This is a genomic window from Mannheimia cairinae (assembly GCF_028649535.1).
GTDB classification, from domain to species: Bacteria; Pseudomonadota; Gammaproteobacteria; order Enterobacterales; family Pasteurellaceae; genus Mannheimia; species Mannheimia cairinae.
In genome coordinates this window covers 110,931-168,601 of the sequence record NZ_JAQSJE010000009.1, presented here as the reverse complement: position 1 = coordinate 168,601, position 57,671 = coordinate 110,931, and the positions used below count along the sequence as shown (strand labels likewise).

Annotated in this window: 44 protein-coding genes, 1 tRNA gene, 1 other RNA gene and 1 pseudogene (2 of these 47 cut by a window edge); 23 read left to right on the top strand and 24 right to left on the bottom strand. The window is 37.4% G+C overall.

The features are described from left to right. Nucleotides 1-1,148, bottom strand: a pseudogene (locus tag PTQ27_RS09840) (DNA methyltransferase) (it extends 831 nt beyond the left edge of the window). A gap of 708 nt (nucleotides 1,149-1,856) precedes the next feature. On the opposite strand from PTQ27_RS09840, the gene PTQ27_RS09835 reads away from it, so the two are divergent. Beyond that, nucleotides 1,857-2,915 (top strand): IS1595 family transposase, encoded by a 1,059-nt coding sequence (locus PTQ27_RS09835; RefSeq protein WP_273748854.1) that lies wholly within the window; start codon nucleotides 1,857-1,859, stop codon nucleotides 2,913-2,915. A gap of 24 nt (nucleotides 2,916-2,939) precedes the next feature. Continuing rightward, nucleotides 2,940-3,086, top strand: a complete 147-nt coding sequence (locus tag PTQ27_RS09830; protein WP_273748855.1) for a hypothetical protein — start codon at nucleotides 2,940-2,942, stop codon at nucleotides 3,084-3,086. 196 nt (nucleotides 3,087-3,282) lie between these two features. Here the strand turns inward: PTQ27_RS09830 and PTQ27_RS09825 are convergent, their stop codons facing one another. Then, a complete protein-coding gene (locus tag PTQ27_RS09825; RefSeq protein ID WP_273748856.1) occupies nucleotides 3,283-3,894 on the bottom strand; it encodes a cation efflux transmembrane domain-containing protein in 612 nt (203 codons plus the stop codon). 73 nt (nucleotides 3,895-3,967) lie between these two features. On the opposite strand from PTQ27_RS09825, the gene PTQ27_RS09820 reads away from it, so the two are divergent. Next, a complete protein-coding gene (locus PTQ27_RS09820; RefSeq protein ID WP_273748857.1) occupies nucleotides 3,968-4,369 on the top strand; it encodes a MerR family transcriptional regulator in 402 nt (133 codons plus the stop codon). A 239-nt stretch (nucleotides 4,370-4,608) separates the two neighbouring features. Continuing rightward, nucleotides 4,609-5,955: an MATE family efflux transporter gene (locus PTQ27_RS09815; RefSeq protein ID WP_273748858.1), complete on the top strand. Its 1,347-nt coding sequence runs from the start codon at nucleotides 4,609-4,611 to the stop codon at nucleotides 5,953-5,955. Here the strand turns inward: PTQ27_RS09815 and PTQ27_RS09810 are convergent. The 6 genes from PTQ27_RS09810 to PTQ27_RS09785 form a co-directional block, all read right to left on the bottom strand. After that, nucleotides 5,916-6,284: a hypothetical protein gene (locus PTQ27_RS09810; protein ID WP_273748859.1), complete on the bottom strand. Its 369-nt coding sequence runs from the start codon at nucleotides 6,282-6,284 to the stop codon at nucleotides 5,916-5,918. The two genes, PTQ27_RS09815 and PTQ27_RS09810, sit on opposite strands and share 40 nt — an antisense overlap. Then, nucleotides 6,275-6,697, bottom strand: a complete 423-nt coding sequence (locus PTQ27_RS09805) for a MerR family transcriptional regulator (RefSeq protein ID WP_273748861.1) — start codon at nucleotides 6,695-6,697, stop codon at nucleotides 6,275-6,277. The genes PTQ27_RS09810 and PTQ27_RS09805 overlap by 10 nt, the downstream gene beginning before the upstream one ends. Before the next feature lie 112 nt (nucleotides 6,698-6,809). Continuing rightward, complete coding sequence (locus PTQ27_RS09800) at nucleotides 6,810-7,415, bottom strand: DedA family protein (RefSeq protein ID WP_273748862.1); 606 nt, start codon at nucleotides 7,413-7,415, stop codon at nucleotides 6,810-6,812. A gap of 1 nt (nucleotide 7,416) precedes the next feature. Continuing rightward, nucleotides 7,417-8,436 carry an HTH-type transcriptional repressor PurR gene (purR, locus tag PTQ27_RS09795; protein ID WP_273748863.1) on the bottom strand — a complete coding sequence of 340 codons (1,020 nt, stop codon included), beginning with the start codon at nucleotides 8,434-8,436 and terminating at the stop codon, nucleotides 7,417-7,419. Nucleotides 8,437-8,574: 138 nt separating this feature from the next. Next, the gene (cmoA, locus tag PTQ27_RS09790; protein ID WP_273748864.1) at nucleotides 8,575-9,303 is read right to left on the bottom strand and encodes a carboxy-S-adenosyl-L-methionine synthase CmoA; all 729 of its coding nucleotides are present in this window, start codon (nucleotides 9,301-9,303) and stop codon (nucleotides 8,575-8,577) included. A gap of 10 nt (nucleotides 9,304-9,313) precedes the next feature. Then, nucleotides 9,314-10,096, bottom strand: a complete 783-nt coding sequence (locus PTQ27_RS09785) for an alpha/beta fold hydrolase (protein ID WP_273748865.1) — start codon at nucleotides 10,094-10,096, stop codon at nucleotides 9,314-9,316. A 122-nt stretch (nucleotides 10,097-10,218) separates the two neighbouring features. On the opposite strand from PTQ27_RS09785, the gene seqA reads away from it, so the two are divergent. The 8 genes from seqA to PTQ27_RS09745 all read left to right on the top strand — a co-directional run bounded on the left by seqA (nucleotide 10,219) and on the right by PTQ27_RS09745 (nucleotide 20,120). Beyond that, a complete protein-coding gene (gene seqA / locus PTQ27_RS09780) occupies nucleotides 10,219-10,785 on the top strand; it encodes a replication initiation negative regulator SeqA (protein WP_273748866.1) in 567 nt (188 codons plus the stop codon). Between the two features lie 6 nt (nucleotides 10,786-10,791). Beyond that, complete coding sequence (gene menE, locus PTQ27_RS09775; RefSeq protein WP_273748867.1) at nucleotides 10,792-12,213, top strand: o-succinylbenzoate--CoA ligase; 1,422 nt, start codon at nucleotides 10,792-10,794, stop codon at nucleotides 12,211-12,213. Next, a complete protein-coding gene (gene mscK / locus PTQ27_RS09770; protein ID WP_273748868.1) occupies nucleotides 12,206-15,571 on the top strand; it encodes a mechanosensitive channel MscK in 3,366 nt (1,121 codons plus the stop codon). Before menE ends, mscK begins: the two co-directional genes overlap by 8 nt. 2 nt (nucleotides 15,572-15,573) lie before the next feature. Next, nucleotides 15,574-16,656, top strand: coding sequence for a chorismate synthase (gene aroC, locus PTQ27_RS09765; protein WP_273748869.1), 1,083 nt, complete (start codon nucleotides 15,574-15,576; stop codon nucleotides 16,654-16,656). 112 nt (nucleotides 16,657-16,768) lie between these two features. Next, nucleotides 16,769-17,596: a penicillin-insensitive murein endopeptidase gene (gene mepA / locus PTQ27_RS09760; RefSeq protein WP_273748870.1), complete on the top strand. Its 828-nt coding sequence runs from the start codon at nucleotides 16,769-16,771 to the stop codon at nucleotides 17,594-17,596. 66 nt (nucleotides 17,597-17,662) lie between these two features. After that, complete coding sequence (locus PTQ27_RS09755; RefSeq protein WP_273748871.1) at nucleotides 17,663-19,582, top strand: DNA topoisomerase III; 1,920 nt, start codon at nucleotides 17,663-17,665, stop codon at nucleotides 19,580-19,582. A 106-nt stretch (nucleotides 19,583-19,688) separates the two neighbouring features. Continuing rightward, nucleotides 19,689-20,012 carry a preprotein translocase subunit SecG gene (gene secG / locus PTQ27_RS09750; RefSeq protein ID WP_273748872.1) on the top strand — a complete coding sequence of 108 codons (324 nt, stop codon included), beginning with the start codon at nucleotides 19,689-19,691 and terminating at the stop codon, nucleotides 20,010-20,012. 22 nt (nucleotides 20,013-20,034) lie between these two features. Next, nucleotides 20,035-20,120: transfer RNA gene (locus PTQ27_RS09745), tRNA-Leu, on the top strand. A gap of 615 nt (nucleotides 20,121-20,735) precedes the next feature. Here the strand turns inward: PTQ27_RS09745 and pntB are convergent. Both pntB and pntA read right to left on the bottom strand, forming a co-directional pair. Beyond that, nucleotides 20,736-22,187, bottom strand: coding sequence for a Re/Si-specific NAD(P)(+) transhydrogenase subunit beta (pntB, locus tag PTQ27_RS09740; protein WP_273748873.1), 1,452 nt, complete (start codon nucleotides 22,185-22,187; stop codon nucleotides 20,736-20,738). An 11-nt stretch (nucleotides 22,188-22,198) separates the two neighbouring features. Then, on the bottom strand, nucleotides 22,199-23,737 hold the full coding sequence (gene pntA, locus PTQ27_RS09735; protein WP_273748874.1) for a Re/Si-specific NAD(P)(+) transhydrogenase subunit alpha: 1,539 nt from the start codon (nucleotides 23,735-23,737) through the stop codon (nucleotides 22,199-22,201). 196 nt (nucleotides 23,738-23,933) lie between these two features. Between pntA and trmJ the strand changes: the two genes are divergently transcribed. Beyond that, complete coding sequence (gene trmJ, locus PTQ27_RS09730; protein WP_273748875.1) at nucleotides 23,934-24,650, top strand: tRNA (cytosine(32)/uridine(32)-2'-O)-methyltransferase TrmJ; 717 nt, start codon at nucleotides 23,934-23,936, stop codon at nucleotides 24,648-24,650. A 396-nt stretch (nucleotides 24,651-25,046) separates the two neighbouring features. Here trmJ and PTQ27_RS09725 read toward each other — a convergent pair whose 3' ends face one another. The 5 genes from PTQ27_RS09725 to glgB all read right to left on the bottom strand — a co-directional run bounded on the left by PTQ27_RS09725 (nucleotide 25,047) and on the right by glgB (nucleotide 34,805). Further along, nucleotides 25,047-27,551 carry a glycogen/starch/alpha-glucan phosphorylase gene (locus PTQ27_RS09725; RefSeq protein ID WP_273748876.1) on the bottom strand — a complete coding sequence of 835 codons (2,505 nt, stop codon included), beginning with the start codon at nucleotides 27,549-27,551 and terminating at the stop codon, nucleotides 25,047-25,049. An 89-nt stretch (nucleotides 27,552-27,640) separates the two neighbouring features. Then, nucleotides 27,641-29,077: a glycogen synthase GlgA gene (glgA, locus tag PTQ27_RS09720; RefSeq protein WP_273748877.1), complete on the bottom strand. Its 1,437-nt coding sequence runs from the start codon at nucleotides 29,075-29,077 to the stop codon at nucleotides 27,641-27,643. 113 nt (nucleotides 29,078-29,190) lie between these two features. After that, entirely contained in the window at nucleotides 29,191-30,504 is a 1,314-nt protein-coding gene (gene glgC / locus PTQ27_RS09715; RefSeq protein WP_273748878.1) for a glucose-1-phosphate adenylyltransferase, read from the bottom strand. Continuing rightward, the gene (glgX, locus tag PTQ27_RS09710; RefSeq protein ID WP_273748879.1) at nucleotides 30,497-32,515 is read right to left on the bottom strand and encodes a glycogen debranching protein GlgX; all 2,019 of its coding nucleotides are present in this window, start codon (nucleotides 32,513-32,515) and stop codon (nucleotides 30,497-30,499) included. Before glgX ends, glgC begins: the two co-directional genes overlap by 8 nt. Before the next feature lie 22 nt (nucleotides 32,516-32,537). After that, nucleotides 32,538-34,805, bottom strand: a complete 2,268-nt coding sequence (gene glgB, locus PTQ27_RS09705; protein WP_273748880.1) for a 1,4-alpha-glucan branching protein GlgB — start codon at nucleotides 34,803-34,805, stop codon at nucleotides 32,538-32,540. A gap of 282 nt (nucleotides 34,806-35,087) precedes the next feature. Here glgB and fruB point away from each other — a divergent pair, with 282 nt between their 5' ends. The 7 genes from fruB (at nucleotide 35,088) to PTQ27_RS09670 (ending at nucleotide 42,970) form a co-directional block, all read left to right on the top strand. Next, nucleotides 35,088-36,581, top strand: a complete 1,494-nt coding sequence (fruB, locus tag PTQ27_RS09700; protein ID WP_273748881.1) for a fused PTS fructose transporter subunit IIA/HPr protein — start codon at nucleotides 35,088-35,090, stop codon at nucleotides 36,579-36,581. Nucleotides 36,582-36,593: 12 nt separating this feature from the next. Continuing rightward, complete coding sequence (gene fruK, locus PTQ27_RS09695; RefSeq protein ID WP_273748882.1) at nucleotides 36,594-37,538, top strand: 1-phosphofructokinase; 945 nt, start codon at nucleotides 36,594-36,596, stop codon at nucleotides 37,536-37,538. A gap of 40 nt (nucleotides 37,539-37,578) precedes the next feature. Continuing rightward, nucleotides 37,579-39,234 (top strand): fructose-specific PTS transporter subunit EIIC, encoded by a 1,656-nt coding sequence (locus PTQ27_RS09690; RefSeq protein WP_273748883.1) that lies wholly within the window; start codon nucleotides 37,579-37,581, stop codon nucleotides 39,232-39,234. 119 nt (nucleotides 39,235-39,353) lie between these two features. Continuing rightward, an RNA gene (gene rnpB, locus PTQ27_RS09685) (RNase P RNA component class A) lies at nucleotides 39,354-39,752 on the top strand. 58 nt (nucleotides 39,753-39,810) lie between these two features. Further along, nucleotides 39,811-40,452 (top strand): DUF1007 family protein, encoded by a 642-nt coding sequence (locus PTQ27_RS09680; RefSeq protein WP_273748884.1) that lies wholly within the window; start codon nucleotides 39,811-39,813, stop codon nucleotides 40,450-40,452. After that, on the top strand, nucleotides 40,443-41,432 hold the full coding sequence (locus PTQ27_RS09675; RefSeq protein WP_273748885.1) for a nickel/cobalt transporter: 990 nt from the start codon (nucleotides 40,443-40,445) through the stop codon (nucleotides 41,430-41,432). Before PTQ27_RS09680 ends, PTQ27_RS09675 begins: the two co-directional genes overlap by 10 nt. A 92-nt stretch (nucleotides 41,433-41,524) precedes the next feature. After that, nucleotides 41,525-42,970 carry an alanine/glycine:cation symporter family protein gene (locus PTQ27_RS09670; RefSeq protein ID WP_273748887.1) on the top strand — a complete coding sequence of 482 codons (1,446 nt, stop codon included), beginning with the start codon at nucleotides 41,525-41,527 and terminating at the stop codon, nucleotides 42,968-42,970. 602 nt (nucleotides 42,971-43,572) lie between these two features. Here the strand turns inward: PTQ27_RS09670 and PTQ27_RS09665 are convergent. Continuing rightward, nucleotides 43,573-44,637 carry a porin gene (locus tag PTQ27_RS09665; RefSeq protein WP_273748888.1) on the bottom strand — a complete coding sequence of 355 codons (1,065 nt, stop codon included), beginning with the start codon at nucleotides 44,635-44,637 and terminating at the stop codon, nucleotides 43,573-43,575. A 674-nt stretch (nucleotides 44,638-45,311) separates the two neighbouring features. Between PTQ27_RS09665 and ppc the strand changes: the two genes are divergently transcribed. Further along, nucleotides 45,312-47,951: a phosphoenolpyruvate carboxylase gene (gene ppc / locus PTQ27_RS09660; RefSeq protein ID WP_273748889.1), complete on the top strand. Its 2,640-nt coding sequence runs from the start codon at nucleotides 45,312-45,314 to the stop codon at nucleotides 47,949-47,951. 90 nt (nucleotides 47,952-48,041) lie between these two features. Here ppc and epmB read toward each other — a convergent pair whose 3' ends face one another. Beyond that, the gene (epmB, locus tag PTQ27_RS09655) at nucleotides 48,042-49,034 is read right to left on the bottom strand and encodes an EF-P beta-lysylation protein EpmB (protein ID WP_273748890.1); all 993 of its coding nucleotides are present in this window, start codon (nucleotides 49,032-49,034) and stop codon (nucleotides 48,042-48,044) included. Between the two features lie 44 nt (nucleotides 49,035-49,078). Beyond that, nucleotides 49,079-49,624 carry a hypothetical protein gene (locus tag PTQ27_RS09650; RefSeq protein WP_273748891.1) on the bottom strand — a complete coding sequence of 182 codons (546 nt, stop codon included), beginning with the start codon at nucleotides 49,622-49,624 and terminating at the stop codon, nucleotides 49,079-49,081. Nucleotides 49,625-49,792: 168 nt separating this feature from the next. Here PTQ27_RS09650 and efp point away from each other — a divergent pair, with 168 nt between their 5' ends. Next, nucleotides 49,793-50,359 (top strand): elongation factor P, encoded by a 567-nt coding sequence (gene efp, locus PTQ27_RS09645; RefSeq protein ID WP_273748892.1) that lies wholly within the window; start codon nucleotides 49,793-49,795, stop codon nucleotides 50,357-50,359. Between the two features lie 79 nt (nucleotides 50,360-50,438). Here the strand turns inward: efp and PTQ27_RS09640 are convergent, their stop codons facing one another. Both PTQ27_RS09640 and PTQ27_RS09635 read right to left on the bottom strand, forming a co-directional pair. Further along, nucleotides 50,439-50,756, bottom strand: coding sequence for a DMT family transporter (locus PTQ27_RS09640; protein WP_273748893.1), 318 nt, complete (start codon nucleotides 50,754-50,756; stop codon nucleotides 50,439-50,441). 1 nt (nucleotide 50,757) lies between these two features. Further along, on the bottom strand, nucleotides 50,758-51,180 hold the full coding sequence (locus PTQ27_RS09635; protein WP_273748894.1) for a MarR family winged helix-turn-helix transcriptional regulator: 423 nt from the start codon (nucleotides 51,178-51,180) through the stop codon (nucleotides 50,758-50,760). A 169-nt stretch (nucleotides 51,181-51,349) separates the two neighbouring features. Between PTQ27_RS09635 and glnS the strand changes: the two genes are divergently transcribed. Next, entirely contained in the window at nucleotides 51,350-53,020 is a 1,671-nt protein-coding gene (glnS, locus tag PTQ27_RS09630) for a glutamine--tRNA ligase (protein ID WP_273748895.1), read from the top strand. 56 nt (nucleotides 53,021-53,076) lie between these two features. Here glnS and lptD read toward each other — a convergent pair whose 3' ends face one another. The 4 genes from lptD to yihI all read right to left on the bottom strand — a co-directional run. Further along, nucleotides 53,077-55,416 (bottom strand): LPS assembly protein LptD, encoded by a 2,340-nt coding sequence (gene lptD, locus PTQ27_RS09625; protein ID WP_273748896.1) that lies wholly within the window; start codon nucleotides 55,414-55,416, stop codon nucleotides 53,077-53,079. A gap of 85 nt (nucleotides 55,417-55,501) precedes the next feature. Beyond that, the gene (hemN, locus tag PTQ27_RS09620) at nucleotides 55,502-56,869 is read right to left on the bottom strand and encodes an oxygen-independent coproporphyrinogen III oxidase (RefSeq protein ID WP_273748897.1); all 1,368 of its coding nucleotides are present in this window, start codon (nucleotides 56,867-56,869) and stop codon (nucleotides 55,502-55,504) included. After that, nucleotides 56,869-57,336, bottom strand: a complete 468-nt coding sequence (locus PTQ27_RS09615; RefSeq protein ID WP_273749052.1) for a DUF2489 domain-containing protein — start codon at nucleotides 57,334-57,336, stop codon at nucleotides 56,869-56,871. The genes hemN and PTQ27_RS09615 overlap by 1 nt, the downstream gene beginning before the upstream one ends. 16 nt (nucleotides 57,337-57,352) lie before the next feature. Continuing rightward, nucleotides 57,353-57,671: the 3' portion of a Der GTPase-activating protein YihI gene (gene yihI, locus PTQ27_RS09610; protein WP_273748898.1), read on the bottom strand. Its footprint extends 269 nt past the window's final position; only the last 319 of its 588 coding nucleotides appear in the window; its start codon lies off the right edge, out of view; the stop codon is at nucleotides 57,353-57,355.

The following is a 57,671-nucleotide window of genomic DNA, read 5'->3' as shown; positions in this document are numbered from 1 at the left end:
TTCATTTTTATGTGACTGCAACCTACAAATATTTTCTTTATGTTTGTTGATGAATTCATTGATTTTTTTATCTGTTGGATTTAGATCTGCAATAGGTATATCAATTCCCTCCTCAATTAGAACATCTTTTAATTTTTTTAATGCCCATTCTCCAGATTCAGTTTTATAGAGATATTCGGTATAATGTTTGTCCCAATTTTGACGAGGAATATATTGCGGATTAAGTGTTACGCTTTTCTTTTTATAAACAAAAATAGTATCTTTTTGCTTAATTATTTTAGTATTCTTATGCGCTGTTTTTGTTCCGCTGGGAGTTGATGAACGAACAGCAATATTTGCTAAGAAATTTTCACTACCAAAAACTTCATCCGACAACACTCTTAAATATCCGTCTTCATTATAATCACACTGTATAACAATAACTCCTTGCTCATTCAATAAATCACGAGCAATTTCCAAACGGTTTTCATGAATGTTAGCCATGTAGAACGGCTAAATTTATCGTTATACATAAACTCATCAGAGCCAGTATTATAAGGGGGATCAATATATATCAGCTTGATTTGTCCTTCATAGCGTTTTTTCAAACTATGCAATGCTAGTAGATTGTTCCCTTTAATAATTAAGTTATCTTCAAGAGTTATTTTTGAAATACCATCTTCTACACCACCAGCAGAGTATCTTTTTGCATTAACTAATACTTTAGGTTGTTTTAGTCTATCAATTTCGTCAGCTGCAATAATTTCATTGTAAAAAACTTCATTTTTCCCGATTTCAGATCTACTCATGCCGCCTTCAAGCATGCAGTCTTTAAAAGGAAAATCTAAAACAATATCACCACTATCAATTAGATAGTTACCGTTAGATGTTAAACCTATTTTGTTTTTATACTTTGTAAAGCTGTCTTTCCAATACTCCTTATATTGAATCAAATTGATTAATTTAGCAAAATCAAATAATAAAATGCCATCAATGTCGGTGCTATACTGCTGTTTTAATTTTTCATTCGATGCTAAAGCTTTTATTATCAATGGTTCTTTGTTCTCTATAGCCGTAATCACTTCGCTTCGTTTCAATGTTTCACCATTCCAATATTGTGGGAAGCCCTTTAAAACAGAGTTAATTTCTTTTAATAGTTGAGTTTGCATACAAAGTTCCTAAAGTATTTTGTTGAAAATCCAATCAATTATAAGGTAAACATGAGGGAGATAAAAGAGTTAATGGTATCAACTTCCCTATTTATGAACTAGGTAAGCTAAATATCACTCCAGAGCATAATATATTAGAATTTATAGGGTTTAGTTTACACAAAATTGCTAAATTCTATTCACTAACTCAAGATGCTTTTAGCGCACAAGTCAAAGTGAAAATAATAGATATGGGAGAAATGAACGAAGAAACAGAAGATAAAATAGAAAATCTTAGCGCTAAATTAGTGAATAAGAATACTATCATTGTTGATAGTAAAAGATATTATCGCTGTCCTTAATACTAATTCCTTTGTTGCCACCCTTTGGGGTGGCTTAATATTAAAATTGCTCATTATTTATCTAATTCATTGAATTAAAACTGATTAAAAATAAAGCAAACAAACTAGGTAAATATCATAAATATTACCCATTATTCCTAAAAAATAATCTTTCTTTATCAAAAACTTAAAATTATTTTGCAATATTTATTAAAAATAACTTGACAAGCATTCTGATTTTTGATTGAAAATTTCGCTTGACATGTCCCCTAATAACTTATATCATTTTCGCCACGGATAATAGTCCCTTTATTACAGTTTTTGATTGTTTTTAAGCCTAAAAAGGCTTGGAAAATCGAGAGTTGTAATAAAGGGACTTTTGTTTTTTATGGCACAGCATTTCCTGTTATCTGCAAAAGCTCGCCGCTTGTCACTGATACAAGTGGCTGGGCTTGCTGATACTGAAATAATGGCTCTACTCAAAAAGGCCCGATGGGGAACAGAAGAAGAGCAAGTTTGCCCTCGCTGCGGTATTCGTCATTCTGCCTACTTCATTAAAACTCGACAACAATGGCAATGTAAGCATTGTCACGCTCGCTTTTCAATTACGACAGGTACTATTTTCCAATCCCATAAATTATCACTAAGGCAAATTCTTATTGCCCTATATCTATTTACTACCGAGAGTAAAGGATTGTCTGCCGTTGCGCTTTCACATAAGCTCAATGTGCAATATAAAACAGCTTGGATTCTTCTGCATAAATTCAGAGAGTCACTTAATCTCACTAAAGATTTAACCGCACTTTCGGGCGAAGTTCATATAGATGGTTGTTATGTGAATTATTATCTTCGCCCAAAGAATTTCAAACATAAACGTATAGATAGACGAGCAAAACGTAATCAACGAAAAGATAAAGCGTGTGTTATGGTATTTCGCCAACGAGCTACTAATCAGAATAGGATTCAAGGTGCGGATAGAAGTATTGTAGCGCTTATTAAGGAAGAAAATACTCAAGATATTCTAGCCCTAACACATAAATTGGTGAAGCCGAATAGTATAATTTGTGCTGATGAAAACTCTGCTTACGACAGCCTTGCTTTGCATTATCAATTAGAACGGGTAAATCACTCACAAGAATATTGTTCAATAGAGGGGATTACAAACAATTTAGCAGAATCCTTTTTTGCTCGGTTACGAAGAATGATTACAGGGATACACCATCGAATGAGTAATCACTACCTTATTCACTATGCGAATGAAACCGCTTGGCGAGAAGATGAACGACGTAAAAGTATTCAAGAGAAATTCAATGAATTACTCAATAAATGCCTAAGTTGTCCGCCATCACGCCATTTCGTCGGCTATTGGCAAGGTAATAAAAGACCGCCCGTTTCCTTTGGGGTATCAAGTCTAAGTGATAATCAACAATACCATATAGCAGCTTAATAGAAAAAGGGAGGTATATTTACTATGAAATCTATCATTGTTATTGATATACAAGATATTCATTTTGATTATGAAATGGATAATACTCACGATTCCGTACAAGATGATACAATTTGGTTAGCATTGGAAAATGAAGAGGGGTTGCCTTGGGATGTTGTTATTGGGCAGTAAGAAGAATCTGATAAACCACGTTACAGTTACCTCTGGTGAGATGTGACAATTTGTAAAAGACAATAAATTAGAAAATGTCAATGTGCCAAAAGAAAGCGATATATTGAAATTTTAGTGAGTAAAGCGCGGTCAAATATCGATAGAATTTAACCGCTATACTGCTTATAATAAATCTTATTAACCTTATCTTAATGTGTTATGATTGCTTCAATTCTTTCCAAGCTTGAAAAATAACCTCTCGTGCCGCTTGAATCGCAAGAAATGCTAATACAAAAGCGACAATTAAATCGGGATATTTTGATTGGGTGAAATAAACGACAGCGCCAGCTAAGATAATCACTACATTACCAATAGCATCATTTCGAGTACAAAGCCAGACACCACGCATATTGCTATCACCTTCTCGAAAATGATAAAGCACCCATGCTGCAGTAAGATTAATCAATAACGCGAGAGAACCAACAAAACTCATTTGGCTATAATTAGGTATATCCCCATAAAACCAACGGTACAATGTGGTGAAAAGAATAAATAATCCAAACCCTCCCATTGTTGTACCTTTAATAAGAGAGGCTTTAGCTCGATAGATTAATGCCATAGGCAAAACATACAGACTTATTAAATAATTTGCACTATCTCCAAAAAAATCAAGGCTATCTGATAACAAGGAAGTAGAACCTGATTCTATTCCCGTCACAATTTCAACAATAAACATGATGAAATTTAGCCCAAACGCAAGCCATAATGCATAACGGTATTGCGAAGAGAAATGAGTAGAATTTGAATGACAATGATTTGAACATGACATGATTATCTCCGTGAGTTTTCATTTAAAATTTAATAAACTATAAACTCCGTAATCATTACAGGGTCAATAGGTAATGAATAAATTTTTTAAAATTAATGAATTAAGTAAAGCGAGTGGGGTCAATTTAGAGACTATTCGTTATTACGAAAAATTAGGATTGATAACTGCGGCTCAACGGCAAAAAAATGGCTACCGTATTTTTAATGAAAAACAGCTGATACAACTCCGCTTTATTAAGACTTGTCGCTCAATTGGCTTTAGTTTAGAAGAAATCAAACAACTTTGTCTATTACAAGAGGATCCAAATAATCAGTGCCAAATTGCAGATGACTTGGCAGAAAAACACTTACAACAGGTTCTATACCAAATTGAACAATTACAACAAGTAAAACAATTTTTGGAACAATTTGTTGGTTGTAAAGAACATGATGTAGCACATTGTCAGGTAATTAAAGCAATTAGAGAGATAAAATAAAAGATTACTCATGATACAAATATAATCTCTTTAACTAACCATTCAATAAGTTGCAAAAATATTATTTTTAGAGGCTGAAGTAGATTAGCACCTAAATTAAAAAGCCTTGAGCTTATCACTACACTCAAGGCTTTTTTACGGTTGATTATTCAGTTTTTGGTTTCTTTGTGCAACTGCTACATAATACCGAAATTTTGCGAAAAAACAACCGCTCTTTTTCACTTCTATAAAGGATAACTATGCAACAAACCGAGATGAAAGGAATGGATAAGCCGATTCCCGCTTTGTTATTGAAATTCGCCCTGCCGAGCATTGTGACAATGCTATTTTTTGGGGTTCAGAACCTGATTGATGCCTTGGTGATCGGCAATGTGCTGGGAGCGACTGCATTGGGTGGAGTAAATATTATTTTGCCATTGTTTAGCTTGGAAATGGTGGTATCGATGATAATCGGGATTGGTATTCAAACGCTGGTTAGTCAGGGCTTGGGCAGTAAAAATCCTGAACAAGTGCAAAATGCACTGAAAACAGGCTTTATTGGCTTAACCGTAGTAAGCCTGATTGCGTCATCACTGCTGTGGATTTTCCGTGAGCCGTTAATTCGGGCAATGGGGGCAGATGATGTATTAATGCCACACGCACTTGCCTATTTCAATGGTTTAGTGCCGTTTATGTTATTGATGTCACTTGCATTTTATTTGGATTTACTAATTAAAGCGTTCGGCAAACCGTTGCTTTCTACGCTGATTATGAGCAGTGTGGTGGTGTTGAACATTGTGCTGAGTTTAACCTTTGTGTTGTGGTTGGATTGGGGCGTGTTCGGGGCAAGTTTTGCTACCAGCATTGCATTTAGTTTGGCATTTGTGGTGGCGTTCTTTTGCCTGCCGAAACCTTATTCGCTGTTTAAGGGCAATTTTTCCCGTCAATTATTGTTTAAAGCGTGCTACAACGGTTCGTCCGAAGGCGTATCGGAATTGTCGTCTGCGATTGCAGTGTTAATTATCAACCGCACCGTAATGGCAATGCTCGGGGCGGACGGTGTGTCGGCATATTCGGCAATCAGCTATATTCAGTTTATCGGCGTGTTGGTCTTTTTAGGGATTTCCGACGGCTTGATTCCGGTAATGGCATACCATTTCGGGGCTGGAAAAACCGAACGCTTACAACAGATTTTCCACTTTACCGCCAAAGTGAATGCCACACTGGGTGTACTGATTTTTACCGCCTTACAACTTTGGGGCAGTTACTTTGTTAGCCTATTTTTCCAAAGTGGCGATCACGCCGTTGTTCAGCTTGCCACCAATAGCCTGAAAATCTTTTCGTGGGTGTTTTTGATGGAAGGCATTACACTACTGATTATCAGTTATTTCACCGCACTAGGGAATGCCTTTGGCTCAATGATTATTGCCGCCCTGCGTGGGGTAATTTTTATCGCTATCGGAATGGCAATTTTGCCACCGTTGTTCGGCACGGACGGCATTTGGTTTACCCTAATCGGCAGTGAATTATTGGGATTGTTGGCAGCAATTTGGTTGGTCAAACGCTATCAAGGTGCAACCTTTTCCAGCTCTACCCAACATTCTTGATAGTCGCATAAGCCATAATCGGGGCGGTAAGTAGCAGTGAGATATTGGCTGATTATCCGTTTTGGACGATAGCCTATTTCATTAGCTAATCTAATGAATTGTTCGCTATTGTCTGAACCGTCCCGTCCGAAACGCAATAAACCGTTTAAATAAGGCATCGGCTGGCAATCCGCAGGGCGGAGAATTTCCCCACTACGGTTTTCCGCCCACATTCCTGCTTGCCAGTGATAAAGATTATCGGTAAGGTGCAAATCGGCAGCTTGAAACGGCACAAGATATTGTTTCACTTCATCGGTATCCTGCAAATCGACCCGATAAATCATCGGCATTTGGCGGTAAACCAATGTGGCTCGGTTTGCTCTAATTCTTTCAAGCGAGCCAATGCCTGCTCTTTCAAATCGATTTTTGCCAAAGTTTGCTCTAATTTAGCGATTTTTCCCTGCAATACCGCTCTATTTTCCGCCAATAATTGCGACAAATCGTTTGTGGTCATTTGCGGAATCTGCTTGATTTTGCCAATCGGCACATCCATTTCCCGATAATCCAACACATCGAGCAATTCCAACAGCGTATTCACCGACACTTGCCGATAATCGTTCTGCCAATTCCGATTAAATGCCACTAGCCCTTCTTTATCCCAATAACGCAGAGTGGAAGTGGGAATATCCAAAATATTGGAAACGGCTTTCAGGCTTAATCCACCTTCCAGCCAATGTTGTTCTTTGCTTTTTTCTGATTTCATTTAGATTAAAATAAAAGCCCGTGACTAGCACGAGCGATTAAATATTTGAACACAAGTTAGTTTAGTAAAAGCTCTCTATTATATGAACAATCCATTAAATAGAGAATTTAACCTATTTTACGTTTTTATTTTTCTTGTTTTTGTACCATTTAAAAGCAAAAAATAAAATAACAACACCTAAAATAGCGAATATGATATGTTGTCCATTTTTTACTTGCTCGTGTAACCAATCAAGGTTGCTTGCACCGTAGTAGCCTAAATACACCCAAATAGGTACAGAAATAACTGCAGCAACAAAATCCACTAAAAGAAATTTAGTAAAGCTTACTTTATGGCTAATTCCCGAAACAAGATAAACAACTGCCCTTAAACCTGGTAAAAAACGTGCCATAAAGAGCAATTTCCAACCTTGTTTTTCAAATCTTTCTTGCACTGCTGCAAAACGTACTGGGGTGGCAATTTTTCTGATTAGTGGGAATCTTAAGATTTTTTTACCATAAATTCGGCCTAGCCAATACATTGTGCTATCGCCAATGAGTACACCAAGCATACTGACTACAAACATCCAATGTACATTCGTATAGCCTAAACCAGAAATTACACCACCAGAGACAAGTGTAATATCTTCAGGAATCGGCACACCAAATCCACAAGCAAGTAAAACCAAAAATACGGCCCAATAGCCATAGCTACTAAAAAATGCAATTAACGTTTCCATATCACTCCTTAATAGTTAAATTTTTTACTGAGCTACGTTTTACAAGTTCAGGGAAAAACTCTAATATTTTCGGTTCTTTTGCTTTTTCATTATCTTCAATACGCTCTAATAATAATTCTAAAGCAGCAGCTCCTAGCCGTGATTTTGATTGATGTACCGTTGTTAATGGTGGTGCATAAAAACGAGAACTATGAATATTATCATACCCGATCACAGAAATATCTTGTGGTACTTTTAGTCCTTTTTCCGTTATTGCCGAAATAGCACCTAATGCCATAACATCATTAAAACAAAATACTGCAGTAGGTAAAGTCTGACCACTTTTCAATAAATTGGTCATACATTCATAACCACCTTCGGGTTCAAAATCCCCTTCTAAAACCCACTCATCTCTTAGGGTTAAATTCGAATCCGCTAGGGCTGTTTTAAACCCCTCAAAACGAGTTTTGGCAATGACTTTATTTAAATTGCCAGTGATCACCGCAATATCTTTATGGCCGTTTTCAATAAGATGTTGGGTTGCTAAATACCCTCCTTCAAAACCGTGATCTAAAATGATATCGCTACGCTCATCACTCATTCCCCAATCCATAATAACTTTTGGAATATTCGTATTCTCAAAAATATCAAATGAATTATCGGTATATTCAGAACACATCACTAAAATGCCATCTACTCGTTTTTTAATTAGCATATCTAAATGATTTTGAATTTTTTCTGGTTCGTTTTGCGTATTACATAAAAAAAGCGAATATCCTTTACGATAGCAAAACTCTTCTACTGCCAATACAATTTCAGCAAAAAAAGGCGATTCACTTGTTGTAATAATCATACCGATAGATTTGGTCGTATTAATTTTTAAACTACGTGCGACCGCACTTGGCGAATAATTTAATTCTTTAATTGCTGCCCAAACTGCTTTAGTCGTGTCTTCTGCAACAAAACGGGTTTTATTAATAACGTGTGAAACCGTTGTTGTTGATACACCAGCATATTTAGCGACATCTTTAATTGTTGCCATAATTGTCCCTTTTAAAATAAATAACGCTGCAATTATAACTGATTCTAAGTCAATTTGCTTGTAAAGAAAAATCGTTTAGATTCAAACGGTTATTTCTGTAAAAAAGTTTGCAAAAATGTAATGAAATATAACCGCTTGTTAAGATTTAATGGCAATCATTGAACCAAAATTAAAGCATTGGAACCAGAGTTCAACTTCCTCAAACCCTGCTTCTTTTAAGCGTTTTTTGTGAGTCTCTATACTATCTGTCAACATCACATTTTCTAACGCATTACGTTTTTGACTAACTTCTAATTCACTGTAACCATTTGCTCTTTTAAAGGTATGATGAAGATCGATTAATAGCTCATTCATTGATTTACTTTCAAAGGTAAACTTCTCTGAGAGAACTAAAATCCCTTTTGAATTTAATCCTTGATAAATTTTCTGCAATAACGCTAATCTATCTGCTCTTGGTAAAAATTGTAGGGTAAAATTTAAAACAACCATTGATGCATTTTGAATATCGACACTGCGAATATCGTCTAACAAAATTTCTACTGGAATATCTGAATGGTAAGCATTTAAATGGGTTTGGCAACGTTCTACCATCGGTTGTGAATTATCGACACCAATAATTTTTACGTTTGTTGCTTTAATATTTCGACGAATGGATAAAATCCCTGCCCCACGAGAACAACCTAGATCATATACGTTTGAAGATGCCGTTACAAAACGCTCCGCTAGCATTCCGATTGCAGTAATAATATTTGAATAGCCTGGAACAGAACGTTGAATCATATCTGGAAACACTTCTGCAACCGATTCATCAAAAGTAAAATCGCCTAATTTCTCGATCGGTGCTGAAAATAAAGTATCTTTTTGCATTTTTATCTCGCTAGTTTTCTAAAAATTTTGTTATTGCTCGTATTACCGCATCTGGTTTTTCGGCGTGAACCCAATGATCTGCATTGGCAACAATAAACGATTTTGCCTGCGGAAATTGTTCTAAAATGGTTTGCGTATGCTCTGCGACGATGTAATCAGACAAAGCACCTTTAATGAAAAGGGTTGGCTTATCTACTTTAACCGCTTTCCAATTCATTAAATTTTGGTAATTTTGATGCAGTGCAGTCAAGTTAAAACGGAAAGATTGCTCACTTTCCGCATCAAAAGATTTCAACATAAATTGTTGAATACCTTCCTCAGGAATATAGGTTGCCATTACCTCTTTTGCTTTTTGGCGAGTCGCCGGTTTCGCCTCTTTTACTGCAAATAATCCTGCGATAATTTGTCTATGCCTGTTTTGGGTATAATTTACCGGGGCAATATCAATAACCACTAATTTTTCGACTAAGTCTGGAGCCAAGTGGGCTAATGCCATCGCACTTTTCCCCCCCATTGAATGACCAACAACAATAGCATTTTGGATATTCAATTCGATAAGTAGATTTTTTAGATCTGTTGCCATCTCGTCATAAGTCATTTTTTCTGATTGAAAAGATCGCCCGTGATTTCTTAGATCTACTGGTAAAATAGCGTAATTTTCCGCAAATGCTTTTGCAATTACTCCTAGGTTATTTAAATCACCAAATAAGCCGTGTAAGAATACCATTGTTTTTGCATTTGGGTTATTGATTGCAGGTTGATAAAGAAAATTTAATTGTGATGCTTTTGTCATATAACTGCCGTATTTTAATACAAATTTTCAGTTGGGAACCTCTATAAAAAGCCTAGAGAAATGCGTATAATGTCGAATACAAATACCCTATGTTTTATGTAAAAAGATAAATGAGGATCCCGATGAAAAAAATCGAAATTGATGATGAATTATATCAGTATATTGCAAGTCGTACACAATCTATTGGTGAAACTGCGTCAGATATTTTACGTCGTTTACTACGCTTGCCACAATCGCCTCAGCCTTTTGTTTTAGTACAAGAACATATGATCAATGAGCTTAAGGATTTAGTAAAAACACCAACTCGTACAAGCCAGAAGAGTGAATCTAATATTGAAAAAATAGTTAGTAAACTAGAAAAAATTTTAGCATCAGAACATTTTATTAATGAAAATAAAAATGTTGTGCGTTTTATTATGTTATTAGCTGCTTTATATCGTTCAAACCCTGATGCGTTTGCAAAAGCTACTGAAAATGTACGAGGTAATGAGCGTATTTATTTTTCAAAAAGTGAAGAAGCTATTTTAGCTACCGGCAGTAGCGTAAAAGCAAAACAGATTCCAGATTCACCTTTTTGGGTTATCACAAACAATAATACTGCACGTAAAGGCTTAATTTTAAAAGCGGTGATGGAATCAATGAAAGTACCTCGTCATCTAATTGAGCGAATTCAATCATTATTTGTATAATTGTCGATGATCAATAGTTTTAATCTTTTTCCTCTATTTCATTGGGCGAAACAAAACCCTAAAATGCTTGCTCTTTGTTGGGAAAAAGATGAGTTAGATTATTTTGCCAAGCTTCCTACCCAACTTACTTGGGAGGAGCTTGAATGCTTATTGCACAATGTTGCAAATTTATTTCATCAAAAAGGGATTCATTCCAATAGCTTAGTCGCTTATAGCGGGACACATCATTTATGCGGGCTTTTAACTTATTGCACTACCATTGCAATGGGGGCAAAAATTTTAATGTTAAACCCCGCTCAAACGGCCATTCAACAGCAAATGGTTTTAGAGAAAAACGGTGTTGATTTTTTCATAAAAGATGAACATTTTGCAAATTTTTCAAAAAAAATCACCGCTTGTCAGTTATTTAAACCGCTAGATTTTTCAAAAGCGGCAACCCTTACCTTAACATCTGGTTCAACAGGTATGCCTAAAGCGGTTGTTCACTCTATTTCAGCACATTTAGCCAGTGCAGAAGGTGTGTGCGAATTAATGAATTTTAACCAAAATAGTTCTTGGTTATTGAGTTTGCCACTCTTCCACGTTTCTGGGCAAGCCATTATTTGGCGTTGGTTATTAAAAGGTGGGAGCCTTTATACTAACCAGCGTAAAGACTCTTTTTTTGAATGGCTAAAAAAAGTAACGCACTCTTCTTTGGTGCCAACTCAATTACAACGTTATTTAGCGAAGTTGAATACCCCTATTTCACAAAAATGTTTACTTGGCGGAACAAATATCCCTGCCGAATTAATAGAACAAGCTCAACAATATGGCATAACGACTTTTTCTGGCTACGGAATGACAGAAATGGCCTCAACCATTTGTGCAGTAAAAAATGAGTTAGATAATGTAGGCGTTCCTTTAACACATCGGGAAGTTAAATTAGAGAATAGTGAAATTTGGGTACGAGGCAAAAATTTAGCTTTAGGCTATTGGCAAAAAAACAATGAAATTCAACCGCTTGTTAATGACTCTGGTTGGTTTCAAACAAAAGATAGAGGTGAATGGAACAGCAAAAAACAGCTTGTGATAAAAGGCCGATTAGATAATATGTTTATTTCTGGTGGCGAAAATATACAACCGGAAGAAATTGAGCAAATTATTTTTCAATCAAATCTAGTTGAGCAGGCTTTTATTTTACCAATAGAAGATAAAGAATTTGGCCGGCGGCCTGTAGCAATATTAGCACTAAAAAACAACGATATTAAAACTGAAACTAATAAATTAAAAATTTGGTTGTCAGACAAGTTAGAGAAATTTAAACAACCTGTTGCATATTACCTGCTAGATGCACAACAATATCAACAGCAAGGAAGCATTAAAATTTCAAGAAACCAATTACAAGAAGATTTAAAGAACCGAATAAATATAAAGGAAATCTATGTTTAACTCCATTTTTAAACTGTTTGTTATTATTTTAGGGATTACGCTTAATGTGTATAGCTATGCCTTAACCGAGCTACCCGCTCCTAAAACCATACAAACAGAGCTTGAAGAAGCAAAAAAATTAGATCAGACTGATGTTAATAATAAAGCCTTAGTTCAAACACTAGAAGAAACGCTTTCATTCTTAACTCAAATTGAAAAGCAAAAAACAGAAAATAAGGAACTCAATCAGTCAATTCAAGATTCACAACAAGCATTAAAAGATAGCCAAGATAATCTGGAAAAGCTGAGAGCAGTATCTATTGCCAAAGTTGAAGAACTTACACAAAAGCCAATCACAGATTTACAAAAAGAATTAACCACTGCACAATCTAAGTTAGAAACGGTGCAGCAAGAGCTATTTGTCATAAATAATAACTTAGTTACTCAAAACGCAGCTCCAGATAAAGCTCAAACCACGCTAACAGAAAGCGTGCAACGCAGACAAGCAATTAATAACTTGCTTTCATCACCAACGCTAAAAAGTGCTGACAGAACAAAACTAAGTGCAGAACTTGAGTTAATTGAAGCAAAAAATACGTATAACCAAACCTTATTAAATGGGAGTGATTACCTTGCGAGGCTTTATTCTGCTCAATTAGATGAAAAAAGACAAGCTCAACAAAACTTACAACAAGAGATTACCAACTTACAAACAGCCATTAACGATAAAATTGTTGAAGAATCCAAAAATAAGGTAGAGCAAGCACAAGCAGTTCAAAATGAACAAAGTAATGCCACTGCTAATCCTGCTATTTTACGTGAGTTGGATATAAACACTCGTGTTACTCAAGAGTTATTAAGACAAACAAAAGAAATGACGCAACTGTCGCAAGACAATTTGCGAATTAAAAGCGTGCTTGATAATTTACAACAAACTCAACGTAATATTGAGGAGCAGATCAGTGCCTTACAGGGTACGCTTGTACTCTCTCGTATTATCAATAAACAAAAGCAATCTTTACCACAAGATGAGATGATCTCAGGGCTATCAAAACAGATCGCAGACTTACGAGTGCGTGTTTTTGATATTACTGAATTTAAAGACTCTTTTTCTGATATTCCCGACTATATTGCAAAACTAGAGCAAGATGATAAAACAAATTTTACAGCTCAAGAAAAAGAACAACTAACCGAAATTTTACAAGAGCGTTCAGAAACATTATCTGAAATGCTTAAATCATTAAACAATCAGCTTAATTTATTAATTAATATTGAACTAAATCAACAACAAGTTCAAACCATTAGCGACACATTGCAACAAAAACTCCAGCAACAAAGTTTCTGGGTAAAAAGTAATAGCCCGATTGATTTAGAATGGTTTAGTAAATTCATCGATCTTGCCCGTTATCAAATAAATGATATAAGCAAAAAATTAAACTTCTCAAACTGGCAAGATAATATGGTATCTGCTGGGATTTTGGTTGCATTTTTATTACTTTTTGCCGCTTTTATTAGCCGACAAAAAGATAAAATTAAGCAGAATCTAACCCAAATTAACAACCGTTTAAAAACAGTTGTAACGGATAGCCAGTGGAATACTCCTCTTGCTATTTTCTGGACATTAGTACTATGCCTACCAAGCACATTAATGCTATTAGCAGCATTTATTACGATTACTTATATTTCGTTTCAAAACCCAATGGAAGTATGGCCTTGGGGCTTGAAAATGGCAGGTTATTGGCTTTATTTTGCCTTTATGATTGCAATGCTTCGCCCTCACGGACTTGGCTATGTGCATTTCAATATGCCACAAAAAAGTAATGAAATATTCCGTAATATTTTAAAACGATCTGTATGTCTAATTGCCCTACTACTAAACACCTCTATTTTCACGAATTTAGAGATGGGGGTGCCCTATGATGTATTGGGCCAGACAATGACTATTTTAGTTCTTGGCTTAATGATTTGGATGGTTGTGCCTGCATTCAGACAAGCGATCTCAACTTACCAAAATGTTGCAGAACAAGAGGAAAGCCCTAGAAACTTCCTGCTTACCGTTGCTAAGTTCATATTATTGATAGCACCTGTTGTACTAATAGTGTTAATTGTCTTAGGTTATTACTATACATCGTTAGTCATTATCGACCACTTAGTCGATTCTTACTTTGCTGTAATTACTTGGATCATTGTTCGCAATATTTTATATCGTGCATTTTCAATCTCGTCTCGCCGTTTAGCTTACCGTCGTTTACAAGAAAAACGAGAAGCGGCAAAAGCCAGAGCCGAACAAAATGCAGAAAGTTCTAGCGAAACAGATATTCCATTTGAGCTAAGAGATGATTCTATTGCTGTCAGTGAAGTTAAAAATCAAATGATGAAACTCACTGATTTTGTGCTTTGGGTTGGATTATTTGTACTTCTTTACTGGGTATGGTCAGATCTTATTACCGTTGCGTTATATCTAGATGGTGTTACGTTATGGCAACAAAGTGTCGCCACAGAATCTGGCACAGTAATGGAGTCGATAACCTTACTAAATTTACTAACGGCTATTATCATTATTGTCGTAGCCGTGGTATTAGTTCGAAATCTAGGCGGTGTGTTGGAAGCTTTAATATTTTCCCATATTAAGCTATCGCAAGGTACACCTTATACTATTACAACATTATTAACCTATATAATCATCGCATTAGGTGCAATGTTTGCTTTTGCAACACTAGGAATGTCTTGGTCTAAACTTCAGTGGCTATTTACCGCACTTTCTGTTGGTTTAGGTTTTGGTATGCAAGAGATCTTTGCAAACTTTGTTTCTGGTATTATTATCTTATTTGAACGTCCTATGCGGATAGGTGATACAATTACTATCGGCTCATTTAGTGGAACAGTATCGAAAATCCGCATTCGTGCCACAACACTAGTTGATTTTGACGGTAAAGAAGTTATTGTGCCAAATAAAGCTTTCGTAACCGAACGCTTAGTAAACTGGGCATTGAGTAGCACGGCAACAAGGATTATTGTTAAAGTTGGGGTTGCTTATGGCTCTGATTTAGAATTGGTTAAACGTTTACTTCTACAAGTTGCAGAAGAAAATTCAACCGTATTAAAAGATCCTACACCACGTGCGTACTTCCTAAACTTTGGAGCAAGTACACTGGATCACGAATTAAGAGCTTATGTAAATGATATTGCAGATCGTAATCCTGCGATTGATTCATTAAACACTCGAATTCATGAGTTATTCAAAGAACATAATATTGAGATTGCCTTTAATCAATTAGATGTGTTTATCAAAAATAATGACACTCAAGAAGAATTAAAAATTGACTCAAAACGCTTTGAATTTGACACAGAAAATAACACAACAAAAGAAAAGGAATAATAATGGCAGGCAACAGCATTGGACAATTATTTAAAGTAACCACCTTTGGCGAATCTCACGGTATTGCTTTAGGTTGTATTATTGATGGTATTCCACCCAATATGGCATTAAGTGAAGCCGATATACAACCTGATTTAGATCGTCGCAAACCTGGTACATCTCGTTATACTACCCCTCGCCGAGAAGACGATGAAGTACAAATTTTATCAGGTGTATTTGAAGGTAAAACGACAGGTACTAGCATTGGCTTAATCATCAAAAATGGCGACCAACGCTCACAAGATTATGGTGATATTGCAGAAAAATATCGCCCAGGACACGCAGACTATACTTATCAACAAAAATACGGTATTCGTGATTACCGAGGTGGCGGTCGTTCTTCTGCTCGTGAAACCGCAATGCGAGTTGCAGCAGGTGCGATTGCCAAAAAATATCTACGTGAGCAATTTGGCATTGAGGTGCGAGGCTATTTATCACAAATCGGTAATGTAAAAATTGATCCTAAAACAGTTAAAAACATTGAACAAATTGACTGGAATGAGGTAAATAGCAATCCATTTTTCTGCCCGGATCCTATTGCTGTCGCAGGCTTCGATGCCCTTATTCGTGATCTAAAAAAAGAAGGCGATTCTATTGGTGCTAAATTAACCGTTATTGCAGAACGTGTACCAGTTGGTTTAGGCGAACCTGTTTTTGACCGTTTAGATGCTGATTTGGCCCACGCATTAATGTCAATAAATGCCGTAAAAGCCGTTGAAATTGGTGATGGTTTTTCGGTAGTTGAACAACGTGGTAGTGAACATCGTGATGAAATGACACCAGAGGGTTTTCTCTCTAACCACGCTGGCGGTATTCTAGGCGGAATTAGCTCGGGGCAACCGATTATTGCCAATATTGCACTAAAACCAACTTCTAGTATCACAGTTCCTGGTAAAAGTGTGAATAAGAATAACGAAGCAGTTGAAGTGGTAACTAAAGGTCGCCACGACCCTTGCGTTGGTATTCGTGCGGTACCAATCGCAGAAGCAATGATGGCGATTGTACTCCTTGATCATCTATTGAGATTTAAAGCTCAATGCCGATAGGGTATAATTGATATTTTTCCGATTGTTCAAGTGGTCAAATAAGCACCTTTAGTTGCAAAAAATCTAAAAAACAACCGCTTGTTCATATTTATTTGTTTTAATTAGGTAAATAATGACATTTTTAAAAACACTTTTTATTTCTAGCTTTGTAGCCGTTGCAGCTTCAGCAAATGCAACACAATGGGAAAAAATTAAAACACCAATACAAGGTAAAGCACAATCTATTGGTGGATATAGCAATGGTTGCATTATTGGTGCACAGCCACTTAATTTAAAAGGAGAAGGCTATCAAGTGATTCGTTCCCTAAGGAATAGATATTACGGGCACCCGCAATTACTTGATTATTTAACAGATTTAGGTAAAAGAGCAAAAGCTTCTGGCATTCCGACAATATTAATTGGCGATATGGGAATGCCAGCAGGTGGCCGTTTTTCATCGGGTCACGCATCACATCAAACAGGCTTAGATGCCGATATTTGGTTACGTTTAGGCCCAATGGATGATGAAACCGCTAAAAACCCTTCAGGTCTTGCGACTATTATGGTAAATCGTGATACTAACCGAGTTTATGAGCGGCTATGGAATCAACACCATACTAATTTGCTTAAGCTTGCCGCAACAGATAGCCGAGTTGATCGCATCTTTGTTAATCCAGCAGTTAAAGTAAAATTATGCCACGATGCAGGTTCTGATCGAGCTTGGCTACAAAAAATTCGCCCTTGGTATGGACACGATGCACACTTCCACGTACGTCTAACCTGCCCTAGCGATGCAACAAGTTGCGAAAATCAAGCCCCAGTTCCAGCAGGTGATGGCTGTGGAGAAGAACTTTACTCTTGGTTTATTCCAAAAACCGCTTCTAACACACCTAAAACTAAAGTTCTACCAACACCACCTGTGCAATGTCAGATGATTTTATCTTCACAAGGTTTAAATTAATCTGCAAAATATTTTACTTTTTTAACCGCTTGAAAAAGCGGTTAATTTTTCTAAATGGTCTATTTTATGCGTTTATTTGTAGCGGAAAAACCGAGCCTTGCCCGAGCAATCGCTGATGTATTACCAAAGCCCCACACTCGTGGAGACGGTTTTATTCAATGTGGCGAAAATAATGTGGTAACGTGGTGTATCGGGCATTTGCTTGAACAAGCAGAGCCTGATGCCTATGATGAACGCTTTAAAATATGGCGAATGGAACATTTACCGATTATTCCTGAACAGTGGAAACTGATCCCTAAAAAAGAAACACTTAAACAATTTAAAGTAGTTGAGCGTTTAGTGAAAAAAGCGGATATTTTAGTGAATGCAGGAGACCCAGATCGTGAAGGGCAATTACTCGTTGATGAAGTCTTCGGCTATCTTAACTTGCCGATAGAATGCCGTGCTAAAATTCAACGTTGTTTAGTAAGCGATCTCAATCCTTCCGCAGTTAAGCGAGCTATCGAAAAATTGCAAAATAATAAAGATTTTGTACCGCTTGCAACTTCCGCCCTTGCCCGAGCCAGAGCCGATTGGCTTTATGGCATCAATATGACTCGAGCTTATACGCTGCAAGGACGTTGGGCTGGCTATAAAGGAGTGCTTTCTGTCGGGCGAGTACAAACTCCTATACTAGGTTTGATCGTCCGTCGTGATCTTGAGATCGAAAATTTTATCCCTAAAGACTATTTTGAAGTACTCGCTCATATTGTTGTGCCAGAAACCCAAGAGAGATTTAAGGCTCAATGGCAACCAAGCAAAGCTTGCGAAGATTATCAAGATGAAGATGGTAGGGTGCTGTCTCGCCCACTTGCTGAAAATGTGGTAAAACGCATTACCAACCAGCCGGCTAATGTGTGCGAATATCAAGATAAAATCGAAAAAGAAACTGCACCACTGCCTTACTCGCTCTCCGTTTTACAAATGGAAGCCGCTGGTAAATATGGGCTTTCTGCTCAAGCAGTGCTAGATATTTGTCAAAAATTATACGAAACGCACAAGCTAATTACTTACCCTCGTTCAGATAATCGCTATTTGCCGACAGAGCACTTTAATGATCGATTTAAAGTGATGGCAGCCATTGCTCATCACTTACCAGAATATCAAGAAAAGCCAGAGGTGGTCGATCCACAGCGTCGAAACCGTTGTTGGAACGATAAAGAAGTTGAGGCACACCACGCAATCATCCCGACAGCCAGACAAGGCACTGTGCATTTGACAGAAAATGAAAAACGTATTTACCAACTGATTGCTCGCCAATATCTATTGCAATTCTGCCCCGATGCAGAATACAGAAAAGGGGAAATCGGTTTAGAAATTGCAGGTGGAAACTTTACGGCTCAAGCTCGTTTTTTAGTTGTAGCAGGTTGGAAAGCTTTGCTCGGTAAAGAAGATAATTTAGATATTTCAGACTCTCCATTGCCGATTGTTAAAAAAGGGCAAGTTCTGCATTGCGAGCAAGGTGAAATCATCAGCAAAAAAACACAACCGCCTCGCTATTTTACGGATCGTAGCTTACTTTCCGCAATGACAGGGATTGCCCGTTTTGTGCAAGATAAACAACTCAAAAAAATCTTGAGGGAAACCGACGGGTTGGGTACAGAAGCCACTCGAGCTGGTATTATTGAATTACTATTTAAACGAGGCTTTTTAATTCGTAAAGGCAAAAATATCCATAGTACAGAAGCAGGTAGAACCTTAATTCAAGCCTTGCCAGAATCAGCTACACAACCCGATATGACGGCTCATTGGGAAATGCAGCTTAATCAAATCAGTAGGAAAGAGGCTAGTTATCAGCAATTTATGTTCGAACTAAATAGCCAATTACCACATTTATTACAAAGCCCTAATCGGCAAATTTTGCAAAATTTGGCAAAAATAACACCGCTTGCAAATCAAACTAAATCTCGTTATTCCAAAAAGAGAACTAAAACTGCTGAAAATTAAGCCAAGCGTTTTAAAATCCTGATTTGCCTCTTGTCAAAGAGGCTTAATTTTTATATTATGTTCGCCATTGCAAATTTCGCATAAAGAATACTTAGAGAATAAATGAATGATTAATGTTCTAACAATTATTTATCTTGTTGTTGCCATTTTACTTATTGCATTCGTATTAATGCAACAAGGTAAAGGTGCAGATGCAGGTGCATCTTTCGGTGCAGGAGCATCGGCAACAGTTTTTGGTTCAACAGGCTCAGCAAACTTTTTATCAAGAACTACAGCATTACTTGCAACTATTTTCTTTGCAATTAGTTTAATTATTGGTAATTTAAGTTCACATACAACCGCTCCAACAAGCCAGTTTGATGACTTAAGTCAAGTTGAACAAAAACAAGCAGAACCTGTAAAAACAGAAAATAACGATATTCCTCAATAATCGTTTAAATAAAAAATAAAAAGCTCTGGTGGTGGAATTGGTAGACACGCCATCTTGAGGGGGTGGTGGCCGTAGGCCGTGCGAGTTCAAGTCTCGCTCAGAGCACCATATATTTAAAAGCAGATTTCCCCCAAATCTGCTTTTAGCTTATTATAAGATTATAAACCTCAATTAAAACAATTCCTTATATAAATTCAAACGCTTCCTTAAAAACCTATTTTCTCCCATATAGAATGTGCATTTATTATTCTTATGATCTATTTTAACATTCCTTTGCACATATATTGCACATAAAATTGCACACATAAAAAATAATGCACACGTATGATAACTATTCTAAAAATTTCAAAATCAATAAAAAGATAGATAAAAAATCATTTCAATTTCAAAACCTATTAAACGCTACTCTACCCGCTTTGAGATCTAACCACGTTTTTTAATGCACTAAAAGCACTGTTGTCAAAAGTTAGAGAGAATAAAAAAAGCCCCAACTATTGGGGCCACTCGGAAAGCAAATTTACGTATTAGGTTGTTAATACAACACTTATTCTTATTTGTTTAAGAGTAAGCGAATTTATCTTGTGTTTCAAATAGATTTTATCGGAAATAGCAGGCAATGTTTAAATTTGTGATCTATGTCATATTTTATAAAAGCTAGCTATGTCATTTTATAAAAAAAGCCCTCATAAATGAGGACTTTTTAGGTATATAGCAAATATTTAACTAGCTATTTAATGCTCTTAAAATATCATCTACACGTTCTTTCGCATCGCCGAATAGCATTTGCGTATTATCTTTGAAGAATAATGGGTTTTGCACACCTGCGTAACCAACCGCCATTGAGCGTTTGAATACGATAACATTTTGTGCTTTCCATACTTCAAGAACTGGCATACCTGCAATCGGGCTAGAAGGGTCGTCTAATGCAGCTGGGTTTACCGTATCGTTTGCACCGATAACTAATACCACATCTGTATCTTCAAAATCATCATTGATTTCATCCATTTCTAACACAACATCGTAAGGTACTTTTGCTTCTGCAAGTAATACATTCATATGCCCTGGTAAACGACCTGCAACAGGGTGAATACCAAAACGTACATTTACACCTCGCTCACGTAATTTTGCAGTAATTTCAGCAACAGGATATTGTGCTTGTGCAACCGCCATACCATAACCTGGAGTGATGATAACAGAGCTTGCATTTTTTAGCATTTCTGCTACTTCTTCTGCGTTAGTTTCACGGTGCTCTCCATACTCCTCATCGCCAGAGCTTGTTTGTACTTCATTACCGAAGCCACCTGCAATTACGCTGATAAATGAACGGTTCATTGCTTTACACATAATGTAAGAAAGGATTGCACCTGAAGAACCTACTAATGCCCCTGTTACGATTAATAAATCGTTACTTAGCATAAAGCCTGCAGCCGCTGCAGCCCAACCTGAGTATGAGTTAAGCATAGAAACCACAACCGGCATATCTGCACCGCCGATAGAAGAAACTAAGTGCCAGCCAAATACTAGGGCAATCGCTGTCATAACTAATACAGGGAAAATATTCTCTGGGTTATTTAAAAATACCACCATTAAGAACACAGAAACCACAATTGCTGCTAAATTCCATTTGTGTTTGTGTGGAATATTTAATGCTGCCGAAGAAACTTTACGGCCAAATAATTTCCCGCTTAATTTACCAAATGCAACTAATGAACCAGAGAAAGTTACCGCACCGATAAAGATACCTAGGAACACTTCTACATTATGAATAGTTGCAAGCGTTGCTTGCTCTGCTAAAAATGCGGCTTGTTCAGCTTCTGTAATTAAATGACCAGGCATTGGCACATCAATATGTAAACCGTAGCTATTAAAGCCAACTAATACCGCTGCTAAACCTACAAAGCTATGTAAGATTGCAACAAGCTCCGGCATTTCCGTCATTTCAACTTTAATTGCTTTTTTATAACCGATAACACCACCGATTGCCATTGCAATTAAGATCCAGATTGTGCCTTGAGATTGCGGACCAAAAATGGTTGCCACTAAAGCAATACCCATACCCACAATACCATACCAACAACCTGCTTTTGCAGTTTCGTGTTTAGAAAGGCCCGCAAGGCTCATAATAAAGAGAATGGCTGCAATAATATATGCTGCCGTAACAAATCCAAATGACATCTCGTTTCTCCTTAACCTTTTCTAAACATTGCAAGCATACGTTGGGTAACTTTAAAGCCACCGAAAATATTAATACTTGCCACTAAAATTGCAATAAATGCGAGAATATCAATAAAGAAATTACCGGTAGGTTGTGCAATTTGCAACACTGCCCCAACAATGATAATCCCTGAAATCGCATTGGTTACCGCCATTAAAGGTGTATGCAATGCGTGGCTTACATTCCACACAACGTAATAACCCACTACACAGGCTAATACAAACACGGTAAAGTGAGATAAAAACGCTGCCGGTGCAACAGACGCTAACCAGAGGAATAACACTGCAGCACCTGCCATTACACCATATTTAACACGAGGATCTGTCGGTTTTTCTTCTTTTTTCTCAACAGGTGCAGCAGCTGCTTTTTGTTGAGGTTGTGCCGAAACTTGAATTGGTGGTGCAGGCCAAGTTAATTCGCCATCACGCACAACGGTTACGCCACGTAATACTACATCTTCAAAGTTAATATCAATTTGACCATCTTTATTCGGTGCTAATAGTTTTAATAAATTAACTAAGTTAGTACCATAAAGTTGTGAAGACTGAGTTGGTAAACGAGCTGGGAAGTCTGTATAACCAATCACTTTTACTTGGTTATCTGTTACCACCACTTCGCCTGCTTTAGTGTAATCACAGTTACCACCAGTTAAAGCGGCTAAATCCACAATCACAGAACCTGGTTTCATTGAATCAACCATTTCTTTGGTGATTAAACGAGGGGCTGGTTTACCCGGAATAGCGGCGGTTGTAATAATAATATCAACCTCTTTCGCTTGTTCTGCGTAAAGCTCCATTGCACGACGATTAAACTCTTCCGACATCACTTTCGCATAGCCATCGCCCGAGCCACCTTCTTCTTCAAAATCAATTTCTAAGAAGTCTGCTCCCATTGATTTTACTTGCTCTTTAACCTCCGGACGAGAGTCAAAAGCACGTACAATCGCACCAAGGCTATTCGCAGCACCGATTGCGGCAAGACCTGCAACCCCTGCACCGATTACCAATACTTTCGCCGGCGGTACCTTACCTGCTGCGGTAATTTGCCCGGTAAAAAAACTACCGAATAAATTAGCGGCTTCAATAACAGCACGGTAACCAGAAATATTTGCCATTGAGCTTAATGCATCTAATGCTTGAGCACGAGAAATACGAGGCACGGCATCCATTGCTAATACATTGATTTTCTTAGCGGTTAATTTTTGCATTAATGCTTCATTTTGTGCAGGCCAAATAAAGCTAACTAAGGTTGCACCTTCTTTCATCAGTGCGATTTCAGCATCGGTTGGTGCATTCACTTTAAAGATAATATCTGAATTCCAAACCTCTTGTTGCGTGCCAACACTTGCACCTGCATTTACAAATGCATTGTCTTCAAAACTCGCTTTAAAACCTGCATCGTGTTCAACGAGCACATCAAAGCCAAGTTTTTTGATCTGTTCAACGGTTTTAGGCGTTGCCGCCACTCGAGTTTCACCGTCTAACAGCTCTCTTGGTACACCAATAAGCATAAAGACTCCTGTATGGTTGATGTTTATATATTTTGACTAAGTAGCCTACTAAAAATTAGGCTAGGCTTAATGTACCACTAAATAACTCAGATTGGTAAAAAAATTGCTTTAAAATAAACCAATTAATTGCAAATTTAATGTTTAAATTAAATCTGATAAAATTCGAGCCAATGAAAATAAGAAAAATGAGATCATAATGAGCATTTTAGAGCAAATCCAAATCGTATTAGTTGAAACCTCTCTCCCCGCCAATATCGGCTCTACAGCACGGGCAATGAAAACAATGGGGCTTACTCAACTAAGATTAGTAAACCCCAAGCAACATACCGATGAACAAGCCCAAGCCCTTTCTGCAGGGGCAAAAGATGTGTTAGAACAAGCACAACTTTTTGAAACCTTTGAGCAAGCCATTGCAGATTGCCAGCTTGTAATCGGCACCAGTGCCAGACTTCGCCACTTACAAAATACCTTAATTGAACCAAGAGATTGTGGCGAATTAGTTGTAAACCGTGCCAAGCAAGGTAAGGTAGCCATCGTATTTGGGCGTGAGCGTGTGGGGCTAACCAATGAAGAGTTGCTAAAATGCCACTACCATTTAAACTTCCCCACAAACCCAGATTACGGCTCGCTTAATTTAGCAATGGCAGTGCAATTAGCCAGTTATGAAATTAGAATGGCATATTTGCAAAATAATCAGCAAAAACAACCGCTTGCAGAAAACAAAAATTACCCAACCTCAGAGGCTTTAGAACATTTCTTTAACCATACCGAGCGTTTATATACAGAATTAGGCTTTATTCGCAACGAAGCGGTTATGCTAAAACTCCGCCGTTTATACCAACGTGCCGAGCTTGAAGAAAATGAATTAAATTTACTACGTGGAATGCTCACCGCCGTTGAAAAAGCAAAATAACAAGCGGTCAAATTTTCATAAAAACTTGCAAAAGTTTTAGAAAAATTAACCGCTTGTAGCCATATTACCCAAGCACACCCGATGGTGCGAGCGTCCTCGCTCGTACCCAAACAAGCGGTCTATTTCCCGCCAAAATTTGCAAACTTACCCAATTACTCTCTCTACTTATTTCGCTAAACGCTTCAATAAGCGGTCTCTCTCCCTAAGGGTAAGAGTTTCAAAAAAATCAGCCCAAAAGGGGCTGACTTATACTTAACCCTGTACGGCTATGCCGTGCAGGGCTACTAGCTCTACCGTACAGGGCTACTCTCTCTGAAAAAATCAGCCCCAATGGGGCTGACTCATACTTAGCCCTGTACGGCTCTGCTGTACTGGGTAACTTGCTCTCTCACTAAATTATTTCTTTAAGTTCAATAATTTATTTGAGCTTTCAAGAATGCTATCAAAAGTAGCATCGCCTTTGAGCTGCTCTTCTGTCATCGGTTCGATTTTCCAGATATTTTGAGCGTAATCTAGCACCGAACGGTCTGATGAGAAGTAGCCCATATTCGCAATATTGATAATGGCTGAACGCACCCACGCTTTTTTGTTGCGGTAGGCTGCCGCTACTCTCTCTTGTGCTTCTACATAGCTGCGGTAGTCGGCACAGGCTTGGTAGTAGTCGCCAGAGTTTAAGATTAAATCTTGATAACGGTACGGGTCTTCCGGTGAGAATTTACCGTTTAAGATTTGCGAAATCGCCTCGTTTAACTCACTGTCTTTTTCATAGTAGTGATATGGCGAATAGCCATTGCGGCGGAGTTCTTCCACTTGTTCCACTTCGTTACCAAAAATAAAGATGTTCTCTTTGCCTACACAATCTAAAATTTCCACATTGGCACCGTCTAATGTACCGATGGTTAATGCACCGTTTAGGGCAAATTTCATATTTGAAGTTCCAGAGGCTTCTGTACCCGCAAGTGAAATTTGTTCAGACACATCAGCTGCCGGAATAATCATTTGTGCAAGCGATACGCTGTAGTTTGGAATAAAGACCACTTTGATTAAATCGTTAATGCGTGGGTCGTTATTCACCACATTCGCCACATCGTTAATTAAGCGAATCACTTTTTTCGCTGCATAGTAAGCACTTGCTGCTTTACCAGCAAAAATAAATACACGCGGTGTCCAATCTGCTGTTGGATTTTTCAAAATGCGGTTATAAAGCGTAATAATATGCAACACGTTCATTTGCTGACGTTTATATTTGTGAATACGCTTAACTTGCACATCAAAAATCGCTTCAGGGTTTAATTTAATACCTTGCGTTTCTTCCACATATTTGGCTAAGCGGCGTTTGTTTTCTGTTTTCACTGCCGCCACTTGCGATTGCACATCGGCATCGTCCACAAATACGTTGAATTTCTCAAGCTCGCTTAAATCGGTCAGCCATTTATTGCCAATCGCTTTATCTAAAATATTCGCAAGCCCTGGGTTGGCAATTTTGATCCAACGGCGAGGTGTTACCCCATTTGTGACATTAGTAAAGCGATTTGGGAAAATACGGGCGAAGTCTGCAAAAATAGATTCCACCATTAAATCTGAGTGGATTTTTGCCACCCCATTAACTTTGCCAGATGCCACTACCGCAAGCCACGCCATACGCACACGGCGGTCGCCTTGTTCATCAATTAATGAAACACGAGAAATTAAATCGTGATCATCAGGGAATTGGCTACGTACTTCTTCTAAGAAATGTTCATTAATATCAAAAATAATCTCTAAATGGCGAGGTAATACACGTGCTAACATTTCTACAGGCCAGGTTTCTAATGCTTCACTCATTAAGGTGTGGTTGGTGTAGAAGAAAATTTTGTGTGTCATTGCCCACGCTTGTTCCCAGCTATAACCTTTTTCATCAATTAAGATACGCATTAGCTCAGGCACCGCAAGAGTTGGGTGAGTATCGTTTAAGTGAATTGCTACTTTGTCAGCTAAATTCACGCAAGATCCAAATTCTGCTTCGTGGCGGCGAATAATATCTTGCACAGAGGCGGAACATAAGAAATATTCTTGACGTAAACGTAATTCACGTCCGTTGTAGGTTGAATCATCTGGGTAAAGCACACGAGAAACATTCTCTGAGCTATTTTGCTTGCTCATTGCTGCAAAATAATCGCCACGGTTGAAGTCTGATAGACCAAAACCTTTACCAGATGCGTGAGCAGACCATAAACGTAAGCTATTGGTTGAAGTAGTTTCAAAACCAGGAATTAGCTGGTCGTGTGCTTGTGCAGTAATTTCTTCTTCAGGTTGCCATACCACTTTTTTGCCTTCTCGCCACGTTTTTCCGCCAAAGCGAACAGGGAATCGCTTACTAGAACGTAAATATGGCCATACAAATTCATTTTCTAACCACTCATCTGGCTGTTCTACTTGTTCGCCATTGCGAATTTCTTGGCGGAACATACCATATTCGTATTGAATACCGTAACCAATGGCAGGAATTTTCATTGTCGCAAGGCTATCCATATAACAAGCGGCTAAACGCCCTAAACCACCGTTACCTAAACCTGGGTCGCCCTCTTCGTTAATAATATCTTCCAGATCTTGACCAAGCTCTTTTAAAGCTGCACTAATTAGTTCATAGACGCCTTCAGAAATCATTGCATTACTGAAGGTTCTTCCCATCAAAAATTCCATTGATAGGTAATAAACACGACGGCTACCATTTGCTACTTGGCTACGGCGAGTTTGAAGCCAATCTTCAGTTGATAAATCACGCACCACACGAAGTGCGGCATTTAACCAGTTTCGTTTACTTGCATCACGAGGCTCTACCCCTAATGCAAAAACCATTTTATGTAAAATGGCATTTTTAACACTTTTAATTGTTTCCGGACTCAATGATTGATTGCCCATTTAATAAGATCTCCTAAACGCTTATGAAATATAACAAGTGATAATATTCACAATATTGTTAATACTATCACTCGCTTAATACTAAAAAATTAAATAATCTCGTGATATAAATTCTGGTATTGCTCTGCCACTTTTGCCCAACCAAAATCCTGAGCTAATGCATTTTGACGTACGCTAGACCATAACTTCTGCTTTTTCCAAAGATTAATTGCTCTCATTGCAGCCTCTAAAAATGCAGGTGCATCAGGATAATCAAAAACAAATCCTGTTGCAGAACGATTTTCAATGCTTTCTTTGTAGCTATCAAATACAGTATCTGCTAATCCACCAGTACGGCGAACTAATGGTAAAGTGCCATATTTCAATCCATAAAGTTGTGTTAAACCACAAGGTTCAAAACGACTTGGTACTAAAATTACATCTCCACCTGCAATAATTTGGTGAGATAGTGCTTCATCATAGCCAATTCTAATACCAATTTGATTTGGGTATTTGTGTTGGAAATAACGTAATGCATTTTCTAAATCTGGCGAACCACTACCTAATACGATAATTTGTACATTGTGCTGCATTAAAGCATCAATGTTTGCCAGTAAGAAATCAGCCCCTTTTTGCTCTGTTAAGCGTGTTACCATTACCATTACTAAGGCATCTTTATTTTCAGGTAAACCAAAAATACGTTGTAATTCCGCTTTATTTTTCGCCTTGCCGTGCATATAACTTGGTCGGTAATTTGCCACAATATTTGGGTCGGTTTCAGGGTTCCAAACCTCTGCATCTACCCCATTTAAAATGCCTCGTAGTTTACCTTGATATTGGCGGGTAGCTAATAAGCCGTGCAAACCAGCCCCTGCAATTTCTTCAGTAATTTCACGGGCATAAGTTGGGCTTACGGTAGTAATACGATCGGCAAAATATAATCCTGCTTTTAGGTAAGAAATCTCACCATAGAACTCTAAACCATCTGTATGGAAAAATTCCCAAGGAAGCCCTAATTCTGCTAAGTGAAATGCATTAAAACGCCCGATATAAGCAATATTATGGATGGTAAAGACTGTTTTTACATTGCTTCCCCAACTCTTTAAATATGCACAAGCAAGCCCTGCTTGCCAGTCGTGAGCGTGTAAAACATCAGAAGCACCCCACCAATGATCTAACCCTTGTGCTAATTGAGCCCCGACATAACCAAGTAGTGAAAAACGTTTATAATTATCAGGGTAATCTTGATAATCATTGTTGTGGTAAGGATTGCCTTCACGCATAAATAGATGAGGGGCATCAATAACGTAAACACCTAGGCCATTAAAATAGGCAAAGCGAATAGTAACAAGCCCTGCAAAGGTGCCAATAGTTGCGACTTCCACTGTTTCACCAAGTGTTTGTGCAACTTTTGGGTAATAAGGGATTAACACTCTGACATCATTGTCAATTTGTTGTTGGGCAAAAGGTAATGCCCCCATAACATCTGCTAGTCCGCCAGTTTTAATTAACGGATACATTTCAGAGCAAACGTGTAAAATTTTCATTTTTAAACCATCAATGTTGTTAATTTGCAAAATTTTGTAAAAATCAAACCGATTGAATAATAAAATATTAATACTACGGATAAAAAATATCCGTAGTATTATATCATTAATATTTAGATTGTATATTTAATATCCATATTAGCTTCTTTGCCAGATAACTTATCTAGCATTTTTTGTGTTACTAATACGATACCTTCTTTACTTACACGGAAGTTTTTCTCATCTTCCTCTTTGTTTACACCAATTTGTAAACCGTCTGGAATCACACAATGGCGATCAATAACTGCACGTTTAATCGTACAGTTTTTACCAATAGTTACCTGCGGAAGTACAACGGTATGTTCAATAACAGACTCAGCTTCTACGTGCACTCGGTTAAATAAAACAGAGTTACTAATTTCTGCATCTGTTATGACACAACCACCGGCAATCAGAGAGTTATCTAAGGTTCTTGCACGAGCGTGGTTATAGAAAAAACGAGCTGGTGCAGTTTGTTGTGGACGTCCGTGAATTGGCCAAGATTCATCATATAAATCTAATTCGGGTTCTTCAGACACTAAATCCATATGTGCAGCCCAATAGCTATCAATAGTTCCTACATCACGCCAGTAAATCGCACCACTTGCGTTACGTCCTTTGCAAGAACGCTCAAATGGGTGGGCATATAACACTCCTTGCTCTACTGCTTTTGGAATAATATCTTTACCAAAGTCGTGTGAAGTACCTGGTGTTGATGCTTCTTTTTCTAACATTTCATATAGATAGTCAGCATCAAATACATAAATCCCCATTGAAGCAAGCGAAGATTCAGGCTTACCAGGCATTGCCGGTGGGTTAGCCGGTTTTTCCACAAACTCTTTGACTTTTAATTTTTCGTTTACCGCCATTACCCCAAATTCTGTTGCTTGCGAGCGTGGTACTTCAATACAGCCCACTGTACATTTTGCCCCTTGATCAACGTGATCTTTTAGCATTTGGGTGTAATCCATTTTATAAATATGGTCTCCCGCTAAAATCACCACATATTTTGGGCGGTAGTGCGATTTCATCATCGCCATATTTTGATAAACCGCATCTGCCGTGCCACGATACCAAGTGTTTTCATCTAATTGTTGGCGAGCAGGTAACATATCAATATATTGGTTACGTTCATAAGGTAAAAATGACCAACCACGTTGTAAATGACGTAACAATGAATGAGCAGCATATTGCGTGATCACACCAATTTTTAATAAATTGGAGTTAATACAGTTAGATAACGCAAAGTCAATAATACGGCGGCTACCACCAAAATAAACCGCAGGTTTTGCACGTTTATCAGTAAGCTCATAAAGGCGAGAGCCTCGTCCTCCTGCTAAAATTAAAACTAATGTTTCATTTGTAAGATCTTGTCTAGCAACTAACGCTGTCGATTCTTGGTTAAGCATGTTGTGTCTCCAATGTTTTAGTGTGAATTACATCACTTTTTTGAAGTACGCATACGCCCATATTATTGAGTGTAACTGCCTGCGTGTCTGTCATCAAAGTACCATTTATTTGCTCCAAAATAACTTTCCAGTTACCTTGTGGCAGAAAAAACTGTTGTTTTTGTCGTTTAGCATTAACTAAAATTAACCACTCGCCTTGTAATAAAATAGCTAATTCTTTTAATTCATTATTATGCCAATCTTCAATTTTTATCGGTTTTGCCAAAGTATTTAGCCATTTGGCAGAAGATTCCGTCCACCATTGATTTGCTTGGGATAAAATTGGAATCTTTTTGCGTAATGCGATTAAATTGCTTACATACTCTATTCTTGCTAGATTGGCATTTTCCCAATCTAGCCACGTTCTTTCATTATCTTGGCAATAACAATTATTATTCCCTTGCTGGCTATGCCCCATTTCATCGCCAGAAAATAGCATTGGTACACCAGCAGAAAGCAAGAGGGTTGCCAGTAATGCACAAGCGGTCGTTTCTCGCTCATTTTTTACCGATTTATCGGTGGTTTGTCCTTCAATACCGTGGTTATAACTGTGATTTTCATTATGCCCATCACGGTTATGTTCGCCATTCGCTAAATTATGTTTATGGTTATAACTCACTAAATCTTGCAGATTAAAACCATCGTGTGCGGTAATAAAATTAATACTTTTTGATGAATCATATTGCGAAAAAAGATCATCACTGCCTGCAAATCGGCGGGCAAATAAACTCAAATCACCTTTATTCTGAAGCCAGAAACAACGAATATCATCACGATAGCGATCACTCCATTGGTAAAACTGTGCGGGAAATGCTCCTAATTGATACCCGTCAGGCCCAATATCCCAAGGTTCTGCAATCAATTTAATATTTGCCAATTTGGAATGGCTTTTTATTGCCGTGAAAAACTCGGCTTTTTCACTAAAACTTGGCGTTCGCCCTAAAACAGTGGCTAAATCAAAGCGAAATCCATCTATATGGCATTCATCAACCCAATAACATAAGCAATCGATTGCCCAACGGAGCATAAAAATATTGCTAAGATTGAGCGTGTTACCGCACCCTGTCCAGTTTTCATATTCTTTCTGCTCATTGAGCCAATAGAAGTTAGCATTATCAATGCCTTTAAAACTCAGCATCGGGCCGTTTTTATCGCTTTCTGCTGTGTGGTTAAACACTACGTCCATAATCACTTCAATATTTGCTTGGTGTAGCGTCTTTACCATTTGTTTAAATTCAGTGAGCGGATTTTCTTTATCTGCTGCAAGCGTTGGATCGACTGCAAAATACCCTAATACGTTATATCCCCAATAATTGGCTAAACCCTGCTTTTGCAAATGGGTTTCATCAATGTGGTAGGTAATTGGCAAAAGCTCTACAGCAGTAACACCTAATTTTTTAAGATAATTTATAGATTCTGGGTGTGCTAATCCCGCAAACGTCCCTGCTATATTTGGGGGAAGATTTGGATTACACTTGCTAAATCCTTTAACGTGCATTTCATAAATGACTGTTTCAGCCCAAGGGGTAAATAATTGGCTATCGTGTTCCCAATTAAATGTGTCATCTACAACAACTGATTTTGGGGCTAAATGAGCGTTATCACGTTTATCGTTCCATCTATACCATTTTGCTGACTCAGCTGTACTCAAATCTGGTGTACCAATTATTGCTTTAGCATAAGGATCAACTAATAATTTATGCTCATTAAAAAGCAATCCTTGTTTTTCATCGGTTTTGCCTTTTACACGATAGCCATATTTTGTACCCGCTTTAATTCCTTCAACAAAAACGTGCCAACTCCCTTGCGAACAATGCATTGGAATACGAGTCTCTTGCTGTTCTTTATCAAAAATACAAAGCACTATAGCGGTTGCATTTTCTGAGAAAATGGCAAAATTTGTGCCAGATTTGTCCGCTTGCACAGTTAAATGACTGCCAAGCGGGAAAGGTTTACCTCTAAAATACTGCATATATACTTATTATTTATATTTATTATTTTGTTTTTTTCTTTACTGCCTTTTTTACGACTTTTGTTTTTGCTCTAGCTTTAGGCTTAGCTTCAATATTTTTAACCTTTGTAATAAAAAGAGTTGATAATGGTGGCAATGTAATATTAAGAGAATAAGCCTTACCGTGTGAGCTAATCTCCTCACTTGCAAATTTTTCTACATTGCTAACATTACTACCGCAATAGCAGGTTAAATCTGAGTTTAGCACTTCTTTATATTCAGCAAATTCATTCACACCAATACGATAATTTTCTCGTACCACAGGTGTAAAGTTACTGACTACAATAATGCTATCGCCGTTTTTTGCCTTGCGTTCAAAGGCAAATACTGAATTATCGTGATCGTCCACCACTAACCATTCAAACCCTTCTGGTGAATAATCTTGCTCAAACAGTGCCGGTGTTTGTGTGTATAAATGATTAAGTGCTTTTACCCAGCCTAATACACCTTTATGCCATTCGCCACCTTCTTCGCCAAGTAGGTACCAATCTAAGCTTTCTTCAAAATTCCACTCTTTGCCTTGAGCAAATTCATTGCCCATAAAGAGTAATTTTTTACCCGGATAACCCCACATATAACCATAATAGGCACGTAAATTAGCAAATTTCTGCCAGCAATCACCCGGCATTTTATTCAGTAGTGAACCTTTTCCGTGTACAACCTCATCGTGAGAAAGTGGAAGCACAAACTGCTCACTGTACTGGTAGGTCATTCCAAAAGTCATCAAATTATGATGATAGCGGCGATGAACAGGATCTTTTTGCATATAGCGTAAAGTATCGTTCATCCACCCCATATTCCACTTATAATTAAAGCCTAACCCACCGTGTTCGGTCGGGTGAGAAACCCCTGCAAATGACGTAGATTCTTCTGCAATGCTTGCCCCACCTTGGCTTTCATCTCGTAAAATATTATTTGTATGACGTAAGAATTCGATAGCTTCTAAATTTTCACGTCCGCCATAACGATTAGGGATCCACTCCCCGTCTGAACGAGAATAATCACGATAAATCATAGAGGCCACTGCATCTACCCTAAGGGCATCAATACCGAAACGTTCGATCCAATATAATGCATTACCTGATAAATAATTATTTACCTCATTTCTACCATAATTAAAAATTAGCGTATTCCAGTCTTTGTGATAACCCTCTTTGGGATCAGAATGTTCATATAAATGGGTACCGTCAAAATAGACTAAGCCGTGTTCATCAACAGGGAAATGCCCCACTACCCAGTCTAAAATCACACCAATACCTTTTTCGTGGGCTTTTTCAATAAAATAGCGTAAACCTTCTGGAGAACCAAAACGACTTGTTGGCGAATAAACACCTGTCGTTTGGTAACCCCAAGAACCATCAAATGGGAATTCAGAAACTGGCAGTAATTCAATATGGGTAAAGCCCATATCTTTTACATAAGGAATAAGTTCATTAGCGAGTTCTTCATAACTTAGCCAATAGTTATTTTCAATATTGCGTCGCCAAGAACCCAAATGCACTTCATAAATCGAAATTGGTTTATCGGCTGCATTAGCATTTCGACACGTTTTTTCTACAGGCACAATGCTTGGCAAGCCTGAAACAATAGAAGCAGTTTCTGGTCGGAATTGAGAGGCGAAAGCATAAGGGTCTGATTTTAAACGTAAAACACCATTTCTATCTAACACTTCAAATTTATAGCAAGCCCCTTTTTTAACATTAGGAATAAAGATATCCCACAAGCCAGAATCAGGGTGAAAGCGCATTGAATGCACTAAACCATTCCAATGGTTAAAATCCCCAACTACTGACACTCGCTGAGCATTCGGTGCCCACACACTAAAATGCACACCTCCCACGTCATTTTGGGTTACTAAATGAGCCCCTAGTTTTTCATACGGGCGAAGCTGTTTACCTTCAGCAAATAACCAATTATCTAATTCTTGAATATGGGTTTTAAAACGATAAGGGTCTTCTATATCTACCGTCGCATCGGCATATTGCACTAACAAGCGGTAAGAAAAATCTGTTTTTTTACCAATCAGCTCTGCAACAAAAAAACCTCTATCATCAATTTTTGTCATTGCTGATATGATTTTTCCTTTTGAATTTATTACTTGGCAAGAAATTGCAGTTGGAAGAAAAGCACGAATAATTACACCGTTTTCAATGGCGTGAATGCCTAAATAGGAGAAAGGATCTTTACAATATCCAGAAGAAAGCTGTTCTATAAAGGTTGAATCTTGTAGGGAATAAGTAGAATCTTGCATATGCTCTCCTAGCCAATATTGCTTAATCTATCTAATACCTTAACTCTACCATTAAATTGGTATAAAAGAAGTGAATTTATACTGTTTTGTGATTTAGATCACAAAAATCTTTTTAACTAAATCGTTTTAGCTTACTTAAAAATAAAAAAACACTTAATTTTGTGAGATAGATCACATTTTTAAAAGTTTTTAACTGAATTTTGCTATAACGATTTAGCAAAAATAGAGTAAACTACGCCTCAGATTTAAAATTTAAACTAACCCTTAATTGAAGGAGCTAAAATGCTTAATTTATCGGCAAAAAACATCCGTTTAAATGGCTCAGCAGGCAATAAAGAAGATGTTATTCGTTTAGTTGCAGCTGAATTAGTAAAAAATGGCAATGTAGCAGCGGGCTATGAGGCTGGAATGCTTGCTCGTGAAACGCAAACCTCAACATTTTTAGGTAATGGCATTGCGATTCCGCACGGTACATTAGATACCCGTGATTTAGTCCAAGAAACTGGTGTGCAAATTATTCAACTTCCGCAAGGTGTTGAATGGGGTGAAGGCAATATTGCGTATGTTGTTATTGGTATTGCAGCTAAATCTGATGAGCATTTAACACTCCTTCGCCAACTTACTACAGTATTAAGTGATGAAGAAGCAGCAGAAACCCTTGCCAAAACACAAGTTCTTGAAGAATTTATTGCTGTGTTAAGCGGTAAAAAAAATCTTCCCCCCCTTTCTGAAGAACTTATCTCCTTAAACGTTGAATCTTCTAGCCTGATTACTCTTTCTGCTATTAACGCAGGTAAATTACAAGAGAAAGGCTATGTTTCTCAAACATTTATCAGCGATGTCGTTGCAAATCAAGCTTTAAACTTAGGCAACAATGTTTTTATTACTGATTCAGCTAAAGGTAATCAAGCAAATGGTGTTGCCATTGCTCGTAATACACAAGGTCAAACACTATTAACGGTTGCAACAACAGATAACAGCTTACAAGTGACTCTAGCTCAATTATTAAAAGCCGATGTAACTAGCCAATTTGCAACAGCATCAGCTACACAATTAGTTGCATTATTAAAAGGCGAAACTGTTGAGTCTTCAGCGACAGTGGCAGCGACAACATCAACGGCAAGTAACCAAGTAATCGGCACCTTTACAATACGTAACGACAACGGTTTACACGCTCGCCCTGCAGCAATGTTAGTACAAACAGCTAAAGCCTTTGAGTCAAAAATCACCGTTGAAAACTTAGATCGTAACACTCCTCCTGCTAGTGCGAAAAGTGCGATGAAAGTTGTTGCTCTTGGTGCAAGCCAAGCTCATCGTTTACGTTTTGTGGCAGAAGGTGAAGATGCACAACAAGCTATCGAAGCATTACAAAAAGCGATTATTGAAGGCTTAGGCGAAAGTGTTTCATTTGTACCAGAAGTTGAAGATAGCATTGAAAGTACTGTTGCAACAGCTACACCTGCAGCCCAAGCTGAAACAAAGGCTGAAGCACCTGTTGCAGGACAAGCAGAAGCTAGCTTTGTAATTAAAAATGAGCACGGTTTACACGCTCGCCCAAGTGCCGTATTAGTCAATGAAGTGAAAAAATTCAGTTCAAAAATTGAAGTGCAAAATGTAGATAAAAACTCACCGCTTGTGAGTGCAAAAAGCTTAATGAAAATTGTGGCTTTAGGCGTAACCAAAGGCACAACCTTACGTTTTGTGGCAACAGGCGATGATGCAGAAGCCGCATTAAACGCTATCGGTAAAGCAATTGAAGCTGGTTTAGGCGAATAACGAGGAATCATTATGCGTATTGCAACAGTAACACTTAATCCTGCATTTGACTTAGTCGGGCGTTTAAAACGAATTGAAATCGGTGAGGTGAATACCGTTGAAACCTTAGGTTTATACCCTGCAGGTAAAGGCATTAACGTAGCCAAAGTTTTAGCTGATTTAGACACTAAGCTTTCTGTTACCGGCTTTTTAGGTTCAGAAAATCAAGGCGATTTTGTCAACGCTTTTGAGCAAAATAAGCTAAAAGATGAATTTTATCGCATTCAAGGCAAAACCCGCATCAATGTAAAAATTACTGAAACCGAAGCTGATGTAACGGATCTTAACTTTTTAGGTTTTGAGATCTCAGAAAACGACTGGGAAAAATTCACTACTCTTTCACAAAAGTGGGAAAGCCAATTTGACCTAGTTGCAGTTTGTGGTTCACTCCCTCGAGGTGTCACGGCTGAGCAATTTGCACTGTGGTTAGAATCTTTACATCAACAAGGTTTAAAAGTGGTGTTAGATAGCTCAAATGCGGCACTTACCGAAGGCTTAAAAGCTCACCCCTGGTTAGTTAAACCGAATCGCCGTGAATTAGAAGTTTGGGCTGGTCGCCCGCTAAATACGCTTGATGAAATCATTGAAGCTGCTCAAGCATTACGTAATCAGGGTATTGAGAATGTAATCATCTCTATGGGCGAAAAAGGCTCACTTTGGCTAAACAATGAAGGGGTTGTACAAGCTCAGCCACCACGTTGTGAAAATGTTGTCAGCACTGTAGGTGCGGGCGATTCAATGGTAGCAGGCTTAATTTATGGTTTCTCACAAGGATGGAATAAAGAAAAAACCTTGCGTTTTGCTTCTGCAACTTCGGCTCTCGCTGTATCACAAAGCAATGTTGGTATTTCTGACCGTGCAGCACTTGATGCTATTTTCGAGCAAACCCAAATTACCGTTATTTCAGAAAATAACTAAGAATCTCGTTTTTTAAACATTAATAATAAAAGGAAAAAATATGAATATTTCTTTTGTATTTCCGCAATCATTGGGTAACGCTCGTCGTTTCTTAGTGAATGAAGTTCTTTCTGCTGCAGCAAAACAACAAGGGCACCAAGTTGTTGATGCAAGTCAAGCCGAATTTGTAGTGTTATTCGATAACGAAATTCCAGCTGAAGCTGCTAGCAAGAAAGGAGCTGTTTTAGATTTAGAACAAGCCTTTGCACAACCTGAAGCGAGCCTTCAACAAGCGGTTGAAAATGCACAAATTTTTGCAAATGCAACTACTTCATCTGTTTCAAGTTCTGGTGTAAAAAATATTGTTGCGGTAACCGCTTGCCCAACAGGGGTAGCTCATACCTTTATGTCTGCTGAAGCGATTGAAAATTATGCTAAAGCACAGGGTTGGAATGTAAAAGTTGAAACTCGTGGTCAAGTAGGCGCAGGTAACCCAATTTCTGCTGAAGAAATTGCAGCTGCAGATTTAGTATTCGTTGCAGCCGATATTGATGTGGATTTAGATAAATTCAAAGGCAAACCGATGTATCGTACATCAACTGGTTTAGCATTGAAGAAAACCGCTCAAGAATTTGAAAAAGCATTTACTCAAGCAACGGTTTACCAAGGCGGCACTACAACTGCTGCAAATGCAGAATCTGCAACTGGCGAGAAAAAAGGTGTATATAAGCACTTAATGACTGGTGTTTCACATATGTTACCTCTCGTTGTTGCTGGTGGTTTATTAATTGCTATCTCTTTTATGTTTGGTATTGAAGCATTTAAAGATGAAACGATCGCTGGTGGCTTACCAAAAGCATTAATGGATATTGGTGGCGGTGCGGCCTTTGCCTTAATGATTGCTGTATTTGCCGGTTATGTGGCATTCTCAATCGCAGACCGTCCGGGTTTAGCAGTCGGTTTAATTGGCGGTATGTTAGCAAGTAATGCGGGAGCTGGTATCTTAGGTGGTATTGTTGCTGGTTTCCTTGCGGGTTACACAGTAAAATTCTTAAACGATAATATTAAATTATCAGCAAGTTTTGCCTCTCTCAAACCAATCTTAATTTTACCGTTATTAGGTTCTGCAATCGTTGGTTTATTGATGGTTTATGTTATCAACCCACCAGTTAAAGCAATTATGGACGCTTTAGTGGAATGGTTAAATACAATGGGGCAAACCAATGCAATTTTCCTTGGTATTATTCTAGGTGCAATGATGTGTACTGATATGGGTGGCCCAATTAATAAAGCTGCTTATACGTTCGGCGTTGGCTTAATTGCATCTCAACAATATTTACCGATGGCAACAGTAATGGCTGCGGGTATGGTACCACCTATCGGTATGGCGATTGCAACTTGGATTGCTCGTAGCAAATTTAACACAAATCAACGTGATGCTGGTAAAGCTTCATTCGTATTAGGTTTATGCTTTATTTCAGAAGGTGCATTACCTTTTGTGGCAGCAGATCCTATTCGTGTCATTGTAAGTTCTATCTTAGGTGGTGCCACTGCAGGGGCTATTTCAATGTCATTTGGTATTGGCTTACAAGCACCACACGGTGGTTTATTCGTTATTCCATTTGTTTCACAACCGTTAGTTTATTTAGCGGCTATTGCAATCGGTTCAGTCGTAACGGGTGTCGTGTATGCGACAATTAAACAAAAAGCAGAATAATATATTCTCATTATGATTATTAAACGGAGCCTATATAATAGCTCCGTTTTTTTATCGCCTAAAAAAGCGATAAGCGGTTATTTTCTTGCAAAATTTTGCAAATTCGCTATACTCCCCTTTGAGTTGGTTAGACAATCGCTGGTTTATTGAAGCCCTTAGTGTCGCAAGGCAAAGCCTGAAATAGGTGATAAGTGGGACAAGTAAACGAGAGGAAAGTCCGAGCTACATAGGGCAGAGTGCCAGATAACGTCTGGGGGGCGTGAGCCTACGACCAGTGCAACAGAGAGCAGACCGCCGATGTACGTAAGTGCAGGTAAGGGTGAAAGGGTGTGGTAAGAGCACACCGCGTGGGTGGTAACATTCCACGGCACGGTAAACTCCACTCGTAGCAAGACCAAATAGGAACTCAATCGGTGGCCCGCCGAGAGTTCGGGTAGGTTGCTTGAGCGTATGTGTGAATATACGCCTAGAGGAATGATTGTCCAAGACAGAACTCGGCTTATCGACCGACTCATCTAATTTTGAAATGGCGAACAGGGTAACTTGTTCGCTTTTTATTTTTATGTGTATGAAAAAATGAAACAACTTAAGATATTTATTACCGCTTTTTCTATTTTATGGTCGATGCAGGCTTTCTCTCATCCACATTCTTTTATAGATTTAAAAAGCAACATTATTTTAGAAGGTACAATATTAAAATCATTTCAAATGGAATGGATGCTTGATGAAATTAGCTCTTCTGAACTAATTTATGAAATGCAAACTAGTAAAAATAAAGCGAAAACGCAAAAAGATATTACTGACGAAATGGTGCAAACTGCAATTCAGAACCACTATTTTAGTACCCTTTACGACAGAGAAAATCAACCAATAAAATTCACGACAAAACCAACAGAAACTCGCTTTGAAATTCAAAAGAATAGAGTAATATTCTATATTACTTTTCATATTAGTCGCCCTTATGAATTAAAACAAAATAAAGCTCGATTCTACACTTATGAACCAAGCTATTACATTTCAATGGAATATAATCGCCAATCCGATGTCAGAATTAACAATAATCAATGTCGGGCAACATTAGTGCAACCTAAAGTAGATACTAAACTGCGTTTATATGCATCAAGTTTAGATAAAAACCAATCTCCTGAAATGGAAGGAAATGAAGATTTCTCTTTAGGTGCCCAATTTGCACAAAAAGTGGAGATTATATGCGAGTAAATACTAAATTAATGGGCGGAATAGCGGTTATTTTTCTGGCTATTTTTGCAATATACCAATGCTACCCTATTATTTTATTTAAGGTAATGGAATGGCAAAAAGTCTTTAATACACATCTTTCAGGGTCATTAAATGAATTAGGTGAAAACCAAAGTAAAGCGGGAGTAACGCTTGTTTTCATCAGTTTTTTATACGGAGTTTTCCACGCAGTAGGGCCAGGACACGGTAAATTTATTCTAACTAGCTATCTCTCTTTAGAAAAAACCAAGTTACCTCAAGCAATGAAAATGACATTTGCCTCTGCCTTAGTTCAAGGTTTAGTTGCAGTTTCATTAGTTACTATTATTGTGGTTATTTTTACACTTTCTCGTCAATATTTTAATCTCACATTAAAATGGGTCGAGCGTGGTAGTTTTTCTATTATGATTTTATTTGGGCTCTATTGGTGCTACCAAGTATTAAAATCAATGCGAAAAACACATAAGCCTACCATTAAATCTATTCGTTTTTCGCAAAATTCCACGCAAAAAATACCGCTTGTCCGCCAGAATATTCCACACGTTCACGATGAAAATTGCGGTTGCGGGCATAAACATTTGCCAACTTCCGAAGAAATGAAAAAAGCGAAAGATTGGAAAGCACAATTAATGATTATTCTAAGCATTGGTGCAAGACCTTGCTCTGGTGCTATTTTAGTTTTATTCCTCTCTTATACCCTTGATCTCTATGTTTGGGGCGTAATTTCTGCATTCGTAATGGCAATAGGTACCGGATTCACACTCAGTTTATTTGCTTATTTAGTTATTGTTGCAAGAAATCGAGCAATCAAGGTTAGCCATTGGTATTTTTCTGCCCAAACTAATCAAAAGTTTATATGGTTTGTTAAATTTGTTGTTGGTATCGCCTTAATTTTACTTGGGATTACATTATTCCACAGTAGTTTTATTGATACGAGTTCAAGCATATTGTTTAAACGTTAAATTAACATAACAAATTTTGATAAAAATCATTAAAAAAACTTTGCAAAAAAGATAAACTACTGGCATTTATTTTTACTAATTAAGAGGTCTTTATGGATTCAATTATTTCTCTCTTTGAAGATATGCTAACGTGGGTTGTTAATACGATTGACGGCCCTCTTTGGGATATTACCATTCTGTTGCTTTTAGGCGTTGGTTTATTTTTCACTATTACCACTGGTTTTGTTCAGTTACGCCTTCTGCCACAAAGTTTAAGAGAAATGTGGGGAGGTCGCTCTACTACTGGCTCATCACTAACCCCCTTCCAAGCATTTACAACCGGTCTTGCTAGCCGTGTAGGTGTAGGGAATATTGGTGGTGTTGCTACTGCGATTGCATTAGGTGGGCCTGGTGCTGTTTTTTGGATGTGGGTAACTGCATTAATGGGAATGAGTTCTGCATTTGCTGAATCTTCTCTTGCACAATTATATAAAACCAGAGATCCGAATGGAATGTTCCGTGGAGGCCCAGCTTATTACATCACCCGAGGATTAAAAATTCCTTCTCTAGCTATTGCCTTTGCCGTCACACTAATATTTACATTTGGTTTTGCTTTTAACGCAGTTCAATCAAATTCTATTGTTGAAGCAACACGTAATGCTTGGAACTGGAACCCCGTTTATGTTGGTACTACCCTTGTTGTTATTACTGGCATTATTATTGCAGGCGGTGTTAAACGTATTGGGCAGGTTTCAGCTAAAATTGTGCCAACAATGGCTCTTTTCTACTTGATCATTGCCGTGATTATTTTAGGTATGAACATTGAACGAGTACCTGGTGTACTGGCTTTAATTATTGATAGTGCTTTTGATTTTTCAGCTGCTGCAGGTGGAATGTTCGGTACTTTAGTGTCAAAAACAATGCTAATGGGGATAAAACGTGGTTTATTCTCAAACGAAGCAGGTATGGGTTCGGCACCAAACTCGGCAGCAACCTCAGATGCAAAACACCCAGCAAGCCAAGGTTTAATTCAAATGCTAGGCGTATTTGTTGATACTCTGGTTGTTTGTACTTGTACCGCCGCAATTATTTTAATGTCTGATAACTACGGTGGTGAAAGCTTAAGAGGTATCTCTCTTACTCAAACTGCCTTACAATTCCACTTAGGTGAGTTTGGCTTACATTTCTTAGCATTTATTATTTTACTCTTTAGCTTTACCTCTATTATCGGTAACTATGCTTATGCAGAAACAAACATTCGCTATATCAAAAATAAAGCGTGGTTTGTTTGGGGATTCAGAGCGATTGTTCTCTTCTTCGTCTATTTTGGTGCAGTAAGAGACGGTGGTATTGTTTGGGCATTTGCGGATACTGTAATGGCATCAATGGCGGTAATTAACCTAATTGCCATTCTAATTTTAGCTCCGTTAGTGTGGATTATTTTAAAAGACTACATCCGCCAAGTAAAAAATGGTCAAGAGCCTGTGTTTAAAATTGAAGAACACGAACATCTTATCCATAAAGGTGTCGATCCATTAGTTTGGAAATCAAAAGAATAATAATTAAAACAAGCGGTTTAATTTGTAAAAAAGTTTGCAAATTAAACCGTTTTTTTATGTATGTTAGCAAAGCTAAAGAAGAGATATATCATATCCAACTTAAACAAAGAGCAGATATTATTTTAAATATAATGGAACTGAGCTTATCAAGATCTTAATTGTTGTTTTAAATTAAAAGTCTCTAAAACAAAAGAAATGAATGAATTTTTATTTGATGTTGATGATTCTTTAGGTTTTATTTATATATGGTTTCGATGTCTGATAGTGATTTGTTAATACTTGGAAACTACAATCTGCCAAATTTAATTTACATATTTAAAACAGGAAAGTTTGATTTTAACTCTAATTTAATATCTGATTTTGGATTGTAATGGATAAAGCAGGATAAGAGTAAATCGAAGATATTTTATGGATAGGCAGTTATCGGAAGTAAATTAACCGCTTGTTTTTGGCACGAGTGAGGACACTCACACCATCGAGTTTGCTCTAAAGAAGATATTTATCTATTATTTTTGAATTCAAAAGAGTAACAGTTATTAATAGTAAAAACCCCCAACAATAAATTGTTAGGGGTTTATTATTAGTAGAAAGGTATCAAGAGATTACCAATATACACGCATACCTACACCGATAGCTTTATCAGTTGTTTTTTCTGAATATGCATAACCTGTTGCAGTTTTATTAAATTCTTTAGTACGAGCATATTTACCTTCAACAAATGCTACAACTTGTTTGTGGAATTTGTAATCTACACCAAGTAAGAAACCGTGGGTTTTTTCTTTGCCAACATCTTTAGTTTTCGCACGCTCATATAAGTAGTTACCATAAACACTAGATGCAGGTGTTACTTGATATGCAAAGTTAGGAGATACATAGAATTTATTTGTTTTAGCTCCTTCATTATTTTCGTGAGCATAACCTGCATCAAAGCTTAATTTTAATGCATCTACAGTATAACCTAATGAACCTAATACTGCGTCTTTACGGTGTTTTTCACTACCAGCTGCAGTTTTATAATTTGTATGGCCGTATGCTGCACGTAAATCCCAGTTATCTACATTATATAATGCACCTACACCATAAGCATTTTGTACTGCTTCTGGTAAAACTTCACCAGTTGCATCACGCTCTTGAGCAAAATTATAGTTAGCACTTAATTGTAGGTTTTCAACACCATTGTAGTCATAACGAACTACTTGGTTACCACTAGTTGGAATGTAATCACCTTTTGGATTGATTCCATACTCATAATCTTTTGATTGGCTTAAATCATCAGCAATTGTTAGTTGGCGACCAAATGTTAATTGACCTAATTTTTGGCTACCAAACCCTGCATAAGCACGTTTTGTATATACATCACCAAAACCATCATTGTCATTCTCGCCTTTATCAAAACGGAATTCTAAACGACCTAATGCATAGAAATCATCAGCTAATTGATGTTTTGCTGTAATACCAAAACGTGAGCCAGCATTACGAAGACGAGTATGAGCATTTGTTTTCTTAACAGATCCATCCTGCTTAGCTACCTTTTTTTCAGCTCTTTCAAGAACTAAACGTAAAGAACCATCTAGATCTACTTTTGTACCTTCAGCTTCATACACTGTTGTTGCTGATGCTGATGCAGCGAATGCAGTTACTGCTAATGCAACTAATGTTTTTTTCATAATTTTCACCTTAGATTTTTTATGTTATAAAATCAGAAATTGCTCTCATTAAGGTGTAAGAACAATTATCCAAATCACAATGTTTCAGCCAAAGACCTAACATTGCCGTCGCAGGCATAATCGCAAAAAGAAAAGTTAATGTCAATAGTTTCAATAGTAAAGAGCAATGTACAATATTCTGTTAAAAATCAATAACTTACATTACCGTTATTTCATTTGGAGGGTTTTTAGCCAATTTTTAGCATTTTATTTAAATTTTTAACTATTTGAAAAATAAGGATTTTTTTATTTCTATTTGATCAAGTTCAACTTTTTCGAAAAGTTCAATTATTTTGTGATCTATGTCACATTTTAAGAATTTTTATTGGAAAACTCCTTATTTTATGAGTTCTTTTTAGTGCAAATGCATCTCTAAATACAAGATTAATCTATCTGCTTTCCCTAAAATTTAGTAGATAAAGCTAACAAATTTGCAAATTTTTACACAAAATTCACCGCTTGTAGCTAAAATTAAACCTGCTTTACATAAATACCTGTCGCTTTTTTGCAAAAACAAATCATATCTTTGTTTTATGTCATTTAATTCAGAAATTTAATTAAATCTATTTGCTATTTTTAGCAATTTTCGGCATATTTACCCTTAGTTTATTTTATGCTTTCTATAGGATTTATTTATGAATCATCAATATTCAACTATTCAACACAACATTCATATGTTAGGGGAATTTTTAGGGGAAACTATTCGTGATGCACAAGGAGATTATATTCTTGAGCTAATTGAAAGTATTCGAGTCCTTTCTAAAAATTCTCGAGCAGGCGATGAAAATGCCAGAGAGCAACTATTAGACAAGTTGGCCAATATTTCTAACGATGATGTCTTGCCTGTTGCCCGAGCATTTAGCCATTTCTTAAATTTAACCAACATTGCTGAACAGTATCAGACTATTTCCCGTCATCATATTGATGAATCATTAGGTAGTCGTTCGTTAGATTCATTATTTGTACGTCTTAAAGCACAGAATATTTCTGTCGAAAAAGTTATCAAAACTATCGAAGGTCTGATGATTGATTTGGTGCTAACAGCACACCCAACTGAAGTTACACGTCGTTCACTCGGGCATAAGCACGTTGAAATTAATAAATGTTTAAATTTATTAGAACACGATGATTTAACAGAAGCAGAGCGTTATAAAATTAAACGTCGCTTAATGCAATTAATTGCTTTAGCTTGGCATACGAATGAAATTAGAACTCAACGCCCGACACCAGTTGATGAAGCAAAAGGTGGTATAGCTGTTATTGAAAACAGTTTATGGAAAGCCGTGCCTGAATTTTGTCGTCAATTAAATTTCTATTTAGAGAAACATTTTGGTGTGCAATATCCTATCAGTTTAGCTCCTGTTAGATTTTCATCTTGGATGGGTGGAGACCGTGATGGCAATCCATTTGTTACCGCCCAAACGACTCGCCGAGTATTAAGAATGAATCGCTGGAAAGCAGCAGAACTATTTTTGCAAGATATTAAAAACTTAGCAGAAGAACTCTCTATTACACAATGTACACCAGCATTTCGAGCAAAATATGGTGAGCATTTAGAACCTTATCGTGTATTACTAAAACAGTTACGTCAAAAACTCATTAATACAGAAACTTATTACGCTGAATTACTCGAAGATAAAATTTCAACTATTGATGAAAATGAAATTCTGACTTCTGATAAGCAATTATGGGAACCGTTATTCGACTGCTATGAGTCATTACAAGCTTGTGGAATGCGAATTATTGCAAATGGGGCATTATTAGATTGCTTACGTCGTATTAGTTGCTTTGGTTTAGGGTTATCTCGTTTAGATATTCGCCAAGAAAGTACTCGCCACGAAATGGCAATCGCAGAAATTACTCGCTATATCGGCTTAGGGGATTATTCCCATTGGACAGAAGATGATAAACAAGCTTTCTTAGTGCGTGAATTAAGTTCTCGCCGCCCATTAATTCCTACAAATTGGACACCAAGCCCAGAAACTCAAGAGATTTTAGACACCTGTAAAGTGGTTGCAGAACAACCTAAAGATGTGATCTCCGCTTATGTTATTTCAATGGCTCGTGAAGCATCCGATGTACTTGCTGTTCACCTCTTACTTAAAGAAGCAGGTTGTAAATTCACAATTCCTGTTGCTCCGCTATTTGAAACCTTAGATGACTTAGATCGTAGCGAAAAAGTAATGACTGACTTATTTAATATTGGGTGGTACCGTGGCGTCATTAATAACTACCAAATGATTATGATTGGTTATTCTGATTCAGCCAAAGATGCGGGAATGCTTGCTGCTAGCTGGGCTCAGTATCGAGCTCAAGAAGCTTTGGTTAATTTGTGTGAAAAATACAATATCGAACTCACTCTTTTCCACGGTCGAGGCGGTACAATCGGACGTGGTGGTGCTCCTGCTCACGCTGCTCTACTCTCTCAACCGCCTCGTTCATTAAAAAATGGGTTACGTGTAACTGAACAAGGGGAAATGATCCGCTTTAAGCTTGGCTTACCTGCAGTTGCGGTAGAAAGCTTAGAGCTTTACGCTAGTGCAATTTTAGAAGCTAATATTTTCCCACCGCCAGAACCGAAACAAGAATGGCGAGATATTTTAGAAAAAGGTGCGAATATTTCCTGCCAGATTTATCGTAATATGGTTCGTGGTGAAGCTGATTTTGTTCCTTATTTCCGTAGTGCAACACCAGAGCAAGAGCTTTCTCGTTTACCACTAGGCTCTCGCCCTGCAAAACGTAAACCAAAAGGTGGCGTTGAAAGTTTACGTGCTATCCCGTGGATTTTTGCTTGGATGCAAAACCGCTTAATGTTGCCAGCTTGGTTAGGTGCAGGACAAGCATTACAACAATTAGTTGATGAAGGTAGCGAGAATCTACTTAAAGATATGTGTAATGAATGGCCATTCTTCTCAACTCGTATTGGTATGCTAGAGATGGTATTTAGCAAAACAGATGGTTGGTTGGCTGAGTATTATGATCAACGTCTTGTTGATCCTGCATTACATCGTTTAGGAAAAACACTACGTAGTCAACTGCAAACCGATATTCAGACTGTATTAGCTCTTGCTCACGATGGGCAATTAATGGCAGATTTACCTTGGATTGCTGAATCAATAGCATTACGTAATATCTATACCGATCCTCTTAACTTATTACAGGTTGAATTACTAGATCGTATTCGTAAACAAGGCGAAAATGCAGATCCTGAATTAGAGCAAGCGTTAATGATTACGATCACAGGGATTGCAGCAGGTATGCGTAATACAGGATAATTTGTACTAAGGCTTATTGTCTCAAGGTTATCTCCGCAACAAGCGGTCAAAAAAGGCGAAAATTTTACTTTTCGTCTTTTGTTTTCTTAACTACCCTTTTAATATCTTATTGGGCTCTTTCGCAATTTCTCTTGCCAATTTGGGCACAAGATAGCCTGAAGTAATGCGTTGCAATTCCCGATAAATTTCAATAGCTTTCTCATCTTCAATATAAAAATGGCTTGCCCCTGCTACCTTATCAAACAAATGGATATAGTAAGGTAAAATTCCCACTTCAAATAATTTATCGCTCAACGCTTTTAGTGTTTGAGCATTATCATTCACACCTTTTAGCATTACTGATTGATTGAGCAATACTACGCCTGCTTTTTTAAGTAATGCCATTTTTTCAGCAAAAATAACATCAATTTCATTAGCGTGGTTAATATGGGTAACCAACACTATATTTAATCGAGATTGTGATAACCGATCACACAATTCCATTGTAATCCGACTTGAAATAACCACTGGCAAACGAGTGTGTATGCGTAAAGTTTTAATATGTGAAATTTGTTCTAATTGGGTAAGTAACCAATCTAATTCGGAATCTTTCGCCATTAGCGGATCACCACCTGAAAATATCACTTCTTCTAGTTCGGTATGCTCCGCAATATAGGTAAGGCTGTGTTGCCAAACTGATTTCCCACTTTTTACTTCGTCATAAGGAAAATGACGACGGAAACAGTAACGACAGTTAATCGCACAGCTATTTTTTATCATAAATAACAAGCGGTTATGATATTTATGCAAAATATTCGGTGCTGGGCTCTGTTGTTCCTCAAGCGGATCGGCGACAAACCCTTCTGCTTCAATAAATTCAGCTTGTGAAGCCATTGCTTGTAAAAACAGTGGGTCGTTTTTGTTTCCCTTTTCCATTTTTTCTGCAAAAGCTCTTGGCACTCGCATTGCAAATAACTTACGGGCAGCAATGTCTTGCTCAAAATCTTGTGGATTAAGTTCAAGGAATTGAAGTAAATCGGTAGGATCATTAAAAGCTTGCGCTAGCTCCGCTAGCCAAAGCGGTTTGATTTGAATTGATTGCATATAGGTAAAATCCTCTCCATTAATGAAGAGGATAAGATTGAAAATTAAGGAATTAAGTTACATTGTAAAGGTGAGCCATTTGGATTTACCATCACGGTAGGTGCGGTTTGCCCATTATGAGAGGCTGCTAAATATTGCACACCTGCAATACAGTAACGACGGTAGCCATCCGTTTTCTCAACTAGGAATGGGTCGATTTGTCCACCGATACTTCTAAACTCTGCAATAGCTGGCATTGCATTTGCAATATTTTGCCCAGAATTTACCGCTTGCTGAGCATTACCGTCTACAGCTTGATTAGCGTGAGCATTAGAAGCCATCATATCTCCTAACATATAGCCTGCTACCGCTCCCATTGCTGCCCCAGCCATTGGGCTACCACTACGTGCTGGTTGCTGAGCAGCCATATTATTTGGTGTATTCGCAAAAGTAGCATCTGATTGTTGATTTGCCGCTGTTCTTGGTTGTGTCGCAGCTGGTTTTGTTGCCACCGGTTTAGCAGCTGAACGGAAACCACCACGACTTTTTGCTTCAACCACAGTTGCAACAGATAACGCTAATACAGCAGAGAGAGTAATCAATTTTTTCATTTACATTCCTTATAGTGTGAAATTGAAAAAAATTATAGCAAAAATCTGAAGGATTTTTCGCTAATTTCGTGAATTTAGGGTATTATATGATTCTTTTTGGCAAACCCAATAGGGTGAAGTTCAAAATTTGTTAATTTATTGTTATTTATTTAAATAATTGAGGAAACAATGGCTAGTTACAGCACTAACGACTTTAAAAAAGGTTTAAAATTCATTCAAGATGGCGAACCTTGTGTAATCGTTGAAAACGAATTCGTAAAACCGGGTAAAGGTCAAGCATTTACTCGTACTAAAATCCGTAAACTGATCTCTGGTAAAGTATTAGAAATCAACTTCAAATCAGGTACTTCTGTTGAAGCTGCTGACGTTGTAGATTCTAACTATAACTACTCTTACAGCGATGGCGATTTCTGGTATTTTATGCACCCAGAAACATTCGAACAAATTTCTGTTGATGAAAAAGCATTAGGCGACAACGTAAAATGGTTAGTTGATAACGCAGAATGTATCGTAACATTATGGAACGGTGCAGCAATTGCAGTTACTCCACCAAACTTTGTTGAGTTAGAAATTGTCGAAACTGACCCAGGCTTAAAAGGCGATACGGCAGGTACCGGCGGTAAACCAGCAACATTAAGCACAGGTGCGGTAGTAAACGTACCATTATTCGTACAAATCGGCGAAGTAATCCGTGTAGATACTCGTTCTGGCGAATATGTTTCACGAGTGAAATAATCAATTTCATATAAACAAGCGGTCAAATTCGTTGCAAAATTTGCAATACATTTGACCGCTTGTTTTTATCATCAATAGTCTAGCTGCTAAGCTTCATCACAATCACACCTGATACAATCAATAAGGCTCCAGCCCAACGACCAAAGGATGAAAGATCACCTAAAAATAGTATGCCGACTACAAAGGCACCTATTGCTCCGATTCCAGTCCAAACAGCATAAGCTGTTCCCATAGGAATAGTTTTTTGAGCAAGAAAAAGTAAAAAGCCACTTATCCCCATAAAGGTAATAGCTATTAAAATACCCTGCCATACCCAACCATCTCTTTGGGCTAACTTCAAGCCAAGTGGCCAACCAATTTCCATCAACCCAGCACAAATTAAATAAACCCAAGCCATTTTACACCTCTATTTGTTGTTCAATAATGCCACTTAATTTTTGTAAATTAAGTACAAGCTCTGCCATTTCCTGTTCGCCAAATTGCTTAATAACCGACATTTCAATAGTATAAATTTCATCAATAATAGGCTGAGCAATAGCTTTTCCCTTGTCCGTTAAATATAAAACCTTACTGCGTTTATCTTCATCATCCGTAAAAAAAGCAAGAAGCTCTTGTTTTGCAAGTTGTTGGCATACAGAAAAAACTGTTTGTTTAGCCAATCCCCAATGTTCAGAAATATCTTTTTGCGTGCAATTTGGGTAATGAATAATGCTATAAAACACCGCTAAAATATTATAGTTAATACCCTTCTTTCTCGCCCATTTATCATAAAGTTGATGGCTTGCTGACATCAACCGACTGATTTCATCAAATTTATTCATATTTAGTCTGATTTGTTATTAATTTTCTTATATTAGTAATATTTCAGACTAAATTCAAGTGAATTTTTAAGCATTTATTTATTTTAATTAGGCTTTCTCAAGGGCTTTAAGATTATGGTAATAACGTGTAGAATAGTTTGTTATTTTGATTAGAAAATTAGAGAGAATTATGAGCGAAGAAATTTTAACAGCCGAGACAGAAACTCGTGCTAATTTTATTACCCATATTATTGATGAAGATTTAGCAAGTGGTAAACATAATAATGTTTACACCCGTTTCCCACCTGAGCCAAACGGCTATTTGCACATCGGTCACGCCAAATCTATTTGCTTAAACTTTGGTATCGCTCAAGAGTATAAAGGCAAATGTAACCTTCGTTTTGATGACACAAACCCTGTAAAAGAAGATGTGGAATATGTAGATTCAATCAAACAAGACGTTGAATGGTTAGGATTTAAATGGGAAGGAGAGCCTCGTTACGCTTCTGATTATTTTGACCAACTTTACGGCTATGCGATTGAGCTAATCAATAAAGGTTTAGCCTATGTATGCGAATTATCGCCTGAGGAAATGCGTGAATATCGTGGTACTTTAACAGAGCCGGGGAAAAACAGTCCTTATCGTGATCGCTCAGTTGAAGAAAACTTAGCCTTATTTGAGAAAATGAAAAACGGTGAATTTGCTGAAGGTAAAGCAAGTTTACGTGCCAAAATCGATATGGCTTCGCCATTTATGGTAATGCGTGATCCTGTTATTTACCGTGTCAAATTTGCATCACACCACCAAACCGGTGATAAATGGTGCATTTATCCGATGTACGATTTTACTCACTGTATTTCCGATGCAATTGAGCGAATCACTCACTCTCTTTGCACACTAGAATTCCAAGACAACCGCCGTTTATATGATTGGGTATTAGAAAATATTTCTATTGAGCGCCCATTACCGCATCAGTATGAATTCTCTCGTTTAAATTTAGAAGGCACATTAACCTCTAAGCGCAAATTATTAAAATTAGTCACTGACGGTATTGTTGATGGCTGGAGCGACCCTCGTATGCCGACCATTTCAGGCTTACGTCGCCGTGGTTATACGCCTGCAGCATTACGTGAATTCTGCCGTCGTATTGGGGTAACAAAACAGGATAACGTGGTGGAATACTCTGCCCTTGAAGCTTGTATTCGTGAAGATTTAAACGAAAATGCCCCTCGAGCAATGGCTGTTATCAATCCAATTAAAGTGGTGATTGAAAACTTTGGCGAAAAAGAGATACTAAAAGCACCAAATCACCCAAATCGCCCAGAATTAGGCGAACGTGATTTACCATTCACTCGTGAACTTTATATTGATGAAGCGGACTTCCGTGAAGAAGCAAACAAACAATATAAACGCTTAGTTTTAGGCAAAGAAGTACGTTTGCGTAATGCTTATGTGATTAAAGCAGAACGTGTAGAAAAAGATGCAAGCGGTCAAATTAAGACAATTTTTTGCAGTTACGATCCGGAAACATTAGGCAAAAACCCTGCCGATGGTCGTAAAGTAAAAGGGGTTATTCATTGGGTTTCTGCAGAAGACAATAAAGCGGCTGAATTCCGCATTTATAATCGCCTGTTTACCGTACCAAACCCGGGAGCAGAAGAAGATATTAATGCTATTTTGAACCCTGAGTCTTTAGTCGTTAAACAAGGTTTTGTTGAAGAAAGCTTAGCAAATGCCAAAGCAGAACAAGGTTATCAATTTGAGCGTGAAGGATACTACTGCTTAGATAGTAAAGACGGTTCAGAAAACAATCTTGTCTTTAACCTGACGGTAAGCTTAAAAGAAAGCGTTACGTTCTAGTTAATAAAACAAATAATGAGCAGCCTAGGCTGCTCATTATGTTTAAATATTCCGATTTAGTTTATGCCGTAAGGCTCAGTATAAGGAATAATTCCTCGTCTTAACATTCTTGATACACCGTTGCTATAACTTGTACCAAAGCGTAATTCAAAGTTAATCCCAAATTTATTGTCATAGTAAAAACCATTAATTGTATCTGGTGAGCCAACAGATGTTGAAACTAGTTTACGTGCAACATACAGATTAGCCGCCCAACAACAAGTATTATAGTTTACAGAGAACTGCCCTTCAACTGGCTTATTCAAAGCAATATCTTGGTAATAGCTTGTCATTACAGAAATATTATCGGTTAATTCCCAACCTAAGACCGCACCAACTTGTTTAATTGATTGACTATATTTATCTGCTCTCGCACTTAAGTTTTGATTAATATAATCTTTACTTGCATAACGATAATTCAGTTGAACCAACTTATCTGACTGAGGTTTATATTGTAATGACATATTCGCTAAAGATGTTTGATTTAAGCGTGTGTCATATTGATAACTACCGTGCCAATTCCAATTTTTATGGAATTTCCAGTTAGTCTCTGCAGCCCAAGATGATGAACGTTTAGCCGTGCTATTATCTGAAGTATCATCAATTTTTGATGGTCTTAAATAATAGGTTTGACCAAGGCTAAAATTAAAGACTTCTTCGCCTGTTTTATCACTAAAGAAACGTGTTGTTCCACCAGCGGTAACTAAATTTGCCGAAGAAATTCTATCTAAACCACTGTAGCGACGATCATTAAATAATGAGAAATAATCATTTTGTAGCAACGCAGAATCATAGCCTAAACTGACACTTTGATGTGTTTTTGTACCTATATCACTCTGGTTTTTATAAGGGCGATAGATATATTGTAATCGTGGCTCAATGGTTTGATTAAAGCCTGCAAATAATTGCTTATCTGATTCTAAAACTGTTTTTAAATCTAGTTTAATCTGTGGAATAACACGGCTTACGCTCTTTTTAATCTCTTCTGTGCTTTCACTTCCTTTGCTTTGCAAATAATGGGTTGCATAAAGCTTCGTTTCTATATTTAAACTACCATAGCGATTTGCTAAAGGGAAATTAAGTGTTGGCTCAGCGTGGAAACGCCACGCTTTTGGCATTAATTTACTATCATTATCAAAACGAGCGGCTTGTGCAAAGAATTTGAAATCACTACCTTCAATTAGATCATTTTTATAATAATTAAAATCAATTTGTGGTAATACTCGATATGGGCCAATATCCATACCATCAAATGTTTGGAATTTTTTACCCGAAATCGATAAATTATAATTTGGTTGATAGTAGCCTAATTTAAAGTTTTGCGTGGCATAACCATCTGTACTATTACCATAATCAGAGTCAAAATCAGAGAAATAGCGTCTGTCACTTACTTTGGTATAATCAACAGAAAAACGCCAATCCGTTAAAAAGCTCATTGTATGTCGCCAGTGAACCAAATAACGTTTACGATCATCATCTTTTGGTTGATATTCACTTAAACGATCTTTTGCCATATATTCGGTTGCCACTAAGCCTTGCCCAATTTTAGTTAAATATCTAAATTCAGGGTTAATTTGCCAGCCACGACGAGAATAATAAGTTGGTGTAATAGTCGCATCCATATTAGGTGCAATATTCCAATAAAATGGCTGAGAATAAGTCCAACCGTTTTTGCTTGAACGCTCAAAACTTGGAATCAAGAGACCTGAACGGCGACGATCACCAATAGGAAATTGTAAATAAGGCGAGTAGAAAATTGGCACATCTAATACTTTAAAACGAGCGTGCCACATTTCTGCATATTCTTCATCTACGTGCTGAATCATCTCGTTAGCTTCAATCGACCAAGCATTATCATTTGGTAAACAAGAGGTAAAGCTCGCATTTTTTAAGGTACGTTTTGTATTGCCAAATTCGCCTGATTCTGCAGTACCTCGCCCTTGTCTGTCTACTAGCTGATAGTTAGCATTAGCAAGGTTTGCATCTTTTGAAAGCAGATTAATGGTTGCATCAGAACCCGTTGCTTGAATTAGATCATCTTGGTAATCAAAATTGCCTTGTAAATATGCCATACGGGCATTTTCGCCATCTTGTTCAACCCGAACTTGATCTGCAATAATTGAGCGATTACCTTGTTTTATGCTGACATCTCCAGTATAAGTCGCATCACGAGGCTGATTAATTACCGCACTATCAGATTCAATTATAACAGGCATTCTCAGTTGATCACCTTCAACCACTTCGCCTTGGAATTGAGGTACGCCAAGTAAGCATTGTTGCTGTAAATCAGCAACTGCATAGCTACTATAACAAGCTGTCATCACTGCAAGAGAAAGTAAGTTATAACGCAGTTTCATTGTTTTTCCTTTATAAACGAGAGAGCAAGCGGTTAATTTTCAAGAAAATTTTGCAAAATTTTTGCGAAAAATCACCACTTGTTCGTTAAATAATACGAGAGAATTGTTGTCTTCTCGCAAGCTGTCTTGAATAGACATCAAAACATAAACAAATATTACGAATTAATAGACGACCACGTGGCGAAACCACAATGCTATTCTCTGTAATTTCTAATAAGCCATCTTCTGCTAATGAGTTTAATAACGCTAAATCTTCATTGAAATACGCTTTAAAATCAATTCCATAGCTATTTTCAATAGTTGCAAAATCTAGTTTAAAGTTACAAATTAGGGCTTTAATCACATCACGGCGAATACAGTCATCTTGGCTTAATGCAATTCCTTTATGTAAAGCAATCCCTTTTTCTTCAACATCAGCATAATATTGTTGTAATTCTTTTTGGTTTTGAGCGTAAGTATCGCCCAATAAGCTAATTGCTGAAACACCCATTCCTAATAAATCACACTCTTCTTGGGTAGTATAGCCTTGGAAGTTACGGTGTAAAATGCCTTTTTGCTGTGCAATAGCTAATTCATCATCAGGTTTTGCAAAGTGATCCATTCCAATAAATTTATAGCCGTTTTCACCTAAAAACTCGATCGATTTTTGTAAAATCGTTAATTTTGTTTCCGGTGCAGGTAACATATCTTCTTTAATTTTTACCTGTGCGGCAAAACGGCTTGGCAAATGGGCATAGTTAAATACACTCATACGATCTGGGTTTAGTTCTACCACTCGCTTTAAAGTGTACATAAAACTTTCAACATTTTGTTTTGGTAAACCGTAAATTAAGTCCACATTGGTCGAAACAAAGCCTAGCTCTTTCGCTCGTTTCATTAATGCAAAAATAAATTCTTCATCTTGCTCACGATTAACCAAGCGTTGAACTTCTTTGTCAAAGTCTTGAATCCCCATACTAATGCGGTTAAAACCAATAGCACGCAAGTGATCTAACATTGATAATTCAATTTCACGAGGATCCATTTCAATACTAATTTCCGCATCTTCGCTTACATCAAAATGGTTACGTAGCATTGCCATTAAGCGAGCAGATTGGTCTTCATCTAAATAGGTTGGTGTACCGCCGCCCCAGTGAATTTGAGTAACTAAGCGGTTTTTAAATAATGGTGCACGCGTTTTAATTTCACGCTCAAGGTAATCCAAATAAATCTCTACCTTGTGGCGGTGACGGGTAATCACCTTATTACAGCCACAGAAATAGCAAAGTTTATGGCAAAACGGAATATGCACATAAAGCGAAAGCGGACGCTCTGGATAACGAGCTGCCGCTGCAATAAAATCCTCATTGGTATAATTTTCATTAAATTCCAACGCAGTTGGATAAGAAGTATAACGAGGACCAGAATGGTTATATTTTTGAATTAGGGCTAAATCCCAAATAATTTCTGACATTAGATTGCCTTTTTAATTTCTTCAATATCTTTTAATAATTGGTAACACTCAATTTTGATGTCTGCCTCTAGCTCCGCCTCTTTGGCTTCTCGCTCGAGATCTAACTTCATTCTCTGATTGCGTTTTAAGTTTTTACGCTCATCTAAAATTGGCATATTTTCAACCACCAGATACAGTGCCCACATCGCTGTATGGTGGCTTAATTTTCTGCCTATTACATCCAATAAAGGTTTTAAACGCAAAACACCCTCAGAGAAATCGCATTGCTCAGATACCATAGCTCTTGCGATAACATCAATACTGTCTAAAATACGTAAATAGCGTTCTTTTTGTGCTCGCTTAGCTTCTTCAATTAGGGTTTTTTCTTGCCTTTTTTGAATTCTTAATTTCAACATTAAATGTACGGCATAACCTGCAAGTGAAATTAAGATTAAAACCGCCAGCACAATCAGAAATATTTTTAACATCATAATTGATTATCCATTAGCGGAATTTATTGATATCCATTGTTTCAAATTGACGTAATAGTGCATCACCATTATCGCCGTCTTCCTCTTCAAATTCGATACCAAGTTCAGTCATCAGTTCATCAATACGATCTAAGCATTCATTCATAAATTGCTGATCTTCTGCAGATAATGTTTTACCTGCTTCTAAATCATCTAATAATTGATTTAGGCATTCATTATTTTCTAATTGTTCTAATTCTTGCTCTGGTGAAAGTACTGGTTTAGTTGGCTCAACTGGGACAGGCTTAATTACACGTCCTTTTTCTGGCTGATTAACAAATTCCACCATTAAT

Excerpts from the sequence above, each read along its gene's own strand:
- glnS (WP_273748895.1), top strand. The coding sequence starts at position 51,350 with ATGAGCGAAGAAATTTTAACAGCCGAGACAGAAACTCGTGCTAATTTT.
- PTQ27_RS09675 (WP_273748885.1), top strand. The coding sequence starts at position 40,443 with ATGCGAGTAAATACTAAATTAATGGGCGGAATAGCGGTTATTTTTCTG.
- glgB (WP_273748880.1), bottom strand. The coding sequence starts at position 34,805 with ATGCAAGATTCTACTTATTCCCTACAAGATTCAACCTTTATAGAACAG.
- PTQ27_RS09670 (WP_273748887.1), top strand. The coding sequence starts at position 41,525 with ATGGATTCAATTATTTCTCTCTTTGAAGATATGCTAACGTGGGTTGTT.
- PTQ27_RS09665 (WP_273748888.1), bottom strand. The coding sequence starts at position 44,637 with ATGAAAAAAACATTAGTTGCATTAGCAGTAACTGCATTCGCTGCATCA.
- aroC (WP_273748869.1), top strand. The coding sequence starts at position 15,574 with ATGGCAGGCAACAGCATTGGACAATTATTTAAAGTAACCACCTTTGGC.
- epmB (WP_273748890.1), bottom strand. The coding sequence starts at position 49,034 with ATGCAATCAATTCAAATCAAACCGCTTTGGCTAGCGGAGCTAGCGCAA.
- efp (WP_273748892.1), top strand. The coding sequence starts at position 49,793 with ATGGCTAGTTACAGCACTAACGACTTTAAAAAAGGTTTAAAATTCATT.
- PTQ27_RS09650 (WP_273748891.1), bottom strand. The coding sequence starts at position 49,624 with ATGAAAAAATTGATTACTCTCTCTGCTGTATTAGCGTTATCTGTTGCA.
- trmJ (WP_273748875.1), top strand. The coding sequence starts at position 23,934 with ATGAGCATTTTAGAGCAAATCCAAATCGTATTAGTTGAAACCTCTCTC.
- lptD (WP_273748896.1), bottom strand. The coding sequence starts at position 55,416 with ATGAAACTGCGTTATAACTTACTTTCTCTTGCAGTGATGACAGCTTGT.
- glgX (WP_273748879.1), bottom strand. The coding sequence starts at position 32,515 with ATGCAGTATTTTAGAGGTAAACCTTTCCCGCTTGGCAGTCATTTAACT.
- seqA (WP_273748866.1), top strand. The coding sequence starts at position 10,219 with ATGAAAAAAATCGAAATTGATGATGAATTATATCAGTATATTGCAAGT.
- PTQ27_RS09725 (WP_273748876.1), bottom strand. The coding sequence starts at position 27,551 with ATGGGCAATCAATCATTGAGTCCGGAAACAATTAAAAGTGTTAAAAAT.
- ppc (WP_273748889.1), top strand. The coding sequence starts at position 45,312 with ATGAATCATCAATATTCAACTATTCAACACAACATTCATATGTTAGGG.
- PTQ27_RS09755 (WP_273748871.1), top strand. The coding sequence starts at position 17,663 with ATGCGTTTATTTGTAGCGGAAAAACCGAGCCTTGCCCGAGCAATCGCT.
- PTQ27_RS09690 (WP_273748883.1), top strand. The coding sequence starts at position 37,579 with ATGAATATTTCTTTTGTATTTCCGCAATCATTGGGTAACGCTCGTCGT.
- pntA (WP_273748874.1), bottom strand. The coding sequence starts at position 23,737 with ATGCTTATTGGTGTACCAAGAGAGCTGTTAGACGGTGAAACTCGAGTG.
- menE (WP_273748867.1), top strand. The coding sequence starts at position 10,792 with ATGATCAATAGTTTTAATCTTTTTCCTCTATTTCATTGGGCGAAACAA.
- pntB (WP_273748873.1), bottom strand. The coding sequence starts at position 22,187 with ATGTCATTTGGATTTGTTACGGCAGCATATATTATTGCAGCCATTCTC.
- PTQ27_RS09810 (WP_273748859.1), bottom strand. The coding sequence starts at position 6,284 with ATGCCGATGATTTATCGGGTCGATTTGCAGGATACCGATGAAGTGAAA.
- mepA (WP_273748870.1), top strand. The coding sequence starts at position 16,769 with ATGACATTTTTAAAAACACTTTTTATTTCTAGCTTTGTAGCCGTTGCA.
- purR (WP_273748863.1), bottom strand. The coding sequence starts at position 8,436 with ATGGCAACAATTAAAGATGTCGCTAAATATGCTGGTGTATCAACAACA.
- hemN (WP_273748897.1), bottom strand. The coding sequence starts at position 56,869 with ATGTCAGAAATTATTTGGGATTTAGCCCTAATTCAAAAATATAACCAT.
- PTQ27_RS09615 (WP_273749052.1), bottom strand. The coding sequence starts at position 57,336 with ATGTTAAAAATATTTCTGATTGTGCTGGCGGTTTTAATCTTAATTTCA.
- PTQ27_RS09640 (WP_273748893.1), bottom strand. The coding sequence starts at position 50,756 with ATGGCTTGGGTTTATTTAATTTGTGCTGGGTTGATGGAAATTGGTTGG.
- fruK (WP_273748882.1), top strand. The coding sequence starts at position 36,594 with ATGCGTATTGCAACAGTAACACTTAATCCTGCATTTGACTTAGTCGGG.
- fruB (WP_273748881.1), top strand. The coding sequence starts at position 35,088 with ATGCTTAATTTATCGGCAAAAAACATCCGTTTAAATGGCTCAGCAGGC.
- PTQ27_RS09635 (WP_273748894.1), bottom strand. The coding sequence starts at position 51,180 with ATGAATAAATTTGATGAAATCAGTCGGTTGATGTCAGCAAGCCATCAA.
- PTQ27_RS09825 (WP_273748856.1), bottom strand. The coding sequence starts at position 3,894 with ATGTCATGTTCAAATCATTGTCATTCAAATTCTACTCATTTCTCTTCG.
- glgA (WP_273748877.1), bottom strand. The coding sequence starts at position 29,077 with ATGAAAATTTTACACGTTTGCTCTGAAATGTATCCGTTAATTAAAACT.
- PTQ27_RS09820 (WP_273748857.1), top strand. The coding sequence starts at position 3,968 with ATGAATAAATTTTTTAAAATTAATGAATTAAGTAAAGCGAGTGGGGTC.
- PTQ27_RS09830 (WP_273748855.1), top strand. The coding sequence starts at position 2,940 with ATGAAATCTATCATTGTTATTGATATACAAGATATTCATTTTGATTAT.
- cmoA (WP_273748864.1), bottom strand. The coding sequence starts at position 9,303 with ATGCAAAAAGATACTTTATTTTCAGCACCGATCGAGAAATTAGGCGAT.
- PTQ27_RS09800 (WP_273748862.1), bottom strand. The coding sequence starts at position 7,415 with ATGGAAACGTTAATTGCATTTTTTAGTAGCTATGGCTATTGGGCCGTA.
- PTQ27_RS09835 (WP_273748854.1), top strand. The coding sequence starts at position 1,857 with ATGGCACAGCATTTCCTGTTATCTGCAAAAGCTCGCCGCTTGTCACTG.
- secG (WP_273748872.1), top strand. The coding sequence starts at position 19,689 with ATGATTAATGTTCTAACAATTATTTATCTTGTTGTTGCCATTTTACTT.
- PTQ27_RS09815 (WP_273748858.1), top strand. The coding sequence starts at position 4,609 with ATGCAACAAACCGAGATGAAAGGAATGGATAAGCCGATTCCCGCTTTG.
- PTQ27_RS09805 (WP_273748861.1), bottom strand. The coding sequence starts at position 6,697 with ATGAAATCAGAAAAAAGCAAAGAACAACATTGGCTGGAAGGTGGATTA.
- glgC (WP_273748878.1), bottom strand. The coding sequence starts at position 30,504 with ATGCTTAACCAAGAATCGACAGCGTTAGTTGCTAGACAAGATCTTACA.
- PTQ27_RS09785 (WP_273748865.1), bottom strand. The coding sequence starts at position 10,096 with ATGACAAAAGCATCACAATTAAATTTTCTTTATCAACCTGCAATCAAT.
- PTQ27_RS09680 (WP_273748884.1), top strand. The coding sequence starts at position 39,811 with ATGAAACAACTTAAGATATTTATTACCGCTTTTTCTATTTTATGGTCG.
- mscK (WP_273748868.1), top strand. The coding sequence starts at position 12,206 with ATGTTTAACTCCATTTTTAAACTGTTTGTTATTATTTTAGGGATTACG.